Origin of the sequence: Prosthecobacter sp. (assembly GCF_020439865.1) — a bacterium.
Taxonomy (GTDB): Bacteria; Verrucomicrobiota; Verrucomicrobiia; order Verrucomicrobiales; family Verrucomicrobiaceae; genus Prosthecobacter.
The window spans coordinates 1-54,916 of sequence record NZ_JAGRPF010000132.1; the positions used below are offsets into that span (position 1 = coordinate 1).

The 54,916-nt window shown below is 58.3% G+C and carries 42 protein-coding genes; 30 read left to right on the forward strand and 12 right to left on the reverse strand.

Annotated features, from left to right (window positions below):
- The 23 genes from KDL09_RS15440 to KDL09_RS15550 all read left to right on the forward strand — a co-directional run.
- Window positions 1–598 (forward strand): UDP binding domain-containing protein (locus KDL09_RS15440; RefSeq protein ID WP_294386897.1); only part of this gene is annotated, 598 nt, incomplete at its 5' end.
- Between the two features lie 41 nt (window positions 599–639).
- Window positions 640–1,971 carry a hypothetical protein gene (locus KDL09_RS15445; RefSeq protein WP_294386900.1) on the forward strand — a complete coding sequence of 444 codons (1,332 nt, stop codon included), beginning with the start codon at window positions 640–642 and terminating at the stop codon, window positions 1,969–1,971.
- Window positions 1,972–1,992: 21 nt separating this feature from the next.
- The gene (locus KDL09_RS15450) at window positions 1,993–2,835 is read left to right on the forward strand and encodes a hypothetical protein (RefSeq protein WP_294386902.1); all 843 of its coding nucleotides are present in this window, start codon (window positions 1,993–1,995) and stop codon (window positions 2,833–2,835) included.
- 19 nt (window positions 2,836–2,854) lie between these two features.
- Complete coding sequence (locus KDL09_RS15455; RefSeq protein WP_294386905.1) at window positions 2,855–4,015, forward strand: glycosyltransferase family 4 protein; 1,161 nt, start codon at window positions 2,855–2,857, stop codon at window positions 4,013–4,015.
- 330 nt (window positions 4,016–4,345) lie between these two features.
- Window positions 4,346–5,248, forward strand: a complete 903-nt coding sequence (locus KDL09_RS15460) for a glycosyltransferase (protein ID WP_294386908.1) — start codon at window positions 4,346–4,348, stop codon at window positions 5,246–5,248.
- 12 nt (window positions 5,249–5,260) lie between these two features.
- Window positions 5,261–6,385, forward strand: coding sequence for an acyltransferase (locus KDL09_RS15465; protein WP_294386910.1), 1,125 nt, complete (start codon window positions 5,261–5,263; stop codon window positions 6,383–6,385).
- Entirely contained in the window at window positions 6,382–6,975 is a 594-nt protein-coding gene (locus tag KDL09_RS15470) for an acyltransferase (RefSeq protein WP_294386912.1), read from the forward strand. Before KDL09_RS15465 ends, KDL09_RS15470 begins: the two co-directional genes overlap by 4 nt.
- Window positions 6,965–7,885, forward strand: a complete 921-nt coding sequence (locus KDL09_RS15475; RefSeq protein ID WP_294386915.1) for a glycosyltransferase — start codon at window positions 6,965–6,967, stop codon at window positions 7,883–7,885. Before KDL09_RS15470 ends, KDL09_RS15475 begins: the two co-directional genes overlap by 11 nt.
- 156 nt (window positions 7,886–8,041) lie before the next feature.
- Window positions 8,042–8,803, forward strand: coding sequence for a hypothetical protein (locus KDL09_RS15480; protein WP_294386918.1), 762 nt, complete (start codon window positions 8,042–8,044; stop codon window positions 8,801–8,803).
- Between the two features lie 162 nt (window positions 8,804–8,965).
- The gene (locus KDL09_RS15485) at window positions 8,966–10,090 is read left to right on the forward strand and encodes an acyltransferase (protein ID WP_294386921.1); all 1,125 of its coding nucleotides are present in this window, start codon (window positions 8,966–8,968) and stop codon (window positions 10,088–10,090) included.
- A gap of 51 nt (window positions 10,091–10,141) precedes the next feature.
- Window positions 10,142–12,379, forward strand: a complete 2,238-nt coding sequence (locus tag KDL09_RS15490) for a glycosyltransferase (protein WP_294386924.1) — start codon at window positions 10,142–10,144, stop codon at window positions 12,377–12,379.
- A 40-nt stretch (window positions 12,380–12,419) separates the two neighbouring features.
- Window positions 12,420–13,094, forward strand: a complete 675-nt coding sequence (locus KDL09_RS25170; RefSeq protein ID WP_345781093.1) for an acyltransferase — start codon at window positions 12,420–12,422, stop codon at window positions 13,092–13,094.
- A gap of 1 nt (window position 13,095) precedes the next feature.
- On the forward strand, window positions 13,096–14,451 hold the full coding sequence (locus tag KDL09_RS15500) for an O-antigen ligase family protein (protein ID WP_294386925.1): 1,356 nt from the start codon (window positions 13,096–13,098) through the stop codon (window positions 14,449–14,451).
- A gap of 21 nt (window positions 14,452–14,472) precedes the next feature.
- A complete protein-coding gene (locus tag KDL09_RS15505; protein ID WP_294386927.1) occupies window positions 14,473–15,621 on the forward strand; it encodes a glycosyltransferase family 4 protein in 1,149 nt (382 codons plus the stop codon).
- Window positions 15,622–15,636: 15 nt separating this feature from the next.
- Window positions 15,637–16,839 (forward strand): glycosyltransferase family 4 protein, encoded by a 1,203-nt coding sequence (locus KDL09_RS15510; RefSeq protein WP_294386929.1) that lies wholly within the window; start codon window positions 15,637–15,639, stop codon window positions 16,837–16,839.
- Window positions 16,820–17,278 carry a DapH/DapD/GlmU-related protein gene (locus KDL09_RS15515; RefSeq protein WP_294386931.1) on the forward strand — a complete coding sequence of 153 codons (459 nt, stop codon included), beginning with the start codon at window positions 16,820–16,822 and terminating at the stop codon, window positions 17,276–17,278. Before KDL09_RS15510 ends, KDL09_RS15515 begins: the two co-directional genes overlap by 20 nt.
- Window positions 17,275–18,381: a glycosyltransferase family 4 protein gene (locus KDL09_RS15520; protein WP_294386934.1), complete on the forward strand. Its 1,107-nt coding sequence runs from the start codon at window positions 17,275–17,277 to the stop codon at window positions 18,379–18,381. The genes KDL09_RS15515 and KDL09_RS15520 overlap by 4 nt, the downstream gene beginning before the upstream one ends.
- Window positions 18,363–20,000, forward strand: coding sequence for a glycosyltransferase (locus KDL09_RS15525; RefSeq protein WP_294386936.1), 1,638 nt, complete (start codon window positions 18,363–18,365; stop codon window positions 19,998–20,000). The genes KDL09_RS15520 and KDL09_RS15525 overlap by 19 nt, the downstream gene beginning before the upstream one ends.
- A 38-nt stretch (window positions 20,001–20,038) precedes the next feature.
- Window positions 20,039–21,289 (forward strand): glycosyltransferase family 4 protein, encoded by a 1,251-nt coding sequence (locus KDL09_RS15530; protein WP_345781094.1) that lies wholly within the window; start codon window positions 20,039–20,041, stop codon window positions 21,287–21,289.
- A gap of 263 nt (window positions 21,290–21,552) precedes the next feature.
- Window positions 21,553–22,446, forward strand: a complete 894-nt coding sequence (locus KDL09_RS15535; RefSeq protein WP_294386942.1) for a hypothetical protein — start codon at window positions 21,553–21,555, stop codon at window positions 22,444–22,446.
- A gap of 13 nt (window positions 22,447–22,459) precedes the next feature.
- Window positions 22,460–23,731 carry a hypothetical protein gene (locus KDL09_RS15540; protein ID WP_294386944.1) on the forward strand — a complete coding sequence of 424 codons (1,272 nt, stop codon included), beginning with the start codon at window positions 22,460–22,462 and terminating at the stop codon, window positions 23,729–23,731.
- A 24-nt stretch (window positions 23,732–23,755) separates the two neighbouring features.
- Window positions 23,756–24,421 (forward strand): polysaccharide biosynthesis/export family protein, encoded by a 666-nt coding sequence (locus KDL09_RS15545; RefSeq protein WP_294386945.1) that lies wholly within the window; start codon window positions 23,756–23,758, stop codon window positions 24,419–24,421.
- 12 nt (window positions 24,422–24,433) lie between these two features.
- Window positions 24,434–26,665, forward strand: a complete 2,232-nt coding sequence (locus KDL09_RS15550) for a polysaccharide biosynthesis tyrosine autokinase (RefSeq protein WP_294386947.1) — start codon at window positions 24,434–24,436, stop codon at window positions 26,663–26,665.
- 157 nt (window positions 26,666–26,822) lie between these two features.
- Here KDL09_RS15550 and KDL09_RS15555 read toward each other — a convergent pair whose 3' ends face one another.
- Window positions 26,823–27,500 carry a response regulator transcription factor gene (locus KDL09_RS15555; RefSeq protein WP_294386950.1) on the reverse strand — a complete coding sequence of 226 codons (678 nt, stop codon included), beginning with the start codon at window positions 27,498–27,500 and terminating at the stop codon, window positions 26,823–26,825.
- A gap of 570 nt (window positions 27,501–28,070) precedes the next feature.
- Between KDL09_RS15555 and KDL09_RS15560 the strand changes: the two genes are divergently transcribed.
- The 4 genes from KDL09_RS15560 to KDL09_RS15575 all read left to right on the forward strand — a co-directional run bounded on the left by KDL09_RS15560 (window position 28,071) and on the right by KDL09_RS15575 (window position 32,574).
- Window positions 28,071–28,703, forward strand: coding sequence for a response regulator transcription factor (locus KDL09_RS15560; RefSeq protein WP_294386952.1), 633 nt, complete (start codon window positions 28,071–28,073; stop codon window positions 28,701–28,703).
- A gap of 81 nt (window positions 28,704–28,784) precedes the next feature.
- The gene (locus tag KDL09_RS15565) at window positions 28,785–29,507 is read left to right on the forward strand and encodes a PEP-CTERM sorting domain-containing protein (RefSeq protein WP_294386955.1); all 723 of its coding nucleotides are present in this window, start codon (window positions 28,785–28,787) and stop codon (window positions 29,505–29,507) included.
- A 74-nt stretch (window positions 29,508–29,581) separates the two neighbouring features.
- On the forward strand, window positions 29,582–31,111 hold the full coding sequence (gene xrtU, locus KDL09_RS15570; RefSeq protein ID WP_294386956.1) for an exosortase U: 1,530 nt from the start codon (window positions 29,582–29,584) through the stop codon (window positions 31,109–31,111).
- Complete coding sequence (locus tag KDL09_RS15575) at window positions 31,108–32,574, forward strand: hypothetical protein (protein WP_294386959.1); 1,467 nt, start codon at window positions 31,108–31,110, stop codon at window positions 32,572–32,574. Before xrtU ends, KDL09_RS15575 begins: the two co-directional genes overlap by 4 nt.
- A gap of 75 nt (window positions 32,575–32,649) precedes the next feature.
- Here the strand turns inward: KDL09_RS15575 and KDL09_RS15580 are convergent, their stop codons facing one another.
- The 7 genes from KDL09_RS15580 to KDL09_RS15610 form a co-directional block, all read right to left on the reverse strand.
- The gene (locus KDL09_RS15580) at window positions 32,650–33,300 is read right to left on the reverse strand and encodes a matrixin family metalloprotease (protein ID WP_294386962.1); all 651 of its coding nucleotides are present in this window, start codon (window positions 33,298–33,300) and stop codon (window positions 32,650–32,652) included.
- A 433-nt stretch (window positions 33,301–33,733) separates the two neighbouring features.
- Window positions 33,734–34,984 carry a response regulator gene (locus KDL09_RS15585; RefSeq protein ID WP_294386965.1) on the reverse strand — a complete coding sequence of 417 codons (1,251 nt, stop codon included), beginning with the start codon at window positions 34,982–34,984 and terminating at the stop codon, window positions 33,734–33,736.
- 14 nt (window positions 34,985–34,998) lie between these two features.
- On the reverse strand, window positions 34,999–37,683 hold the full coding sequence (locus KDL09_RS15590) for an ATP-binding protein (RefSeq protein ID WP_294386968.1): 2,685 nt from the start codon (window positions 37,681–37,683) through the stop codon (window positions 34,999–35,001).
- Window positions 37,680–39,131: a class I SAM-dependent methyltransferase gene (locus KDL09_RS15595; RefSeq protein ID WP_294386971.1), complete on the reverse strand. Its 1,452-nt coding sequence runs from the start codon at window positions 39,129–39,131 to the stop codon at window positions 37,680–37,682. Before KDL09_RS15595 ends, KDL09_RS15590 begins: the two co-directional genes overlap by 4 nt.
- Window positions 39,132–39,271: 140 nt before the next feature.
- Window positions 39,272–40,528 (reverse strand): outer membrane protein transport protein, encoded by a 1,257-nt coding sequence (locus tag KDL09_RS15600; RefSeq protein ID WP_294386974.1) that lies wholly within the window; start codon window positions 40,526–40,528, stop codon window positions 39,272–39,274.
- Between the two features lie 21 nt (window positions 40,529–40,549).
- Window positions 40,550–41,200 (reverse strand): response regulator transcription factor, encoded by a 651-nt coding sequence (locus tag KDL09_RS15605; protein ID WP_294386976.1) that lies wholly within the window; start codon window positions 41,198–41,200, stop codon window positions 40,550–40,552.
- A 32-nt stretch (window positions 41,201–41,232) separates the two neighbouring features.
- The gene (locus KDL09_RS15610; RefSeq protein ID WP_294386979.1) at window positions 41,233–41,937 is read right to left on the reverse strand and encodes a hypothetical protein; all 705 of its coding nucleotides are present in this window, start codon (window positions 41,935–41,937) and stop codon (window positions 41,233–41,235) included.
- 387 nt (window positions 41,938–42,324) lie between these two features.
- On the opposite strand from KDL09_RS15610, the gene KDL09_RS15615 reads away from it, so the two are divergent.
- Window positions 42,325–44,124, forward strand: coding sequence for a response regulator (locus KDL09_RS15615; RefSeq protein WP_294386981.1), 1,800 nt, complete (start codon window positions 42,325–42,327; stop codon window positions 44,122–44,124).
- A gap of 261 nt (window positions 44,125–44,385) precedes the next feature.
- Window positions 44,386–47,562: a PAS domain S-box protein gene (locus KDL09_RS15620; RefSeq protein WP_294386997.1), complete on the forward strand. Its 3,177-nt coding sequence runs from the start codon at window positions 44,386–44,388 to the stop codon at window positions 47,560–47,562.
- Here the strand turns inward: KDL09_RS15620 and KDL09_RS15625 are convergent.
- Window positions 47,518–51,690 carry a PAS domain S-box protein gene (locus KDL09_RS15625; RefSeq protein WP_294386983.1) on the reverse strand — a complete coding sequence of 1,391 codons (4,173 nt, stop codon included), beginning with the start codon at window positions 51,688–51,690 and terminating at the stop codon, window positions 47,518–47,520. The genes KDL09_RS15620 and KDL09_RS15625 overlap by 45 nt on opposite strands.
- A 50-nt stretch (window positions 51,691–51,740) precedes the next feature.
- The gene (locus KDL09_RS15630; protein WP_294386984.1) at window positions 51,741–52,184 is read right to left on the reverse strand and encodes a response regulator; all 444 of its coding nucleotides are present in this window, start codon (window positions 52,182–52,184) and stop codon (window positions 51,741–51,743) included.
- A 733-nt stretch (window positions 52,185–52,917) separates the two neighbouring features.
- On the opposite strand from KDL09_RS15630, the gene KDL09_RS15635 reads away from it, so the two are divergent.
- Complete coding sequence (locus KDL09_RS15635; protein ID WP_294386988.1) at window positions 52,918–53,553, forward strand: response regulator; 636 nt, start codon at window positions 52,918–52,920, stop codon at window positions 53,551–53,553.
- A 426-nt stretch (window positions 53,554–53,979) separates the two neighbouring features.
- Here the strand turns inward: KDL09_RS15635 and KDL09_RS15640 are convergent, their stop codons facing one another.
- Together KDL09_RS15640 and KDL09_RS15645 are read right to left on the reverse strand one after the other, a co-directional pair.
- Window positions 53,980–54,186, reverse strand: a complete 207-nt coding sequence (locus tag KDL09_RS15640; protein ID WP_294386993.1) for a hypothetical protein — start codon at window positions 54,184–54,186, stop codon at window positions 53,980–53,982.
- On the reverse strand, window positions 54,183–54,916 hold a 734-nt coding region (locus tag KDL09_RS15645; protein ID WP_294386994.1), incomplete at its 5' end, for a DUF932 domain-containing protein. The genes KDL09_RS15645 and KDL09_RS15640, both read right to left, overlap by 4 nt.

Consider the following 54,916-nt stretch of genomic DNA (forward strand, 5'->3'; position numbering starts at 1 on the left):
CAAGGCCTCGGTGGGTTTCGGCGGCTCGTGTTTCCAAAAAGACGTGCTCAACCTCGTCTATCTCTGCGGACACTTTGGCCTGCCTGAAGTCGCCGCCTACTGGGACCAGGTCATCGTCATGAATGACTGGCAGAAGCATCGCTTCGCCGAGCGCGTCCTGCGCACGCTCTTCAACACCGTCACCGGCAAACGCATCGCCGTGCTTGGCTTCGCATTCAAGAAGGACACCAACGACACCCGCGAGTCCGCCGCCATCTACGTGTGCCGCGATCTGCTCGAAGAACGCGCCTCCATCTCGATCTACGATCCCAAAGTCACCACCGCGCAGATTTGCAAGGATCTCGCCATCGAATCCAGCAATCCGAACGTGGAGTTCGCCACCAGCGCGGCACAGGCCGCCAAGGGCGCGCATGCGCTGCTCGTGCTCACCGAATGGGATGAGTTCCGCAAACTCGACTTTGAAGCCATCTACGAATCCATGGTGAAACCCGCCTGGATTTTTGATGGCCGCAGCCTGCTGGACCACGCGAAGCTCCGTCAAATCGGCTTCAAGGTGTACAGCATCGGCAAGCCCTTGCCTCAAGAGGTCAAGGCATAAGCCAGTCCCGGCCCACAAGGGGCCGGACTTAGCTTCCCAGGATGGAAGCCTCCCCCAAAACGATGAACGCGCCGAGGCAGGGCTTGCGCCTGCCTGCGCTGGAAGGCGTGTGCATGAAGCGTGTCCGCCGGGCTGCGAGCCTGGTCTTCTCGTATGCTTCGCTCAACATTCTGGGCCGTGTCGTGCAAATGATCACCGCGTTCATGGTCGTCCGCGCTCTCGGCAAAACCGACTACGCCTGGTACTCGCTGGCCAACAATCTCGTCGGAGCGCTCGGCATGTTCACCGTGACTGGCATCGGCACCGGTCTCATGCCTGTCGCGGGTGAAGTCGCGCACGATCGCCTGAAACTGGGAGCAGTGATGGCTTCGGCAGCACGCTTTCGCACATCGCTGCTGCTGGTGGGCGCGCTCACCGGCATTCCCGTGTTTGTCCATCTGCTGCTGAGCAGCGAATGCTCAGTCTTCAAGACTTCCGTGCTTGTCACGGCCGCACTTGTCTCGGTGTTGATCAACATCGCCTCGCAGATGATGACCACACCGCTGAGCCTGGTCGGCCGCTACAGCGTGCCGCAGTGGGAGAACATCATGAACTGCACGTTGCGGCTGCTGTTCATCGCCGTGCTCATCGGCGCGGGCATGGCGGATGCGCTGACAGTGATGATCATCACCGTCCTGGCGCCGCTGCCCTCCGTTTTTGCATGGATGCTTCCCAAGGCACGGCAATACGCCGCGTTCGAGCAACCCGTCGATCCGGCAGCCACCCAGCGACTGAAAAAGCATTTCGTCGTCGGCCTGCCCACCAGTCTGACCTATCTGTTCGAAGCCCAGATCGCCACCTTCATCATCGGCTTCATGGGAAACATCGACAAGGTGGCCGACCTCGGAGCTATCGGACGTGTCGCTCTGATCCTGCAGGTGCCGCTCGCCGTTGCTTCCGGCATTCTGCTGCCGCGCATGTCCGCCGAACAGAACCAGTCGCGCCTCTGGAAGCTGTGGATCGGCAGCAGTCTGCTCTCCGTTCTTTCCGGTGGAGCCGTTCTATTCGGCGGCTGGCTGATGCGCCACAAGCTTCTCATGCTGCTTGGCCCGGCGTACGCAGGCCTGGAGCATGAACTGGTTTTCTATCTCGGCTTCCAGGTCTTCTCCTTCGTCGTCACCGTCGTCAGCATGCCGGTGCAGTCGAAAGGCTGGGTCAGACATTCGTGGATCCGCCCGATTCTGGTGTTCGGCTGCCAGGCCTTGTCGGCGTGCTTCCTCGATCTCTCCACCGTCAATGGTGCCATCGGTCTCATGTGTGCCGGTTCCGTCGGCAACACGCTCCTGAATGTATTTCTGCTGTTCCACGGCTGGCGCGGACGCGCCGGACTTTGATTCCCTCCAAACATCGATCCCATGAAACAAGTGCTCGCCAAAATCGGCCAAGTGAAGGCCAACATCGACATCTCCGGCATTTCCTCCGCGCGTTCCGCCAGCCTGCTCTGCGAGCTCGTCGAACTGCAGCTCATGCAAAACGCCAAATATCATGAGCCTCGAGCGCTGATGCCTTTCCGTCAGAAAATCTTTTCCCAATACGGCCAGGACGGCATGCTGGCGGAAATCTTCCGCCGCATCGGCGAAGGCGGCAAACGCTTCGTCGAGATCGGCACCGCACCCGCGGAGAACAACACCAACCTGCTGCTGTTGAGGGGATGGAGCGGCCTCTGGGTGGACGCCGGGCTCGAAGAAGACACAGCGCTTCCGATCAGCATCCAGACCCTCATGCGTGAAGGAAAGCTGAAGATCTGCCGCAAGTTCGTGAACCGCGAAAGCTGCAGCACACTGCTCAGCAGCCGTGGGTTTGCCGAGGAACTCGACCTGCTCAGCATCGACATTGATTACAACACGCATCACGTCTTCACCGAACTCCTGCCGCTCAAGCCGCGCGTGTTCAGCGTGGAATACAATGGCATGCTGCCCGCTGACCTCGACTGGGCGGCGCCCTATGATCCAAAGGCCGTATGGGATGGCTCCACCTTGTACGGTGCCACACTTGGAACGATCAGCGCAGCCGCCGAAGCGGGTGGATATTCGCTGGTTGGTTGTGAGCTTTCCGGCACCGACGCCTTCTTCGTGCGCCACGATCTGCTGAAGGACCTCTTTTTGCGGCCCGGCGACGCGATGTTCCACTGGGAGCCTCTGCGCATGCATCTCGGCCAAATGCAGCGGCACCGCATCGCGATGCCCATGCTCGAATAACAGTCTCTTCCTCCGCGCCATGAAAGTCGCCATCGCATCCCGCATCCACCCTGCGTCCGTCGGCGGTCTCGCCGCCTATCAGCGCCAGCTTGCCTCCGGACTGCAGAGCTTTTGCCGCATCAACGGTCACTTCCTCAGCGTGCAGCACCTTCAGACCGGCGCGGATGACAAGGCTGACGCGCTGCAATGGCCATCGTCCGAACTCATGCCTCAGGACACTTGGAAGAAGCAGCATCGCTGGGTCAGCCGTCTCGCATCACGCGCACCGCTGCTGCCTTTCGCGGACACGTTGAGCCGCCTCATGAATCATCACGAGGCCTGGAAATCATCCATCGCAAATGTCGATGTGCTGCACTTCGTCGGCACCGGTTGGGACATCATCGGTTACCCTTTGTGGCGTGAAGCACGCGAGGCAGGTGTTCCTTTCACCGTCTGGCCCGCGGTGCATCCGGACAGCTGGGGCGATGACGCTTTTGACGTTCGCCTCTACCAGAAAGCCGACGCCGTGTTCTGCCAGTCTGAACACGAACGGCTGCATCTCGCCGCGCGCGGCGTGCCGTTGGACAAGCTTATCCGCTGCGGTCTTCCTCCCATGTGCCACGCAAACGGAGACGGCTGGCGTCTCCGCTCCAAACTGGAGATCGGCGCCCGCCCGGCGGTGTTGTTTCTCGGACGTCGCGATGAAGGCAAAGGTTACCCCGCATTGCTCGACGCGTGGCCGCTGGTGTTGCGCAAATGTCCCGACGCTGTGCTGCTGCTCGCGGGACCGGGTGACGTGGATGAAGCACGCCTCGCGCTCAATTCCCCCGATAGCATCCGCGACCTCGGCTGTCCGTCCGAACAGGAGAAAGCGGACGCCTATGCGGCCTGCGACATTTTTTGCCTGCCTTCAGCCCATGAATCTTTTGGGATCGTGTATGTGGAGGCCTGGTCCTACGGCAAACCAGTCATTTGTGGAACTGCTCCAGCGAGCCGGGAGCTGGTCGAAGATGGTGTCACAGGTGTGTGGGCTGATCAGCAGCCGCAGCAACTGGCCAATGGCCTGCTGCGGCTGCTGACAAACCCGGAACACCGTCACCGTGTCGGTCTCAACGGCCTGCGACATCAACTGCTTCACTACACCACCGAACGGATGGTCGGCTGCCACTTGAAGGCGTGGAAGATTGCCTCTCCAAATTGAAACCAGCGACGACCATGGCCGACACATCACCTTTGACGCACCCAATCGTGCCGGACGTCCAACCTCCGACACCGGAGGCCCCGGTCTCATGCTGGCCTTGGTGCAATGATCCCATGCCTTGGCTGTCCGCCAAGATCAGGCCCGATCCCTTCACCACCATTCCGAAGCATGCCGGAATGACAGGCGGCGTGAAGAAACCACGGGATCCGTTTACAACGTCGCCATAGGAACCGGCGCTGATATGGCCTTCTCGGAATGAACGGCCGTTCATGAGATCTCCGAAGCACACCCTCATCTGCCGACTGACATCTTCCACCTGATCGTTTAGCCATGCCGTTCGCATCCATCATCATTCCCACCTGCAACCGAACCGGTGACCTGCGGCGGTGCATTGAAAAGCTCATCCCGCAACTGCCGGAAGACGGCAGCGTCGAGCTCATCGTCACGGACGACGGTTCGTCCCATGCCACGCATGACATGATCTTTTCGTCATACCCCATGATCACGTGGATTCAGGGACCACGACTGGGGCCCGCGGCCAATCGCAATCGCGGCGCTCTGACAGCCCAGGGTGAGTGGCTCATTTTCGTGGACGACGACCTGCTGCCCGGTCCGAATTTTGTGACGGCGTATCTGTGCGCGATGCAGTCCGCTTCCAAACAGTTGTGCGTCCTTGAAGGAAGCACCACGCGTCCGACCAGTCCTCCATCACTGCTTTGGGAGGCCCCGGAAAACGTTCAGGCACACGGACATCTCGCATGTTCATGCAACTTCGCCATTCGTGCCGGCACCTACCGGATCATGGGTGGCTTCGACGAGCGCTACTCCGGCGGCGTCTATGCCGAGGACACGGATCTCAGCGCGCGACTGCTGCGGGCCGGTTATCAGGTGCAGTTTGTGGAAGACGCCGGAGCTGTGCATCCGATCCGACATGTGCCAGATGCAGCCAAGCTCGCCAAACGCTGGGAGGGAAAGGTGATCTTCGCCTTCGATCAGGGGGCTTCGGCTTTTACGGTGGGCTGGCGGCTGCCATGGCATGCGTTGCGCGTGATCCAGTCGCGTTTCCGCCACCAGCCGTGGACGCGCGAAAACATCCGCGCCGCCCTGCTCTTCTTCGGTGAGTGGTTCTTCGTCCTGATCAGCACACCTGCCTGGGTGAGCAAATGGTCCGAGGCACCACGCAGCTCGTTCTGGTCCACCAGCGCCGTCCGCGTGCCCAAGTTCGGCTTCTAACCCGAAACTTCGATGGAATCCATCATTACCACCTGCTGCCTGCCCAACAAGCCGGCGGGCCAAGCTCGGCGGTCCGCTGCCGCGAGCCCTGAGCGGTTTGAAGGACTCACCATCATCCGCATGGCGGCGGCTTTTTATGTGGTGTTCCATCACATGACTGCGGACAACTTGAAGGGAGCCCCGACGCTCGTGGCTTTTGCGTCGGATGTGGCGAACGATCTCGGCTGGAGCGTACCATTCTTCCTGCTTCTGGCCGGCTTCCTGATGGCCCGCTCCGTTCATGGTGGAGCTCCGGCACAGGTGTCTGCCAGATGCTTCCGGTCGGCAAAACGTGTCCTGTGGTTGTGGCTCGGATGGTCGCTTGTTTATCTGCTCAATCCGCCTTTGAAGCCACTGCTTCATCTCGACATCGCCGCTGTGACTCGACACTACGCTGAGGTCCTGTCTTCGAACTGGCCTCGTATGATCTGGGTGGGAACCAGCTATCACCTTTGGTTCTCAGGTTCCTTGTTGATGGCGTGGTTGTTGATGGCTTTCGCAGCCAGGATGCAGCCTCGACTGGCAACGGTCCTGGTGCAGGACTCCAGAAGAGTTCTAAAACTAGGCGTCGGAATGGCATTAATCGCTGGGGGAGCCATCTGGCTCATGCCGCGGCAACCCATGTCAGGTTGTCAAGTGGGACTGGAGGTCGTGGTGGTTCACGCTCTGCTGCCTTTCTCGTTCGTGATCATGGGGGCGTCCCTGTGGCAGTATCGTTCCGTGCTCTCCAGCCGAAAGGCCATCGCCTGCCTGATCTGTCTTGGCATCGGTCTGCGCATGATTGAAACCGAGTGGCTGTCGTTGGACCTGAACAGCCCGGGGCCACGTCGCATGTACGCCAGCAATCTCCTGTTCGGTTCCGCCGCGCTGGCCATCGGACTTCAACTGCCTTTGAAAAAATCTCTGTCCGGAGTCTGGCTGGTGACGCCCGGTATCTACTGCGTCCACATGTTGGTGATCAGCAGACTGGAAGCGCTCCACGGTCCTTTGCACAACTGGATCGAGCAGTTCGGCGTCCTCCTCGCTGTCTTCGTTGCCTCCCTGGCCATCTCCTTTGTCCTCAGCCGCTTCAAAACCACAAGCGTCCTGGCAACATGACCGCCGTGCTGTTCCAGAAACTCTGCCGCCGCATCGCACTCGTTGAGTCTCCCGTTCGCAGACTGCGCAAGCTGGCCCTGCGCCTGCGCGGAGCCCGGATCGGGCGCGGCACGCAACTTCCACGAACGCTCGTGACCTGGCCCCACCAGATTCAACTTGGCCGCGATTGCGTGCTTCAGCCGGACATCTTCTTCAATTACTCCCACTACTGGAAGCCGGGGCCGTCCATGATCTTCGGCGACCGCGTCTTCATCGGCCGCGGCTGCGAGTTCAACATCCGCGAACGTCTGGAAGTCGGCGATGACTGTCTCATCGCCTCCGGTTGCACCTTTGTGGACACCAATCACGGACGCGACCACGGCAGCAGCATGAACGCGCAGCCTCTCGAAAGTGCGGCCATCACGCTGGGACGAAACGTCTGGCTCGGAGCGCAGTGTGTCGTGCTGAAGGGAGTTCACATCGGCGACGGTGCGATCATCGGAGCCGGATCAGTGCTCACCAAATCGGTCCCGGCTGGCGAGATGTGGGCCGGAGTTCCCGCGCGCCGGATTCAAGCTTTCACCACAACCGCATCAACCCATGTCACGTGAAATCTCAGCTCTGATCATTTGCGGCGACCGCCTCGACGAGGTGACACGCTGTCTGGAAAGTCTCGGCAAGCTTGGCGATCTGCTGCACGAAGTTCTGCTGCTTAAAAACGCACCGAAACATCCGTGGCGGGACAACTGCTTTGAATCGGTTCCTTCCCGCGTAAGCAACCGGCTGCACATCATCTCATCCGAAGAGCAGGTGTTTCCCACCACCGGTCGCAACCGTCTCGCCGCTCAGGCCACTGGCTCCGTGTACCTTTTCCTCGACGACGACTCGCTGGTGCTTGAGCGCGCGGGGATCGAGAAGGGCCTGCGCATCCTGCAAGGCGATCCCAAGATCGGCTCCATCGCCTTCCCGCAGTCCACTGAGGCGGGTGAACTTGCTCCATTCGCGCAGCCGGCGCCCGTGGAACATGAATGCTTCACCTGCGGCTTCATGACCTGCGCGGCGATGACGCGGGCTGACGTGTATCACCAGATCGGCGGCTTTCAGGAACTGCTGCAGATGGCGCATGAAGAAAACGAATTCTGCAAACGGCAGTGGGACGCAGGATTCGCCGTGCTTTACCTCCCGGAGCGCAGCATCTGCCACAACCCCAGCCCCAATGCGCGCAACAGCCGCCAGCGCGCCATGTTGAACGCCCGCAACATCTGGTATCAGGCCGTGCTGCATGAGCCGCTCTGGCTGCTGACCGTCACCCTCCTGCCACGCCTGATTCAGGCAGCACGATACCTGCGCGGCTCCCGCGAATGGACGGGAGGAAACTGGGGCTCTTTATACCTTCAGGCGCTCAAAAACTTCATCGCGGATCTTCCGGCCCTCCTTCGAGAAAGGACGCCGCTGGCCGCAGCCACCATGCTGCGCTGGCAGCAGATGAAGAAAAAATATCCGCGCTACGTGGCCGCCTGAAGCCGCGCGTCTCTTTGACCAACCACATCCTCGAAACCTATGGACTATCTTATTGGAGCAATCGACCATCATGACTGGGCAGACGTTTGCTGCTGGCACAGATCCGCACTGCGGAACGGATTCACGGGAAAAATCGTCCTGATCTGTTACGAGCACATGACCGACAACGCCTTGAAGCGCATCCGCAAAGCAGGCATCGCCATCGTGTCCGCAGTCAGCAGACGCGGCGTGAATGAAGACCGGTTTCGTGACGTCGCCGCCTTCGCCGGAACCCTGGCTCCGACGGACCGGATTCTCATGACGGACGTGCGCGATGTGGTCGTGCAGCTCTCCATTCATCAAATCCTCGATTCACTGCTCGCTGAACGGCCCCTCGCCTGCGCCGGCGAAGGCGAACTCTATGGCGACTCGCCGTGGAACCTCGAAAACATCAAGGCGAACTTTCCTGACCGCGTCGATGAGATCAGCCGGATGGAAGTCTTCTGCGCCGGCGTGCTCGCAGGACAGGCGAAACCATTCGCGGCGTTCGCACAGGCGATCTGGCGCCAGTCCATCGAAGCCCTGGGCTTCAACGGTGATCAGATTGCCATGAACATGGTCGTTCGTTCGGACGCATTCCGCGATCAGACGGCGCTGTTCCCCGCAGGCAATCCCCACATCTGTCACTTCGGCAACCTCTCAGGTCCTGACAAGGTGGCACGCCGCACTCACCTCAAACTGGAAAAGGGCTCACTGTCCGACCTTCATGCCAGCCGGCCGGTGGGTGTGTTTCACCAATACACGAGGGACAAGGCCACGCGCAACGCCACCCTGATGGCCAATGGAGCGTTGAGGGACTTCTACCTCGGCAAGCTCATCACCTCATTGCAGCAGAAGGTCGGTCTGTATCCCAATTGGAAGCCCTACTGGAAATCGTAAGGCGCTTCCAACCTCCGCTGCTCGCGAACAAAACCCAGCCTCACGAGAACAAACATGAACCCGACCACTCTCTCCGAGCCTCTGGCCTTTCCGTCACCGGAGAGGGAAACAACCTCTGCACGACCATGCCTGCGTGAAATAACCGGGAGCCCTGTCTCCGGCATGTCACGACTGCCGTCTCTGGATGGATGGCGCGCCATCAGCATCCTGTTGGTTCTCGGATCTCACACCATTTTTTCGACTGGCTTCCCGCCTCATCTGGCGAAAACGTTTCACCACCTGTTTGATGGCATCATGGGGGTGCGATTCTTTTTTGTGGTCTCGGGCCTCCTGATCACCTGGCTGATGCTGGCGGAGGAACGCCGCACGCAGAAAGTTGATCTACGCCGCTTTTACATCAGGCGGACACTGCGAATCCTTCCTGTCTATGTGGCCTTCCTCGCAGTGGCCGCCATTCTGCAATGGAGCACACCGTGCGATCACACGTTGCGCGGCTGGATTGGAAATCTCACGTTCACCCGAAACTTCGTGCTGCATGACAACCACATCAGCGACCACCTTTGGTCCCTTGCGGTGGAGGAACAGTTCTATCTACTCTGGCCCTTTGCCTTCGTCTGCATGACACCGGCTCTGCGCGCCAGAGTCATGCCGTATTGGGTGGGCGTCACCGTTTTCGCCGCTTTCATCAGCCGTTTCATAGAAGCGTTCCCGCTTTCGGAGTCATCACTTTATGCGGACGTGTTTCAGGAGCGTTCGTTCTTCAACAATGCCGATGCACTCGCGATCGGCTGCCTTGCAGCGGTCTGGCTCTCGACCAACGAAGCACGACTGCGCGCGATCCTGACATCATGTCGTGTGGCCGTCTTTCTTCTCGGCATCGGCATGCTGATGGAACCGTATGCCGTCCACTGGCTCACGGAACGTGAATGGCTGCCTCCGGCTCTCAAAGGCCTCGGCTGGGTCATGTGGTCAGGCCTTGGCAGAACCATCCAGTCCGTCGGCTTCGTGATCCTCGTGCTTCAAAGCATCATGCTGCCCACGTGGGGACTCTACCGCTGCCTCAACTGGCGCGCCGTCACTTCCATCGGCGTGCTGTCCTATTCCATCTACATGTGGCAGAACATCTTCTTCACCGATCCCGCCACCTTCGGCCTGCCACCCGTCTGGTGGATGACCTGGCCGTTGTGGTTGGTGCCTGCTTTCGTGGCGGGCATTCTCTCCTATCACCTGCTGGAGAAACCTTTTCTGAAATTGCGGCACCATTTCCGCGCGCCGCTCCCGGCGTGACGTCCAGAAAGCTCACGAGGTCGCAAAGCCGGCCTCCTCCATCACAAGCACATGAAACTCGCTGTCAGCGGATACGTCTCGGCACAGGAAGGCAGTGTGGCATCTGCCAACGCGCTGCTGCTTCGTTCTCTGATCGAAGCAGGACATGAGGTGGACTTCTTCTCGAAGCCCTCGTTCGTCGATCCCCGGCCCTGCGTGGGTGAACACGAGCGCTTTCGCTTCATCCCCACGGACAATGTGGGACCGGACCGCTTCCGCGCCAAAGTGCAGCGCATTCCTGTGCTGGGATTCCTGGCCTGCCGATGGGACTGCGCCACCTACACACGGCTGCTGCTGAAACAAATCCGGCACGAGCACCAAACACGCGGCTACGACCTTGCTCTCTGGCTCGGTGACTATGCACCCGGTCGCGTGGACGGACTTCCGTCGATCAGCTTTGCACAAGGACCGCCCGGAACCGATGCGCGTTCCATCGCCTCACGCTTTGATAAGATCCGGCGCCTGGCAGGTCCGGCAAAAGCATTGAAGTGGCTCGCCTTAGCGAAACTCCGGCTTTCCTCCCTTGGGTTGCCGCCCCTGCGCCACTCAGACCACATCATCGTCGGCAGCGAGCAGTCGCGACAGACATTGCATGATCTGTATGGCGTGAAGTCTTCCCAAACTTCGGCGCTGCCTTATCCGATCGACCTGACGATGTTCCGTCCATCCGCGGAAACGACACCAGTCAGCAATGAACTTCGCGTGCTCTGGCTCGGGCGGATTATTCCCCGCAAGCGGCTCGATCTGTATCTGCTCGGCCTTGAACTCGCCATCCGCCAAGGAATCCAGATTCAAGCCACGATTGTGGGCGGAACGGGATTCGTTCCAGGCTATGAGAAGCTCATCGAATCCTTCCCCTTCCCGGATCGACTGCGCTGGATCAAACACCTGCCACGTGGGCAGGTGCCGGCACTGCTGCATCAACACGATGTCCTCGTGCAACCGAGCGATGAGGAAAACTTCGGTTCATCGGTGGCCGAAGCACAGGCCTGCGGTCTGCCAGTGATCGTCGGACGCACCAACGGCAATGCGGATTATCTTTGCCCGCGTGATGTGCATCTGGCGGACGACCGACCGGAGACGCTGGTCGCAGCGCTTCAACACATGGCACAAACGAAGGGTGAATCTTCCATCCCCTCACGAGCCGTGGCGGAGGCGCACTTTGATCTGGAGCAGGTGACCACGCGTCTCACCACCATCCTTTCCACCGTGATGGAAGCTCATTCACCGGCCAAAAACCCGCGCATGAACACGCAGCACGAAACCATCGATGTCATCATCCCCACGCTCAGACGGCCTGATCATCTGCGCCGCTGTCTGGAGGCGCTGAGCAGGCAGGACGTGGCCGCAGACCAGATCCTTGTGGGCATCCGGGCTGATGACGATCTCAGCCACGCTTTGCTGCGTGAGTTTGAAGACACTCTTCCGGTGCGCGCCGTGGAAGCGCGTGGAACGGGCGTCGTGGGTTCGATGAATTCATGCCTCGCCGAATGCCATGGCACCTGGATCACACTGCTCGACGACGACGTGGAGATCCCGCCACACTGGCTGAGCACCATGCTGGGGCATCTCCGTTCCCGGACAAACGTCGTGGCTGCTGGCGGCAGAGATCTGCTGATGGACTATCCGGAGATGCGCCGCACCGAACCGCTGGTTGAAGACGTGGGACAGATTCACTGGTATGGGCGCATCACCGGCGGTCATCATCGAGGTGGCGGTTCGACTCGGCTCGTGCAGGTGCTGCGTGGGTCCAACTGCCTGTTCAACGGTGACTTCCTCCGTCGCTGCGGCTTCGAACGCGGACTGCGCGGCAAAGGCGCCCAGGTGAACTGGGAACTGGCCCTGGGTCTGCAGGCACGTGCGGAGGGGAAGCGCATGGTCTTCGATCCTGGTGTGGGAGTGATTCACAACGTCGCTCCACGTCACGACGACGACTCGATTCATCGCGGTGTCTTTCACTTCAACGGCACCAGCGACATCGCCTACAACGAAACCTTTGTGGTTTTGAAGCACGGACGTGGTCTGCGGCGCTGGACCATGCTGCTTTGGCAGATGTATGTCGGCAGTCATGTCTGTCCGGGTTTGGTGCGAGGCGGAGATCTGCTGCGCCCAAAAACCCGTCCGCTGCAACGTTTCGCCGCCACGTTCTCCGGCCGTTTCGCCGCCATCCTCCAGTCCTTGGGCAGACATTCCGAATCAGAAGTCGCGCTCACCGACCCATCGGCACGCGTCAGCGAGCTCAAGTGCTGACAGCATTGAGGCTCGACCTCAGATCACGCTCTCAAAGCTTATGATCACCTTTCTCTATCGCCACCGGCTGAAACCCAAACTGTTCAGCCGTGAATGGCTGAAGACCTGGCTCAAACGCGTTTGGACACTGCCCGGCCTGCTCGGCTACTGCCTGCAATCGCAGCGCCTCCGACTTCGTGGAGCCCAGATCCCACCCTCCAGCGTGCTTGCCAAGCTCACGGTGCACGGCAATGCCGCCAATCTAAGCATCGGCAACTGCTGCAGCGTCGGTGTCGCCCGCATGCAGGCCCACGCACGCATCGAAATCGGTAACTATGTGGTCATCAACGACTGCGTCCGCATCATCACCGGCTCACACGACATTCATTCGCCCACCTATGATCACATCTTCAGTCCGATCGTGATCGAAGACCACGCGTGGATCGCCACCGACGCGATGATTCTGAAAGGCGTGACCATCGGACGCGGAGCCGTCGTCGCCGCAGGAGCAGTGGTGGTCAAGGACGTCCGCCCGTTTGCAGTTGTCGGTGGCAATCCCGCCAAAGAGATCGGCACACGCAACATCGAACGCTTCGACTACATCCCCTCCTCATGGTTCGCGCCGGTGATGGCATGGGTGGGACGCAATCCAGTGATCCGCGACGTTGTTCCGACAAAGGATCCCGCGGTGATCCATCCCGAATCGCTGTCGGCCACGAAACTCGCATCGCACTAGCATGGAACTCCTCATCGCCATCCTGATTGTGCTGCCCGCCGTCATTCTGGCCGCGAAGAATTCGAGTTACCTGCTCGACTACGTGTTCTTCGTCGTCGCGTTGAACCGCGGCATCCGGCGCCTGGTGGATTTCTACATCAATGGCGCCTTCAATCCCCTTTCCACGATCAGTCTGACCCCGCTGGTCGTCAGCGCACTGCTGCTCATCCCGACGATGTCGCGGTTTCACCTGCTCACCCCGCGCTGCCGCAACATCGCGTACCTCATCATGCTGGCGCTCGCTCACGGCATGGCGATTGGTTTCCTGAATGCCGGCCTCGGCGCCATCTATTCGCTCGGAGAATGGATGGCGGGCTTCGGCGCCTTCTTGTTTGCCGCCACGGCACCGGTTTCCACCGGCACCGCGGACCGCTGGATGAAGTCTTCCGGCTACGCCGCCCTGATCGTGGCGCTCTACGGTTGGTTTCAATACCTCACGATCCCTGCCTGGGATGCGTTCTGGGTCACCGAGGTGAATTTCGTCGGTTATCTCGGTCAGTTGCGCCCCACGGAGATGTCCGTGTTCTCCACCATGCACGAACGCGGCCCCTGCGCGAGCTTCCTCGCCTGGGCGGCGATTCCGATGATCCTGCACCCACGCTGGAGAATTCTGGGCGGCTGGCTCACGATCGCTCTGCTCTTCTCCGTGGTCGTGCTGACGATGAGCCGAAGCATGTTTATCATCGTCGCGCTGGTTTCAATCCTGCAGCCCGCCTTGTCGAAGGGACGCGGTCTCGGCCGGGTGCTCTGCTTCGCCGCCCTGCTCGCGATCGGCGCCAGCTACGGTCTGGAGAAAATGCCCGGTGCAGAACGCATTCAAAAACGTTTCGAGACCGTCAAAGACATGCAAAACGACGGCTCCTACCAGGGCCGCATGCAGATCCTGACCAGCGGCATTCCCTGGGTCCTGCAGCATCCGCTGGGCCTCGGCCTTGGCAGTTCCGGATTCGGCGCCGGACGCATCGGTGGCGGCGCCAAGGAAGGCTGGTGTGACAGCGGTTACATCGAGGTCTTCAGCCAGTTCGGCTGGATCGGCGGTCTCGCCTTCTTCGCGGCGATGGCACAAATCTGGAGCGAGCTGACGCGCCGCATCCGGCTCGGCGGGCGTGATCCGTTTTTGTTCACCGGACGCGCCGTGCTGCTCGGCTGCCTTGTCTTCCTTTACGTGGGCAATGTGTTCGGCGGCTTCTCGCTCTTCTGGGTCTTCCTCGGCATCTCGCTCAACCGCCTGACCACTTTCGTGCCGGCACCACGCGTCTTTTCACCACCTCAACCGGATCCCATGCCGTGGGACATGCCGCAGTCCGCTCTCATCTGATCACTCCAACATCCCAACAAAATGAAAATCGCCTACGCCATGATCAACTGTAACCGCCGCGACGGCAGCGCACGCGCGGTGAACGAAGTCGCCGAGCGGCTCGCCCAAAAACACGAGGTGCATCTCTATGCCCGCAAGGCGGAGGATCTCGATCTTTCGCGCATCGCCTGGCATCGCGTTCCCGGCGTGAACTGGGCCGAGGTGATCGACTTCGGCAGCTACTACCTCGAAGTGAACCACCTCGTGCGTCCGGGCCAGTTTGAAATCGTCCACACGATCGGCTGCAACACGCAGCGTGGGAACGTGATCACCATTCAAAACATCCAGCCGGCCAAGAAGCAGATCCTCGACCGCCTGGGAAGCACCGAAAAGGTCTCATCCGCACGACGCCTCACACGCTGGCTGTATCTGAACGCGACCTGCGCGGCGGAGAAGCGTCTGTATCAGTACAAACCCGGACGCAAGGCCCCGATGTTTCTTCCTGTGTCCCAAGGAGTCGCCAACGAGCTGACTAAACATTACAACATCGGTCCCGCGCAGGTTCGCATCATTCCCAATGCAGCAGACACCAAGCGCTTCCGACCGATGAGCCAGGGTGCCAAGAACATCTGGCGTGCTGAGAACAAGGTGCCGCAAGACTCGTTGATGGCGATCTTCGCAGGAGGCGAATGGGCGCGCAAAGGACTCGACTTCGCCATTCAAGCGATGGGTCTGCTCAAGGACGTTCCGCTGACCTTGTTTGTGGCCGGAGATGACCCGGATCGCACACGTTTCATGAACATGGCAAGGGACGCCGGTGCCTCAGACCGAGTCATCTTCGGCGGCTTCCGCAAGGACATGCCACAGGCGCTCGCTGCGGCGGATATGTTCCTCTTCCCGAGCTGGTATGAGGCCTTCAGTCTTGCGACCATCGAAGCGGCGGCCTGCGGTCTTCCGATCGTTGCCACGCGCATCAACGGAACGGAGGACTTCATCTCACCTGGAGAAAACGGCGACTTTGTCACGCATGACGCCGCCAATGTGGCTGCGGTGCTGCGCCGGCTGTGTGAGCAGCCCGAACATCTCAAGACCATGGGCGCGAACGCACGCGAGCGTGTGGAGATGAACTACACCTGGGACCGCATCGCGCAGATGACGGAAGACGCCTACCTCGCCCACCTCAGCAACTAATCGGATTTCATCGCCATGCACGTTCTCATCGTCAGCCACTCCTGCGCCACGGCGCTCAATCAGGAACTCCACGCCCGCATCCAGCGCGAGACAGGCTGGAAAATCACCCTCGTGGTGCCGGATCTCTGGCGCGACGAGTTTGGCAACGAACTGCGACAGCCGCCTTGTGAAGGATTGGAGAGCTCGGTCATCCGCTGCGCGGTCTGGAAGAACGGCAGCATCATCTTTCACGTCTATCGCATGCGCTGGCATCGCTTCCTGCGCGAACTGAAGCCGGATGTGATCTACATGAACCACGAGCCGTATGCACTGGCCACGGCGCAGGTCTGCCACGCGAACAACCGCACCATCCGCGTGCCGTTCGGCTTCTACTCCTGCCAGAACATCAACAAGAAGTATCCGCCGCCCTTCTCGTGGCTGGAGTCGATGGTGTATCGCTCATCGAACTTCGCCTTTCCAATCACCGACAGCGTGGCGAATGTGCTGAAGGCAAAGGGTTATGAAGGCCGACAGACGGTCTGCGCGCTGCCGCTCGATCCTGAGCGCTATCATCCTCGTCTGAGGCAGAACCCGCCGGAACGTTTCCCGAAGTCCGAAAGCCCGGTGATCGGCTACGTGGGTCGTTTGGTCGAGCCGAAAGGGCTGCGCACGCTTGCGACCGCACTGGGCATGATCCGAGATCTCGACTGGCGCATGGTGCTCGTCGGCACGGGCGACTTTCAGCCCGAGTTTGAGCGTCTGCTCACCGAACAAGGCGTGCGTGACCGCATCTTCTTCGCCGGTTATGTGCCGCACGATGAAACGCCGCGCTGGCTGGCCTCGATGGACATGCTCGTGCTGCCTTCTGAAACGCAGCCGAACTGGGAGGAGCAGTTTGGTCGTGTGATTCCCGAGGCGATGGCCTGCGGCACGCCGGTCATCGGTTCCGACTCGGGTGAGATCCCCCATCTCATCCGCCGCGGTGAAGGCGGGCTCGTTTTCACGCAGCGTCAGCCGGACGAATTCGCCGTGGCCCTTCGCCAGCTCATCACGGGACCCAAACTGCGCCGTCAGCTCGCTGAAAACGGCCGTCATTGGGTCGAGCACGAGATTTCACTGCCCGCAGTGGCGGGCAAAATGATCGAGGCGTTTGAAACCGCGGTCATGAAACAGGATCGCGGCCAGGTCGCGGCTCAAATGCTTCTGCCAAAACCAAGTCATGCGCTTGCACAGCCCTGAACTGCTCTGGAGGTGGAGCCGCGGGCTGCATCGCCGCGGTTGGAACCTTCCGGCGCGCATCGTGAAGACCTTGAACTTCGCGCTGCACAAATGCCTGCTGCCCGCCGAGGCGGAGGTGGGCGAAAGCGTGATTCTGGAGCACTACGCGCTCGGCATCGTGATGCATCCGCAGGTGCGCATCGGCAACCGCTGCCGTGTTTATCATCACGTGACGCTCGCTGGCGAGACCTGGATCGGATCGCCGCACTTCATCACGCTGGAAGACGATGTGACGATTGGTGCGCACAGCATCGTGGTGGCGCGTCCGAACACACCGCTGACCATCGGGCGCAAATCGGTGCTCGGCGCCGGAGCGGTGCTCACGAAGGACATTCCCCCGTTTGAAATCTGGGCCGGCAATCCGGCCCGCAAAATCGGCGACGTGCCGCAAAACTCATGATTGCTCAACTTGGCATGCACTTGAAAGCCTCCGCCGGAGGCGTGGACCGCTACTTCAATGCGCTCAACAACACGCTGGCCCGGCAGGGAGTCAGCGCGACGGCCTATGGTTTCGGCGAAGCGTGTGACGGCACCAGCCTCGGGCCGGTGAACAAGCCGCTCATGCAACGCTGGAAGGCGGTGCGGAAGCAGGTCGTGCCACAGCGTGGCAAAATGCTCGCGACGCATTTCGCGCTCTACGCACTGCCTGCGGTGCTCGGCAGACGCTGGGACGGGCATGTGGTGCACTTTCACGGCCCGTGGGCAAACGAATCCAAACGCGAAGGCGGGAAGATGCACGCGGTGTTGTGCAAGCAGATGCTCGAACGCGCGGTGTATCATCGTGCGAATCGTTTCATCGTGCTGTCGAAGGCCTTTCGTGAGCAGCTTTGCCAGGGATACGGCATTCCAGAACCGCGGGTTCATATCATTCCGGGCGGCGTGGAGACGGAGAAATTTCATCCGGTGGACATGGTGGAGGCGCGCCATCGGCTCGTGTGGCCGCAGAAGCAGAAGATCATCGTGTGCGTGCGTCGTCTGGCACGCCGCATGGGCTTGGAGACGCTGATTGAAGCGTTTGCCAAGGCCACGGTCGATCACCCTGATGTGAAGCTCATGATCGGCGGACAGGGTCCGTTGCGTGATGAACTGGAGCAGCAGGTCTTGAACGCCGGTTTGAGCAAGCAGGTGCAGTTTCTTGGCTTCATTCCCGAAAACACGCTGCCGGCCGTGTATGCGGCGGCCGATCTTTCGATTGTGCCCAGTTCTGCACTGGAAGGGTTCGGTTTGATCTCGCTCGAATCACTCGCCTGCGGCACACCGGTGCTGGTGACACCTGTCGGCGGCCTTCCGGACACGGTGAAAGGTTTGGATGGCGATCTGGTTCTGCAAGGCACCGGCACCGATCACATCGCCGCAGGATTGCGCGGCTGGCTCGAGGGCACGCTGCGCCTCCCTTCCCGCGAAGCTTGTCGCGAACATGTGATGCGCGGATTCACCTGGGACCGCATCGCCAGACAGGTGTGTGAGGTGTACCGCGAAGCTGGATGGCAGTCGAAATCGTGATGAAGAAAGGTGCCCGCATCTCTTTGCTGGTCCTGCTCGCCGCCGGACTCTGGCTCGCCTTGAAACCGACGGCGGGAAACCGCCGCCTCACCTTTCTTCCGGTGCATTGGTCGGAGTACGTCGATTTCATGGACTTCTGGTTCAACCTGGGCGCCTTCGCCCTTCTGGCAGCCACCGCCTGGCTGGCGTTTGGAACATGGAAAAAGGTGCTCGGCCGCGCATGCCTGATCACCGGCTTCATCACGCTGCTCAATGTGATGCTGGAGCTGCTGCAGTCGTCGATCCCCGGCAGGGCCATGGACTTGGCGGATGTCTGGGCGGGACTGCTTGGCTGCGTGCTGGGAATCGTGGGAAGCATGGCCGTGCAGTTGATGACTGAGGGCAGGAAATCGAGTGATGGGATTCCTCAGGTTCTGTTCCTGGATCAAACAGGGCGTCTCGGCGGTGCGGAACTGATGCTGCTCGACATTGCCAGCGCGCGAGCGGCGGACAGTGAGGTCGTTCTTTTTCAGGACGGCGAGTTTCGATCTGCTCTGGAGAACGCTGGCGTGAAGACGCGGGTGCTTCGACTCGACGATGAAGCCTCCTCAGTAAACAAGCAGGCGGGGCTCCTTCACGTGCTGCGATCGATTCCAGGAATCGTTCAGCTGATCCTGCAGACGGCCCAGGCGTCACGATCGTTTGACGTGGTGTACGCGAACACCGCCAAGGCCCTGATCATCGGTGGTCCGGCCGCTCGTCTGGCGGGGCGGCCGCTTATTTTTCATCTGCATGACATCATCGCCGACGGGCACTTCAGTCCGATCAACCAATGCGCGCTGATTTTCTGCGCGAACTGTTTTGCCGACCGAGTGATCGCGAATTCGGAGGCCACGAAAGACGCATTCGTTGCCCGCGGCGGCCGCGCCGAACTCTGCGTGGTGATCCCCAACGGTTTTCACATTCCCGAAGAGCGCACGAATAAGGACGACCTGAAAAAGCTGCGCTTCTCCTGCCTCAACATTCCGTCGGACGCGTTCATCGTCCTGATGGCTGGTCGGCTGGCTCATTGGAAAGGACAGCATGTGTTGCTGGAAGCGCTGAAACCCATGCCGTCCGCGCATGCTGTGCTGCTCGGAGATGCGCTGTTTACCGACGAGGATCGTGAATATGCACACCGTCTGCATGCGCAGGCTGATGAATCGGAGCTCACAGGCCGTGTTCATTTCGCAGGTTTTCAATCCGATACCCTAGCGTATTTCGATCTGGCCGATGTCGTGGTTCACGCCTCGGTGTTTCCCGAGCCCTTTGGCCGTGTCATCGTGGAAGGCATGCTCGCCGGCAAACCAGTGATCGCCTCACGCGCGGGCGGAGCGGCGGAAATCGTGTCGCATGAGCACACGGGGCTGCTGGTGGATCCTGGCAACGTGAACGAACTGGCGGAAGCCTTGATGCGCCTGCAGCACGATTCCGCATTTGCCGCCCGTCTGGCCCTCAACGCACAACAAACTGCGCGAGACGTTTACGCGCTGCCCGCCGTGCAGCGCCAGATCGAAAACCTCATCCGGAAGGCCGGGAAGTATAAGACCGACCCAATACCCGGAACGGACACAGCACCGTCGGCCACACAAGCCGCATGAACTCTCTCCCCACTCACTCCACCCCCACCCATACCGCCATGTGCAGCATCCATTCCAAACGTCGTATCGCCATCGTTCACGACTGGCTCCCCGTCTATGGCGGTGCCGAACGAGTGCTCGAGCAGATGCTCAAAGTATATCCCGAAGCCGATGTGTTCAGCCTCATCGACGCGCTCGATGAAAAGAACCGTGAGTTTCTGAACGGCAGGCCTGTGAAGACCTCGTTCGTGCAGAAGCTTCCAGGCGGAAAGAGATTTTACCGTCATTGCTTTCCGCTCATGCCGCTGGCGATCGAACAGTTCGACTTCAGCGGCTATGACATGGTGATCTCCAGCAGCTACGCGTTTGCGAAAGGGGTCATCACCGGCCCGCGACAGCTTCATCTTTGCTACTGCCATTCGCCAATCCGCTATGCCTGGGATTTGCAGGCGCAGTACTTGAAGGAGTCAAAGCTGGACCGCGGCGTAAAATCGTGGCTGGTGCGCTGGCTGCTGCACATGATCCGCATGTGGGACAACCGCACCGCGGCCGGCGTGGACGCATTCATGGCGAACTCACGCTTCATCGCACGCCGCATTGAAAAGGTCTACCGCCGTGAGGCGACTGTGGTCTATCCGCCGGTCAATGTGGAGCGCTTTGAAACTTGCCGCGACAAGGAGGACTTTTATGTGACGGCGTCGCGTCTGGTTCCCTACAAGCGCATCGACCTGATCATCGAAGCGTTCAACGGCATGCCGGACCGGCAGCTCGTGGTCATTGGCGACGGGCCGGAACTGCCACGCCTCAAACGCATGGCCGGTCCCAATGTGCGAGTGCTTGGCTGGCAGCCGAACGAAGTACTGAAGGACCATCTGCAACGTGCGCGCGGGTTCGTGTTTGGCGGCGAAGAAGACTTCGGCATCATCCTGCTCGAAGCTCAGGCATGCGGCACTCCGGTCATCGCGTACGGGCGCGGCGGTGCGCTGGAGACGGTCGTAGAGAATGAAACCGGACTGTTCTTTGGCGAGCAGAGACCGGAGGCGCTGCGTCATGCCGTGGCCGAGTTTGAAACACGCGAATGGGATGCGCTGAACTGCCGTCATCATGCGGAGCGATTCAGCGCCCGCACTTTCCGTGAAAGTTTTCAGAGTTTCGTCGAAGAGGAGTGGAGCCGCTTTGCTGCGGAATCTTCGGGAGTGGAAACACGCTCGACCCAAGGCTGGAAAGGGCGGGCGCAGGACGTGCCACAGGGGGAGATAATCGACGAAGTGGCCCAGGGACTGGGAATGGTGCAGATGCTGCCATCCTAAACGGATCGAGGGCACACACAGGGGCCTGAAGGCCCCCTATACGTTCGGCCGCAAACGGCCAGCAAGGGAAAGCCATGCCCACGCATCTTGCGACATGGATAAGGCTTCGCTTAACGCGATTTAAGCCTCCCAAGAGCGCCGAGGATCCATAATTAGCATTACCTTCCACGATGATTCTGAAAAACAGACCTTTCATGGTTCATCGGTGGCCGGAGAACGATTCCATCTCCTCTGGGAGGCCTGGGCATCCGATCGCCCGCTGGTTGCTTCCAGTGCTTATCGCGGGGCAGATTCAGGCGCAGGAGGTCACTCCTGTGGCAGCCCGATTCGCGTCAACCAAAGGCATCGTGTTAATCTCCACCTCGAACAGCGGTGAAAAGCAGGCGCAAAAAGGCGACACCGTGCGCGCGGGTACCGTGATTTCATGCGGCCTCGAGTCGGGGGCATTGTTGAGGCCGCTGCCGACGCTCTGTGTGGTCATTTATCCGGAATCCAAGGTGCGCTTTGACGGTGCAGGCGTTTCATCCGGCGGAGGAACGATGAACTGCAGCATCGTTTCCGGAAAAGCGTTGTTCCATATTGATCCGCTTGATTCATCCTTCGGTCGCTCCAGAGGCGGACATGAAATCAATGTGACGATCGTCACGGAAGAGGGCGTCATCACCACCAGCAGCACGAGCGAAGAACTCGCACATGGCGGAGGGAAACAGCCGGTCGAGCCAGGATCAAAACAGCCGGCCGCCACATGGACGGTGCAGCACGAGGAAGGCCGAACCGTGGTGGCTGTGGGAGAGGGAACCAGCAATGTGAGCATCGGCAAAGGCACGGTGGCGGTGAACGGAGACGTCGGCGGTCACATCGAAGTGCCGAAAGGCTCCGTCATCTGGCTGTTCAACCGTGGCGGAGGCAGGATCGATGCCGCCCTTGTGAACACCCTCACCGGCAGGGTGACCAACCTCACCGGAGGTCCGTCCAACGGAAACGACCTCGTCGAGCAGTCCAAGAAGCAACTGGTCACGCCATCCTCCGGTGGAACGACATCGACCACAGGTCCGACCATGCCTCAAACGACTTCCACGCCAACCGATCCCCCGTCGAATCCCGATTTGTCCACTCCACGCGGAGAACTGCCGGTCGTCTCCGCCGAAACCCCCTGAAGAACGCCCCGTGATGAATCCCCCCCTTCACAGATTCCGATTTTCAGCCCCCCTTCTTGCATGGTGTGCGATATCGCTGACCGCGATCACGCAGGGCCAGGACACGCTGCGCGATGCGGCGACCGGCACGAAGGCATCACTCGCCTCCCCCGCCGCCTCGACCGTGAGCAATCCGGAGGATCAGGAAGATCTCTTTCTGAACGAGTTCATGAACTATGAGATCCAGCGCCAGAAAAACTGGAAGCTGCGCCTGTTTGCCGCCGGTTCCTGGCGCTATGACTCCAATGTCTTCCTGCGGAGCTCCAACATCCAGAGCGATGTGATGTGGAGCGCGCGACCAGGGTTCCAGTATTCTTATGGCGACGAGGCGGCAAAACTGCAGTTGCTGGCGGACTACTCCGCGCAGTTCAATTTCTTTGAGAAGTTCGACTCGCAGAACTCGCTCAATCAGTTCCTCAGCCTGTCGATGAACTACCGCATGAAGAAGACCTCCATCAAGCTGGGGGGGCGCTTCAACGATGTCACCGGCGGAGATTTGGACGTCGGCGGCCAGGCGCAGCGTGTGCAGTTCTCGCCCAGCATGCAGGTGTTGCATGAACTGACCGCCAAGGTACAGATCGGCATCACCGGCCAAGTGCAGCAAAGCCACTACAACGCGCTGCTCTCGTCCACCACATGGCGGTATGGACTCTTCGCCGACTACGCCTTTTCCCCGCAGTTTAGGCTGGGTGTGCAGTTCAACGAGATGATTCAAGAAGTTCAAGGCAGCGGCAGGCAGACCGGGGAGGACTTCCTCGTCCGTGTGGAATGGGCGGCGTTCAAAAAGCTGTCTCTCACAGGCACCGCAGGCGTGCATCTGCTGCATACCGTCTCTGCCGGAGACACGACGCTGCCGGTCGGCACGCTGGGATTCAAATATGAAGTCGGCCCCAAGACATCCGTCTATGTGAATCTCTACGCCAGATCCCAAAACTCCCCTTCTTTGAGCGGACAGTATTTTCAATCAGAAGGCGTGTTGTTCGGCATCCAGCAGCAGGTGGGGAGCAAGACCAGCATCGGTGCGGACTTCGGCTACGATTTTTCCGAATACCATACCTATCTGTCGGGACTGGCGAGCACCCGCAAAGACCACGTCCGATTCATCCGGCCATGGCTGAAGTACACCCTGCACCGCCACCTTGCCCTGGAGTTGTTTTACCAGCACACCGTCAACAGCTCCATCGGCGGAGGAGCTCAGCCCTTCACACGTGATCTCATCGGTGCCGGCCTCACCAGTTCCTGGTAACCCCCTTCGGCCTCCTTTTCCCCTATGAACACACATCCATCCATCCTCACCGCTTTCAGCGGCTGCCGCACGTGCGTCCTCAGCGCCGCACTGTTCTGCCTGGGCTTGCAAGTGAATCTGCGGGCTCAACAAACCTTCAATGATCCGGCGAAGACCAGTTCGGGCATCGCTCAGAGCAACACTGTCCCGCCCGACTACGAAATGCGCGAAGGGGATACCGTGCAGGTCACGGTGTTCAACGAACCTGAACTCTCCGCCGGCGGCAGGATTCGCAAGGACGGCACCATTCAATGTCCTCTCATCGGTTCTGTACGCATCAAGGGCCTGAGCCAGGCTGCGGCAGCCAGAGCAATCGAAGACGCTTATCGCGAGGACTATCTGGTCCATCCGGAGGTCAACCTGTTCGTTTCTCAATTCACCGTGCAGCGAGTCACCATACTCGGTCAGGTCCAGCGGCCGGGCTCGCACGAACTGCCAGCGGAGAAGAACCTGACGATCCTGCAGGTGCTGGGAATGGCAGGAGGCCCGACGCGGGTCGCCAATCTGAAAAAGGTGCTTGTGAAACGCATCAAAAACGGCCGCGAAGAGGTCGTCAAAGTGGATGTGAACAAAATGGTCTCCGGCGAGCAGTCCATGATGTTCTACGTGCAGGAAGACGATGTGATCACCGTGCCCGAAAGCCTGTTCTAACTCCCCTTTCCCATGCAACAATCTGTCATTCCCCTGAATCAAACTCCGGACGCCATGCTTCTGCTTCCGGAGGCTCGTGCTGAAACGGCGGGGGCGTCGTTAAATCTCGCCCTCATTTTGGACGGAGTCAGAAGACACTTCTGGATTCCGATGACGCTGGCGATGTTTGGCATGATCATCGGTTACTCGTACTACAAGCGCCAGAAGCCCGGCTACGAAGCGACAAGCGTGGCCCAGTTTGGTGCCGAGCAAAAGACATTGCTGGGAATCGACGGAGTCGGCTCCAGTCACTTTGGAGATGAAAAATCCGTCAACACACTCATCCAGGCCGCCAAGAGCCGTGACGTGATGGGACGAGTCGTGACCGATCTCAAACTCACGCAACGAGCCACGTTTTCCGGCGGACACCCGTCTGAATCCAAGGAAGCCAAAGATCACGCGATCGCCGTAGTGGGGACAATGACGCGCGTATCCCTGCGCAAGGACACACGCCTGATCGATTTCACCGTCAGCGGTCCCGATCCCGACCTGGTGGCCTCCATCTCCAGCCAGGCAGCGTTGAGTCTCGTCACCGAGCTCGAAAACCAGAAGAACAGAACACTTCAGGAAGCGGTGCAGTCGCTCGTAGCCGAAGGCGAACGCCTGCAGGAGAAGCTCAAAAAGTCGGAGATCGCGATGCACGACTACAAGAGAAAAAACCAGGCCATCTCACTCGATGAACGAAAGGATCTGGTGCTTTCAAAGCTGAAGGAGCTTGGTGCAGGGCTGAACCGTCAGTCCACCGAGAGGCTGACTCTGGAAACCCACCTTCAGGCCTGCAAAGAAGGCAAAATGCCGCGTGATCAGCTGCTTAATCTGCCGACGATCGCGAACCACCCGAAGATTTCGGGCATTCTCAGCCAGATTGGTGCGCAGAAGGCCGCGCTGGCCGTTCTGTCTGAACGCTACAAATCCAAGCATCCGAAGTACGAAGCCGCACAGGCGCAGTATGACAATCTGGAGCAGCAGCTCGACACACTCCTCGGAGACGCCGTCGGCCTGCTGAAATCGAGCTGTGAGAACTCCCGGGAGCTGGAGAAGAAAATGCAGGAACAGCTCAAGCAGCAGGAGTCGGAAGCGCTCGACCTCGAGCAGCTCGCGGTGCAATACAATGTGCTCAAACGTGAGATGGAATCGGACCAGGCGGTGTATGAGTCTGTTCTCTCCCGCATCAAACAGGTGGACGTTTCCAAGGAGATGGAAGCGCCGCCGATCTGGGTGCACCAGCTCGCTATGGTACCCACCGAGCCAGTCTCTCCCAACGCCCAAAAGATTGTTGGAAGCTCGACCGCAGGAGGCGCCATGCTGGGCCTCGCCATCATCGGATTGATGGTGATGCAGGACCGCTCGATCCGCAGCCTGGAAGATGCTAGGGAAAAGCTCCGGATGCCCGTGCTCGGGATCGTCTCCAATGTCACTCAGGAGCCGGAGTCCTCAGGCAGAACCCAAAACGCCGCGATGAGAGCGGAGATGGTGTTGAAGACGCACAAGAACATCGCAGAAAGTTTCCGCGAGCTGAGGGCGGTGGTCACGAAGCATGCCCGGGGGCAAAAGCAGAGTTACATGGTCGTCAGCGCCGTCCCGGAAGAAGGAAAGACCTTCGTATCGACTCACCTGGCGGTCACGTTTGCCAGTCAGGGGCTCAGGACTCTGATGGTGGATCTGGATTTGCGTCGTTCGCGGCTCGCGGAAGAGTTTGGAATCTCCAAGCGCGGCTGCGGTCTGACCGAACTCGCGCTGGGCGAGGCCACGCTGGCGGATGTTTGCCATTACACGGGGATCCCCAATCTGTTTCTGCTGCCAGCAGGCCGTCATGTTTCCAGTCCTGCGGAACTTCTGGCGAACTGTGACATCAAACAGTTGCGCAAGGTTGCGCTGAAAGCCGGGTTTGACCGGATCGTCATCGATACGGCGCCATTGATTCCGGTGCATGACACGCTGGTGCTAGGTGAACTGGCCGACATCACCTTGATGGTGGTCAGGTGCAACCGCACTCCCTCGGTCATCGTGCAGGAGGCCATGCGCAAGCTTCAGCAGACGGGCATTCCGCTGTCAGGCGTGGTGCTGAACCGACTGACAAGGCGCTCCCGCAGCTACGACTATTACTATCACAACTCGTACTACCGCCCTAGGGAGATTGAGAACGGCGATGATACTCGGTTGCCCGTTCGCAATGCCCCCTTCCAGCAGGAACGGATTATCTGATCCTGAGAACACGCGAAGGCTCAAAGGGAGGAAAGGCAATCCTGATGCCAGAATCCGGCCGCAATCGTTTCATCCGACTGCTCAAGACATCAACGAAAGCGCCCGCTTCGAGAGAAGCGGGCGCTCTGTTTTAAGATTGAACTTTCCGGCCGAACAACTATGCGGCCATGAATTCCTGACGACCATTCGCCAGGAGTCCATGCTCGACGCAGTAACGTGCGATTTTGGCTCCTGAATCGATGCCCGTCTTTTTCCAGATGTTGTGCTTGTGAACCGACACGGTCTTGGCCGAGAGATTCAGATCCAGCGAGATGGCCTTCAGGCTCTTGCCTTGGGCGATCTGCAGGAAGATCTCCAGTTCGCGATTGCTCAGGACCTTGTGCATTTCCTTTTCTCCGGTCGGAAGACGAACGGCGTTTTCCGCGAAGGATTGAGCGACACTGCGCGAGAGGTACTTCTTGCCGCGCAACGCCGACTGGATGGCGTTCACGATCTCGCTGGGCGGCGAGTCTTTGGCCACATAGCCGCAGGCTCCGGCTTTCAGCGCTCGTTCGATCCACAGCGCCTCGATGTGCATGCTGACGATGATGCACGCGGGAGAAGGCATGGCTGCCGAAAAATCGGCCAGAAGCGTGAGCCCTGAGCAGTCCGACATCTCGATGTCAATGAGCACGACGTCGATGTCTTGATGGGAAGACAACTCGCGCGCCTTTTCAGCACTGGTTGCCACGATGACTTCGAAGTCTTTGAGCATCAGGCGCAGATACTGTCCCAAGGTCTCGGCAAACATGGCATGGTCGTCAACGATCAGGATTCTCTTAGGGGGATGTGTCATCGTTTCGGAGGGAGTGAGGATGAGAGTGAGTTAATTCTGTCAGCAGCAACGATTGTGACTGCTATGACGATCTAATTTGTATGGTATTACTTATATTACGCCTAAATTAAGTTTCATTTCTTTACCCCAAACATTCGCAACGTTAAGCGACCATTTACCGGCAGACGCCAGTTATCTGAGAGGGGTGGCCTTCAGTCCTCTCGCACGCTCTCGAAACATCATTCGCGACCTTGTTGACCGTGCGAAGGCGCGACTTAGAATCCGGTTCAGCCCATCACGAAATTGAACCCGGCATAAGCCCGTGCTTAGCTCATTACGAATGAAGGGTTTAATGACCTGAAGCCCATCTGGACTCAAAGTTCCCGCCAGCTTCACAACCGCCGATTCATCAACAGCAAGGCTGCGGGAAGTGTTTGATTTATGACCACCAACCATGCTCGCAACGGAGACAACAATCTGCCAATCATTGAGCCCGACGTTTCCTCTCTTCTTCACGTTTCTGAAACACGGCTTCGAACTGTCAGGAGCCAGGAGCGACCGGCTGGGGATACACGCTTAACCACCACGGACATGTGCAGATGTTTGTTGTTTCATCCGAGCGAGATCACCCGCTCAAGCTGGCGGCTGCTGTTGAAAAAGTTCCTGCCCGAGTGCCAGACGCGAGAAGCATGCGACCTCGTAGAAATCCACGACCTCGCGGAGCAGGGGCTGGTTGATGTGCTGATGATGGAGTTTCGACCTTGCGATCTTGATCACGGACTGGAAGAACTAAAATCCGTGATCTCTTTGACCGGAGGCCGGCACGTCATGCTCATGTGTGGATCGCCCGCGCACGTGACGGCTCGAACCGCGATGCAGGCTGGTGCCTCCGTGTTTCTGGGCTGCAACGAGTCCGTGGACGAATTGAAACGTGCCATGCACGCCGCGATTGAGGGCGTGCCATACATCTCGAGCGAGCTGGCATCCGTGCTGGCCTGCTCATCCGTCTCTGCCGATGACTCTTATGTTGAGGAAGACTCGCATCAGGGTGCCCTCTCGACGCGTGAAGAGGAAGTCTTGAACCTGCTTGTCTCAGGGCTGAGGCCCAGCCAGGTCGCCGGACGACTCGGCTTGAGCATGAAGACCATTTCGAGTCACAAACGCAATGCGCTGGGCAAGCTGGGAGTGACGAACATTTTAGAGGCGGTGCGGCTTTGGGTCTGAAGCCATTCACAGGGAGTCGTAAGGCTTCACTTACCATTCGGAGTTTGTGTCCTTTTTCATTTCATCGATCATGTGGTTGTTATGAAAATACTTCCCATTTTAGCATCACTCACACTCATCACTCCGCTCGCCAGTCGGGCAGAGGTCATCGTTCAAAACGTCGATTTTGGCACGATCACCGGAGACAGCCAGCTCTCCTTCTCCCAGTTCGACACTTCACTCGGCACACTGACCGACGTGACACTTTCCTGGACGGTGAACTCGAGCATCTCCACGGCTTCCATCACAAATCAAAACGCCGGAACGGTGACGGTCAGCAAGATCACCTTCACCAACACGGTGGAGGGCTATGTGCCTTCCGTCGGAAGCTCGGGCGATCTGGTTGCTGAAGTGGCCAAATCCAAATCCGTGACACCTGCCGGCGGAACCGTGACGTTGAACCCGGGCGAATCCTACGTCGTCAACAACGTGGTCTTCAGCGGCTTCACCCAGACCGACAGCTACACTTCCGCGGATTCCAATTTTAGTTCGTTCCAAGGAACCGGCAGCGTGCCCCTGTATCTGACCAACACGTTCGGCGCTACTCCGACCGCGTCGGGTTCCGGCAGCACCACCTCGTGGCTGACCAGCATCACCGGCAGCACCACCGGCAATCTCCAAGTCAGTTACACCTATACCGCTGCGGTCCCCATCGCGCCGGTCCCCGAGCCCTCCTCCATCCTGCTGGGTGGCGGCAGCATTCTGTGTCTGGCAGGTTTCGCCTTCAACCGTCGCCGGAAAGGCGCGAATGCAGTTCTGGTCTGACTCTCACTCCATCTCCCCCTGCTCTCTTGAAAAACTCAACACAGGCAGAACTCAGGTCTGGAAGGCTCATGGCCATGTCCACCTCCATCGTCTGCCTGCTGTTTTCGTTGCATGAGATCTGGGTGAGGCATCCGGCCAGTCATTTTTTTCCGCTCCCTCTGGCCGCCTGGCTCCTGCTGATCACGCGTCACCAGATGTTGCGCAGCCTGCATCAGCCAAAGAACCCCGCGATGTTCGGCTGGCTGGTGGCGATCCATCTTCTGCTGGCGCTCGCCGCCTTCGTTCTCATTTCTCCGTTCCTGGCAGGCCTCGCTTTTCTCGCGGCTTCGGTGGCATTGGCGGCCGCCAAAGGACGGGACGGCGAGGACGAGGCTCCTGCGTGGTCGCTGCCCGCTCTCGCTTTGTTTCTGATCCCTCCGCCGATGATGCTGGATCAGGACATGCATCAAATGCTCGCCGGACTCGCTGCGCGGCTCAGCCAGGGCTGGCTCGATGCCATGCAGGTGCTGCATGTGGTGCAGGGCACCATCGTGGCCACGCCTGAGAAGAGATTCTTTGTCGACGACGCCTGCAGCGGCACGAACTCCATGCTCGTCGCCATCTGCGTGGCCGTGATCATCTGCAGCTTCAATCGAAGAACTCCGGGCCACGCGGTGGCGCTGCTGGCGGCGACGGCTCTGATCTCCATCACATCCAATGTGCTGCGCATCTGCCTGATGATCGGCGGTCTACGCTTCTGGGGATTGGAGCTCGACCACGGCTGGGTTCACGATGCCGTGGGCGTGGCCTTTTTCCTGCTTGATCTCCTGTTGGTCTGGAGCGCGGATCACGGCTTGCATTTCATCATTAATGGCCGCCCGCCAGACACCGGATCATCCCGTTGGGACACTGACGTAACTTGTCGACCGGCGGCCATCTCTGCGGCCCTCGGTCGGATGAATCTCTGCGTGGCATTCATCGGCCTGGTGCTGCTCGTCGGTCCAGAAGTTCTCACGTTGACCCGCCCCGCCCCTATCGCTCAGACTCAGGACGGGCCCGACGAATTTCACATGCCGGAGCAGCTCGCCGGCTGGACTCGGAGTGGTGACCAGCCCGTGGAAAACTCCATGGTCGGCAATCTGGGCGTGCGTAACCAGGTGTGGGTTTACCGCAAAGACGGCCTCGAGGCTTTTGTCGCCATCAACTTTCCATTCCAAGGATTTCACGACACACGTCTGTGCTACGCGGGACAGGGATGGCAGTTTCAAAAGCAGAAGGACGAGGTGCTGCCGGGCGAGACCAAAAAATCTGTGCGCTACCTTGAAATGACACAGCCCACCGAAATGACGCGGGCGCACTTGTGGCTGAGCGTGGTCGACGGACTCGGAACCACGCAGGAATTCACGACCGGGAAGCTGCTGGGCGGCATGGGTGAACGTCTGCTCACGCGCTGGTCCAACCCGGGGCCGGAGCCCACCACCTATGTGGTGCAGGTCTTGACGGTCGAGCCTGAAACCGACGACTGGAAGCAAAGCGCCTTCACCGAACTGCTCGCCGAAGCACGCGGCCGCATGGCCGATGCCCTCTCAAACCACAGCCCTCAATCCGCGGAGGAAAGCGAATGATCGACCAATACATTCACGACGCACGCTACCGCCTCATCCAACTGCTCGATGAGCGCAGGCCCTTGGACGGTCTTCTCGGACTGCCGGCGTTCTTCACCCTCGTCCTGCTGGCATTCATGTGCCTGAACTCGCGCGAAGCCTCGGACCGCGAGCATCTGGACAAGCTGGAACGTCAGGCCCAGGCTCATCTCGACCGAGGACACTTTGCAGAAGCCCACATCGCCGCCATCCGGCTCACCAAGGATCAGGCTCAAAGCCAGAAGGCCCTCCTGATCGAAGCCAAAGCCCTACGTGGCATGGGCCGCGAGGCGGACGCTCTTCGTCTTCTCTCACATCTCGCCCCCTTGGAGCGTCCGGGTTACGCCCCCGCCCATGTGTTGCAGTCGGTGATTCTGCTGGGACAAACGAAACCCGATGTCCAGATGGCCTGGCGGCACCTGGACAACGCCCTCCTCAGTGATCCCTCCAATCAGGACGCACTGGAACTCGCCGCACGTTTTGCCGCCGGACGGCGGGATTGGAATACGGTGCTGCAGTATCTCCAAAAACTGGAGCTTGAAAAACGCGCCGACCTCCTGCTCATGAAAGCCACCGCCCTGCAGTTTTCCGGACAGGAAAAGGAGGCGGTCAAAATTGCCAAACAAGCCGAGGACGCCCTGCGCGAACTGCAGAAATCCGTCACCACGGGAACAGACCAGATTCGCTTCTCCATCGCCGCCAGCCTCAGTCTGCAGCGCCAGTTTGAGCAGGCCGTTCAATGGATGCTCGGAACCGCCCACACCCCACCGACCAAAGAAGAGCGCCAGGTCATCGCCGGCATCTATCTCTCTTGGAGCCGCCATCTCAAAACCCAGCCCGCCGCCGATCCGCTGAAAGTGATGAGCCTGCTCGAACAGGGCATCCAGATCAGCCCGGAGAGCCAGGACCTGATCATGGCCTTCCTCAACGACTGCGACGAACTCCCCATGAGCGGCGGCGAACGACTGCAGCAAGTCGGCAAGGTGCTGAACAAAGGAGGCATCGCCACATCCTTCATGCACTACTACCAGGGCGTGCAGGAATGGAAGCAGGGGAACAAGGACGCCGCGCGTTTTCACTTCGAACTCGCCGGCTCGCTCAATCCCGGCTTTGGCGTCATCAGCAACAACCTCGCCATGGCCATCGCCTCCGTGTCATACGACCGGTCCGACCTCGAACGAGCCCTCGCCATGATGAACGAACTGCTCCGGCAGCAGCCCAACAATCCATTCTATCTCGACACCCGCGGTCACGTTCTCATCAAGCTCAGCCGGTTCCAAGAAGCTGCACGTGACCTGGCACGAGCGCTCCCAGATGCGCAGGACAAGGCCTCTGCCAATGCCACGCTCGCGACGGTGTACAAAAAACTTGGCATGCCAGTACTGGCCGCACAGCATCTATCCATGGCGGGTCAGAATGCCGAATCCAATCCCTTCGTGAAATGAAGCGGATAGGATCGCGCGGCCAATGGTTTTGCAGAAGTGCTCTGTTCGAATCGGACCGGCGAACGTATTCATATCTCACTCCGCGTCCACGCGGGGGCCAGCAGTCTCCGTCACGCAGCTTAGCCATGTGAAGACCGGAGTTCTTGGCGAGTAAAGCCGTCGGAGCTGAGCGAAGCTGTCGTGGTCCGGCCGTTTGTAGGGGCCCATCTCGCTCATTGTGTGATCATGTTCATGGGTGTGCTGTAAGCCGAGCACGTGGCCAATCTCGTGAGGCAGCCATTCGGTGATGGCGTCGCCCACCAAGGCAAACGATTTCGTGCTCCACCACTCGGACGGATCGAGATAGATGCGTCCGGGATGGTCACTCCAAGGAAAGGATGCATGGCCCATGCTTCCAAGTTGCCCATCCCAACGGTGCCCGGGCGGCGCTTCAAAGCTGACCACGATGTCAGCATCCTCTCCCGTTGCGGCGGAGAACGTGAACACGCTGGCGGACTCCCAATATTTGAAGCTCTTGTCAATTTCCCGGCGAAGATTAGACTCTGAAAGGTGACGAGGAATAGGGCTGCTAGTATCCAGCCGCCATGTCAGGTGTCGTTTGTTCCAAAGTTGGGGCTTGTAGTAGCTGATTGGTATTTCCCGCCACTTTTCTTGGGTCAGGGAACAACTGCTGATCAACGACGCAGCGATGGCGACGAAAAAGTGGGTGGCTAGCTTGTGCTTCATAATCCTTCGCGTATCCGGCTTGAATCTCAGCCATGAGATGAAATCGCAAAGGTGATAGTTGTAAGAGCTATTTCAGGAGCTTTGGAGCCGGATTAAACCGATTCCAAAAGACGGCGCACGGTTCTGCGGCCTCCATTCACACAGGATGCCAGAAAATGCCCTCCTGAATGAGGACCATGACCCAAGAAGATCGCAATCCTCCCAGCTGCGGTGCCAGACCTGCGCATCAGCGATTTTCGCGCAGGTCTTGTCGAGATGTCGATGGAGCTGCGCACAAGGCCGCTCCTCCAAAACTCCAAGGCGATGCAACGCATCGCAATCAGGGGCGATGCCACTGAGGCATAGCGCGTCGAGCCTCGTCGCCTGTTTAAGAACAAGCGCTCCGGAACCTTGGAACCCGCAGGTCAGGCGAGGCTCGAACTCAAACCTCGAATCATCCGTTGGGTAACAGGCGTTCCCAAAGGATATCGTTCATCAAGACGTTCGTGATGAATTCGCGGCTGCTGTCCGCAGGAGGAAGCGGCTTAGGAGCGAAGGCAGGCAGGAGGACATCGAGGATGAGCCCCGTGGCTGTTCGAGGTGACGCGATCCGGCCACCTTGGTGATAAGCGAGGAGGTATGCGCCCAAGAGAGCAAGCCCCGGGGCTTCTGCACCGGCATCGACATGTGTGAAGAAAGGATCAAACACAGAGCGCAGCACTTCGGTGGAAAGTCCTGGGCCATTGTCGGTCAGAGTGAGATGCAGGGATCCTGCATCTGCTGCCTCAGCAGCAGTTTGGGCTGAGAGCTTCACCGCAGTCCCAGCGGGGAGCAACTCCAGTTCTGTTTGCAGCAACAGATCGATCATCTTCTCAAGCGAAAGTCGGCTGCCTTGCCCCCTCTGCAGTGTGCCGGAGGCTTCAAACTGAAGGTCAACGCCCTTGGCAGCGAACGCGGGGCCCTGCCGTTCGACCACTGCCCTGATGAGAGCAGCCACATCGATATCCTGCTCGACTGCGGTGGTGGATTGCAGTTCACCGAGGAGATCGGCGATGCGGGAGGATTGCCGAACCACATGGGCATGAAAATCATGCCAGAACGTAGACTGGCGCAGGCGGTCGAGATCGAAATCCTGCTGCCCAAGCCGCCCACGAGTCAATTCAAGGAAGGCATGAACAGCACGCAAAGGCTGTTGCAGATGCTGATTCAATCCAGCGGCGGCAACCCCAAGTCCCATGACGCGATCTGTGATGAGCAGGTTCTGCAATACTGAAAGTTTCTCCTGTAAAAGATCATCACGCTCGTGCTGGAGGATGTAGAACTCCATGGCGCGATGGAGCGTATTCCGAACATCGTCCATATCGATGGGCTTGGAGATGTAGCGGAAGATGTTCCCCAAATTGACCGCATCGACGGTGACATCATAATCGGCATAAGCCGTGACGATCATTCGAACCAGGCGTGGACGAAGATGGCGGGCGCGTTCGAGCAACTGCACCCCCTTCTCCCCGGGCATTCGCTGATCTGAAAGCAGAATGCCAATATCGTCTCCGTGTTGCTCGATGAGCTTGAGACCGTCGGCAGCGTTGTTGGCGGTGAGGATGCGAAATTCATCTCCGAAGGTCTTTTCGAAGTACTTCAATGCCTTCTCTTCATCATCAACGTAAAGAACGGCGTAGCGCTTGAGGTCGTATTGGTTTTGCATGTGGAGGTGTCCTTTTAGATGTCGGCTTGAGGTTTGTGGGTGCTGTCGGCTGAGGGTAATTCCAAAATGAACTCGGTGAACAGGCCGAGTTGGCTGCGCACCTCGATGCGCCCTCCATGGTCGGCGATGATGCGGTTGCAGATGGAAAGTCCGAGGCCCATACCTTGCCCCACATCCTTGGTGGTGAAGAAGGGGTCGAATATCTTGTCCCTGATCTCCTGCGGAATGCCGGGGCCGTTGTCTTTGATGGAGAAGATGATCTTGTCCGTGCCGGTGTGCGCGGAAAGAGAGATGCATGGAGATTCGCCCGCCGCGTATTCCTTCGTTGCCATGGCATCGAGGCCGTTTTGGATGAGATTGATCAACACCTGCACGAACTGGTTGCTGTCGCCCTTGACTTCGAGGCCGCTGGGAATATCCACCTCGCGCTGGGTGCCATCCTTCCAGATGTGGGAGAAAAAGCGCAGGCCGGTATCGACCATGGTCTTCAAGTCAAAGGCGTGATTGAGCTGACTGGTGTTGCGTGTGAACCCACGCAGGTCAGAGATGATCTGGATGACACGGTTCACCCCCTCCTCCACGTCTTTGAGCGTGTCGGCAAAGTTGGCGCGTTCGCTTTCAGGCAGGGATTGGGTGGAGCGACCGATGAGGTGGAGGCCCTGACGAGCATAGTTGAGCGGATTGTTGATTTCGTGGATCAATCCGGCACTGAGACGGCCCAACGAAGCGAGTTTCTCGTTTTGCACGAGCAGGGATTCGGTTTCCTTGATCTGCTCGAGGGCGTTTTCGAGGTGCTGCTTCTGCACGACGAGTTCCTTCTGATAGAGACGTGAATCGACGAGATTTTTCAAGCGCACCATGATTTCGGTCATGGAGAATGGCTTCGGCAAAAAGTCGCTGGCTCCAGAGGCGAGACATTCGAGCTTGGTTTTCTCATCGGCCCGTGCGGTGAGCAGCACGATGGGGATGGAACGTGTGGAGGTGCGGTCACGCAGCTCACGACAGACCTGCAGGCCGTCTTTTTCCGGCATCATCATGTCGGAGAGAATGATGTCTGGTAGGAACTGCGCGGCTTTGTCCACGGCTTGCTGGCCGTCCACAGCCTCCAGGATTTCAAAATTGTTGCTCAACTGGCTCTTGAGGAAGCGCAGCATGTCGGGTTCGTCGTCGGCAATGAGAAGCATGGGCTTCTTGCTGCGGCCGATGCCGGTTTCCACCGGACGAAGCGTGGCCTGGAGCGAAGTCATGGCTGGGAACATTTCGGCACGACGGTAAAGATCAGCGATCCAGTTTTTCTCCTGTTTTTGAGGCTCCGCGGATGTTTCGGCCACTTCGAGGACCTCTTCTGCGATCTCGGCGCTCTCCGTCAGATGCAGCGGCAGTTTCACCGTCATGGTGGTGCCTTTGCCGACCACGCTGGCGGCGGTGACGCTGCCGCCCTGCACTTCCGCGAGTTCCTTGACGAGCGCTAGGCCGATGCCCATGCCCTGAAACTTGCGCTGTGAGGAAGTGTCCGCCTGCCAGAAGCGGTTGAAGATGTGTGGCAATTGATCCGCAGGAATGCCCATGCCGGTATCGCGCACTTCAACCACCAGCCAGCCGTCCTCTTTCGCAGCGGTGAAATCCACCCGACCACCGGAAGCGGTGAACTTCACGGCATTGAACAGCAGGTTGAGGCAGATGCGCTCAAGTTTTTCTGGATCGGCGAGCACGGTGCCGACATCAGATTGGACTTTGGCATGCAATTGAACGCGCTTGTCCTCCGCCACGGCACCAATGGCCGTGGAGAGACCATGGATGAACTCGCTCATCTCCACCCACTGCACCCGCACCTGCGAACGTCCGGATTCCAGGCGCACGAGATCCAGCAGATCGTTGATGAGCTTGAGCAGGCGCATGCCGTTACCATGCATGGTGGTCATCAAATCACGATCTTCGGGAGTGCTGGTGGATTCCGAGCGATGAATGAGGGTTTCCAGCGGCGCGATCATCAGCGTGAGCGGCGTGCGCAGTTCGTGGCTGATGTTCGCAAAGAAGCGGCTTTTGGTTTCGTCGAGTTCGCGCAGCTTCTGGTTGGCGGATTCCAGCTCCGCACGGTTTTCCTCCAAGCGATAACGCAGCTTGAACTCCGACTGACGGATGGTGTTGTAATACCAACTGCCTGCCACGATGAAGACGCCGGTGACAAAAAGGAAATAGAGGTTGTTGAAAAACAGGCCCTGGAATGAAAACGGCCCATGCAGCACGGCCGCAATGAGGTAGGCCGCAACAGTGAGCACAAAGATCAGAACACTGTCCTCCAAAGTCCAGCGCAGCAGCAGGGCGGAACCGAGCATCACCAGATTCAAGCCGGCGTAATAGGGCGAGATGGCACCTTCCTTGGAGTAGATCATCCACGAAATGGCCAGCAACGGAATGAGCGCCACCGAAAGTCCAAGATAGCGGTAGTAGCGTGTTCCGGGCAGATAGTGCAATACCAGCCAGACCAGCGCCAGCAGCACCGCCGAGAAGACCCGGGCTGGAAAGAACTCCATAGCCTGCTTCCAATCATACATGAAGTAATCCAACGAGGCCCCTGCAGGCATGAAGATGCCCGCCAGGAGGGCTCCCAGCTTGTAGTTGCGGATGCGGATGGGGCGTTCGTAGGTGTCAAACGAACTCTCCAGGCTGTCCATCAGAACTGGCGGCTCTGCAGTCATTGGGCGGGTTTCCGGACTTCAAGGAAAATGTTCACCCCCGTTGCGTCGGCTTTGACTTCAACCGAGCCCGGCGGGGCCTTGTCCGGAGCGATCTTGGTGAACTGCTCTTTGTTGCGATAAACGAGATGCCATTCAAGCACATACTCCATCCAGTTGCGGGAGGGATTGGAGAGATCGACGTTCGTGGCGATCAGCAGGCCGCCCGGGGCCACCAAATCGTAGAACACCTCCAGAAGGCGCCGGCAGATGCGGTCAGAAAGGTAATCGAACAAACCCGCGCAATACACGATGTCGTAGCTGGCTGGCTCGAAACCCGCACCGGTGCGAGAGGATTCCTTGAGGATCTGATGCACGGAGCGTTTTTCCAGTTTGATGCCTGTGCGGCGGCGGTGCCGGGCACGCAGCCCTTCGAGATCGCGCGTGGTGTTGGTGATGGTCTCGTCATTGAAGTCGAGCAGCAAAAAGTCGGCGCTGTCGCACAAAGGGTCATCGATGATGAAGTTCTGAATCTCCTGCGCAGGACCACAGCCCAAATTGAAAATACGGGCAATCTTGCCCTGCTTGGCCATGCGCTCCGTCTCATCATGCAGGCGCTGCTTGAGATAAACGATGCGATTGCGATGAGCCACCACGGGTGCAGTTTCGAGGAAGAGCCTGTTGAGAATCTTGGCAAACATCGAGCTGCCTTCATAAGGATCGCGCAGCATCATGCTCACCATTTCATAGTCACCGGCGTAGCCAAGCGGCTTCTGGAAGGTGCGGTAAATGAAGGGGGAACAAAGAACCAACGGATGAAGCTGGCGTTTGATATAACTGCGATGCACCGGTTGCTGATCCTGCACAATGGTGGATGCGGTGCTTTCGAAGCGCTCCAACAGTGGCACCATCGCAGGAAGGATCGGATCCTCAAGCTGCTTGATGGTTTCACGTTCCGCCTGAATGCGGTCTCCTGAAGGCAGCGAACGCACGCCCAGTTCCACCTGCTCCATCCAGCGGCGGAGATCCGAGAGCAGCGTATGCATGTCCGCCACCACCAGTTTGAATTCTGGCAGCACCCGGTAATTCCTTTCCGTCTCCTTGAGAAACTCGGCAAAATCGGCCAGCAGGCGGCTCTTGTTCTGCGCGGGTGAGAGGATGTCGATGTCGATCCAGCCCTCATCCGACAGCGAGGCCTCGCATATGAGCATGATGCCGGTGTTGACCAGGTTGGCGATGACGGCACGCCCGGAGTAAACCACACGATCATTCATCATGATCCTGAAGTCATTGAGCACTTCGGAGAGCTGAACGATGCTATAGGGATTGTAAACCTCGAACACACCGAGATAACGTGTGAGGCGGTGCAGCGTGCCGCGCACTTCCGCCCCCTGGCTGTTGCGGCAGATAATGAAGCTGAGCCGCTCCCCTGTGGAAGCGATGTTTGGAAGTGGGTTGTCGTTGTTCTCCATGTTAATCTCCCGTTGCGGCAGTTTCAGTCTCGGCGAAAGGCACAGCAGTTTCCTGGAGGGAATGTCGGGCGTTTTGGACGGACACCCAAAGGTGCAGGAGACGTACGGAGAGACTGCTCATATCATCATGGGTTTTTGAATTAAAACCGTTGCGTGACACTCAGGGCGAGAACCTGCCATTGGTGCTTGTAGTTGCCGTTGAACAAGGGCTGGGCCGCTCCACTGATCACGCGGGTGGGGTTGTAAACATAGGCGTAGGTGACGTCAACCGACCTTGTCTTGCCACGCCATCCTACACCAAGACTGAAGATGTGGCGGTCGTTGGTGCAAACCAACGGGCTGTAGGTGCTGGCGGGTTGTGAGTTTTCGGAGAACAGGTAGCCGCTACGCAGGCTCCAGCGTTCGTTCAGCGCGTAGGTCATCCCAGTCCCGAGCTCAATCGAGTCCTGCCAGTTGAAGACCGCGCTGTTCTGACCACCGAGCATGGCCTGATTGCTGCCGATGTTGAGAGGAAGATCATTGGTGGCGTTGTTGTTGGTCCATTTGAAATCAAAACCTAGGGTCCAGCGGTCGGTGAGGTCAACGCCATATCCCAAAGCCACGGAACCGGGAAAGTTGAGGTCAGAATTGAAATTGCTGGTTGGACTGAAAACCCCCGCTAGAGCGGGAGGAATGTTCGTGGCTTTGAAGTCGCCACGATACTGGATCCGCACAGGGAGCCTGCCCACCAACGAGAGACGATGTCCCTTCGCGAATTCCCAGTTGACGCCCATGTATGCCCCAAGCCCCCAGCCCTGACCATGGGCTTGAATATTGCCTTCCGGTGATCCGGGGATGATGCCGCTCCAATTGTAGAACTGCTTGATCATAAGATCCGAGTACATGATCTCCATTCCGACGGCCACGCTCAAACTGTCGGTGATCTTGAAGGCAACCGCAGGGGTGATGTCCGCCACCAGCAGATTCGACTCGTAAGGCAGAGCGTATCGCATGCCTGACGTGGCGCTCATGTTCTTCGGATAGATGGACGCCATGCCATATGGAGTGCTGAGCCCAATGCCGAAGGCGACCTTTCCAGGCACGATGGGCTGCACGAAATACATGCTGGCGGGATAGATCCAGCGGCGGCTCATGCCCACCTTGTCGCCGCTGGTGGAATCGAGACGGATGTCTCCGCGCCACATGGCGGCGTCAATCAGCAGTTCGCTTTTCTCGATGGTGAGGATGTTGGCAGGAGAGACGCGCACGGCGGATGCGTCCCGCAAGTTGGCATATCTTCCACCTGCGATACCAAGAGCCTGGGCGGAGTCTGGCACCACAGAGAGGGTTTCGGCCGAGTAAGCCGATGAGAGCAACGCGGTAAGGGTGAGCAGGATTTGGCAGGCGTGTGTTTTCATGAGTCTGGAGTCTTTTTGGGATCAAGCCAGCCCGTTGGACTGGCAATATCGGAGGATTTCGACCGTTCCCTTGAGACCGGTTTTTCGACAGAGGTTGTGCTTGTGCACCGCCACCGTTCTGGGGCTGAGGGAGAGATCTAGCGCCACCTGCTTGAGGCTTTTGCCACGGGCGAGTTGAATGAGAACTTCCAACTCGCGATTTGAGAGCCTTTCATGCACCGGGCCGGGGAAAGAAGACTTGTGAATGGAGTGGTTGAAAAGCTTTTGCGCCAGAGCGTGGGAGATGTAGCTCCTCCCCGCCATGGTGGCGCGAATCGCCTCAAACAACTCGATGGGGGGCGCGTCTTTGGCCACGTAGGAGCGGGCACCAAGCTGCAAGGTGCGTTTTACAAAAGTCTCCTCTTCATGCATTGACACCGCAATAATCAGCGGCGGCTCCGGCAGGGTGCGCAGTTCCGTTGTGAGTTCCATCCCCGAACGGTCGCCCAATTCGATGTCCAGAAGAGCGATGTGAAACCGGCGGTTCCGAGCCTCCGCCATCGCGTCGGCGCAGCTGCCGGCGGAAGCCACTGTTGCCTGCAAGAAATGGGTCCGAAGCAGAGATGTAAAAGCTTCCCGGACGAGCGCATGATCATCGACAACGAGAATGTTGAACGGGGAGTCGGGATTCATGAGAGGCTCGCTCGCAGTTCGGTTGCGCGTTATCATTGAGGTGCCACCGCAGGTTGGACATGTGCCGTCAGCGAGACTCGGAAGTTGCCCCCTGCTCCATTTCGGGTGACTTGAATCCGCGCGCCGAGAAGCAGGCATCTCGCCTCGATCCGCGCGACTTCGGATCCCGCCCCGGCGAGGCTCCACATTCCATCATCGCCGTCATGGTCGATCGTGACCTCCACATGGTCAGGAGATGTCAAACAGACCACTTCAACCCATGAAGTGCCCGAGTGGTGCACAAAGTGTCGCAGTAGCGACTCCATAAGGCGGAAGAGATTGAGCCTCGAGATGATATCAAATTTCGGCTCCTCCCCATTGATTTGCAGAACTATGGAACCTGCGAAGTTCGCTCCCTGGGTTCTGACGAGCTGTTGGAGAGCGGCGGCCAGTCCAAACACTTTCAGAACTGGCGGATACTGCTTCTCCTGTAGATCCCGAACATGCTGGAGAGCCTCCCGCAGCGCTGCGTCGAGGCTTCCCAAGAGTTTGCAGGCGCTCTCCAAGTCACCTCCGTTCGCGATCTCATGACGGATCATTTCTCCCAGCGAAGTGCATGCCACCATGCTTCCCGAGACGTCTCGGTGAAGATTTTGGGCTAGCTCAACCCGACTCTGGTCCTCCTCCCGCAGAGCAATGCTTAACACCTGCAGCAAAGATCCAGCCATCTTGTTATCCAAGTTGAGGGCGGGGGGCATGGGCGAGTGATGGCCTGAATTAAGGGCGGGTGGCATGGGCGAGTGATGGCCTGAATTCGAGTCCCAACTCGTTCGGAAGTAGCCGAGAATTTAGTAAATCTAGGACTCGAGCCGTTCGCCGAAAACTCATCGCCCGAATGGTGTCAGATATCGCTAAGTGCCTAAATGTGAATGACAAAGCCATGAGAATGGAAGCCGAATCGGTGTGGAAGCTTTGTTTAGAAGCACAGGGAAGTCGCGATCACATCTAAATATTAATTTAATATTTAGGAAATTGTCTTGAAACCACGGGTGAGCCGATTGGCAAAGATGTCTAAACAAATGACATGAACATAAATAAACCTAGTTTTAATAAATAATGGGCAGTTGAAAGCTATAGTCTGCCGCATGTATCTCAACACAGCCCAACCGATCGCCGCCATTCATGATCGGATCTTAATCGTATCTCCTGATCCGCCCGCCAAGGAGGATCTGTTGATTGCATACGCCCTCCAGAACTCTGAGCCGGACACCGGCACCTCTGCCCTTAACGTCGCGAAACAGCACGGTGACCGAAATAGAACCGGTGCCACGCAACTCGAGGTGGTGTGTTCCGCTCATGAGAGCGAGGCTCTGGTTTTGATCGAAAACGGACTTCGGCAGCAGGCGCCATTCTTCGTTGTGTTCATCGATGGCCGGCTGTTTCACGGCAAGGAGTATCGCTCCATCGTTCAGCGCTTTTGGAAGGTGCAAAGAAACCTTCATATCGTGATTCATTCGGTATCTCAGATGAGTGGCTTTGAACAGATTCCGGTTGAACTTGGTCCGCAGCATCGGCTGCTGGTGCTCAAATACCGTCTTGTGCCTTTTGAGATTACTCAGATCGCCCGGACGCTCGCGGACAAGCAGTCTTCTGAAGACAAGACGGTCTACCGGGAAATCGATCTCAAAGCGCAACTGCTTGCGGCTACCACTCAGTTTGAAGACGCAAGCAACCGGTTGCGTGTCGAGCGGGACCGCTGCCGACAGTTGGAGGAACAATTGTGTCGCAGCCAGCGATATGAAACGGTGGGCCGGTTCGCTGATTCCATGGCACATTTCTTCAATAACTACCTCACGGTGATTCAGGGGTATCTGGACATGGCGAGAGCGGTGCAGGCGGGTGATCCCGATCAGGAGGCGCGCTTAGAGAAGCTCTATGTGGCCACAAAACACACAGCCGATGTGACGAGTCAGTTTGTGTCATTCAACAGACGCGATTATCTCCAGCCGAAGCCTTCGGATCTCGCCCGAATTATTGACTCGCAAGCAGCCTTGCTGCAGAAGGCGCTGGGAGAAAGCATCGTCATCCAGATCAAACACAAACCTGACATTCCGGCAGTTCTGGCTGATCCAGCATGCCTCGAGCAAACGCTCTTCTCGGTTCTCATTCATGCCCGTGACGCGATGCCCAACGGTGGACGCTTGATGATTCAAACACATGAAATGAATCTTGCTGATGAAGCATCCGCACGCCGCGTAAATCCGAAAGCGATGCCAGGTCACTATGTGGTAATCGTCATCTCCGACAATGGAAAAGGCATGGCTCCTGCTGAAGTCGCAGGGATGTTTGACTCATCGAGGCTGCTGCAGGACTCCGAGTCACGTGCCGACCTCGCTATGATTCTGGCCCAAGGCAGGATGCACTTGCAGCGGGGATGGATCGGCATCAGCAGCGTTCAGGACGTCGGAACTGAGTATCGTATATATCTTCCGGCAGTTCGGGATGCGGCCTGCCTAGCGGGCGAGGCTGGCCCAGAATCGAATCACACTGGCGCGCAAGGCGATGGCACTACGATCTTGATCGCCGATGATGAGGAGTCTGTGAGGCTGGTGATGGAGTACGTGCTTACCAGCCAGGGACATCAGGTTTTGGTCGCAAAAGATGCCACCCAAGCCTGGGATCTCTGGCGGAAACATTCATCGCTCATTCAGCTTGTGATCACGGACATCCAAATGCCCGGCGGCAGCAGCGGCTTCGATTTGGAGAAAGCCATCACGGACATGGATCCCACCGTCCCGGTTATCCTCACCTGTGGATACTGCTCTACCAAGTTCCCCAACGCGATCGAACTTCGCGAAGGGGAGAATTTCCTCTCCAAACCCTTCGGCATGGTGGAACTGCTCAACATCGTGGGGCGGGCGCTTCAGAGTTGCTCACGGCTGTAAGATGATTGGAGCAGGCCCAGTCACCTCAATTCGCCAATTGCCATGATCGCGCAAGTAGCTCCCGATCGTGGCGTTTCTTGGAGTGCTCCTGTGTCACACGGTTTCCATCGCTAGACGCAGGGGTTCTGGAGTAAACTGCGGCAAGTTCCGGATCCAGCCAGCGAGCAACGCTGCGGGAAAGCTACAGCCATGAACCTCGACGCGCCACCCCAACCTCCCGCCTCGACGGGCGAGGATGTCTCGCGCCATCTGTTGATTCAGGTGGATGATCGCGGGACCGTCGTTGCTGTCCATGGCACATGGAATCCGTTTCACCTCCCATCGGGTGAAAAAGTGCCGCTGCCGCAGTGCGGCGAGGACTGCTTCGAGATTCTTGGGATGGCGGCCATGACGGGATGTGAGTGGGCCCGCTGTGCCACGGAGGGACTTCGTCAAGTATTGAGGCACAAGAAACCTCTGTCTCGCTTTGAGTTCCGCTTGCCCGTAGGGCAGGGAGCTTCGCTTCGGATCCAAAACATCACGCAATCCTTCTCCACCCCAGACGAGCGAGGTGCGCTCATCAATTGGCTGGACATCACTCAAAATGCAGAGGGGGATCCTGGCGGGTACTCGCTTTCGACGGTGGCCACCTCGAGAATCTGCATGGACTTTCCTGCCGTCATTCTCACCGACATGGATGGACATGTGTGCCAGATCAGCGAGCATTTCGCGGATGTCGCCGGAGCACTGGCACACGTCTCGGACGGTATCGGAGTCGAGAGTCTTGTTCATCCGGACGATACTGCGCAGATGCTGCAGGCAGTGGCGTCCATTCGTTCCGGTGAATCAGAGCATGCCGTGATCGAGGTCCGACTCCCCGGAAGGATGGGTGAAGCCCCATGGTTCGAATGCAAGCTTTCCGTCATCAAGGAACCCTCCGGCAAACCCAAGCGCATGGTGTTTCTGTGGTCGGACCTCGCATCCATTCATCAAGGCCGCACCGAACTCCGCTTGCTGCAAACTTCGGTGGCAATGGTGAACGACATCGTGCTGATCACCGAAGCGGAACCTATCGACGAACCAGGACCCCGCATCGTATTCGTGAACGAAGCATTCACACGGCTTACCGGTTACAGCCCTGGCGAGGTCATCGGCCGCAGCCCTCGGTTCCTCCAGGGGCCGGAGACTGATCGCGGTGCGCTGGGCCGCATTCGAGCGGCCCTCGCTGGCCATAAGCCCGTCAAGGAGGAACTGATCAACTATACCAAGAGCGGAGAGGCGTTTTGCCTTGAGATCGATATTGTGCCGATCTCCGATGCGGGCGGACGCACAACTCACTTCGCCGCCATTCAACGCGACATCTCGGCCCGCAAAGAAGCGGAGCAAAAGCTCTTGCGAGCAAACCGCCGCTACAGCGAGCAGCGCAGGACCCTCGCAAGGCTGATGAAAGGTGGCTTGATGCAGGCCCCGCGGCCAGACGAGGCTTTTCGAGAAATCACCGAACTCATCGCGGACGTCATGAAAGTGGAGCGGGTCAGCATTTGGAGATTTTCGTCAGACCGAAGTTCCATCTTCTGCCATGCGCTATTTGAGGCCTCCTCTCGGTATCACTCAGCAGGTCTGGAACTCCTTGAGAGAGACTTCCCCTCGTACTTCGCTGCGCTGGCCCACAATGAACTCATTTCAGCGGACGATGCCGTTCATGACGCACGCACATGCGAATTTGCCAACAGCTACCTTCGACCGCTGGGAATCACCTCCATGCTGGACGCTCCACTGCACGTGGGCGGCCAGTTGGCAGGAGTGCTCTGCCATGAACACATAGGCCCGCCGCGGACGTGGGGGGAGGAAGAACAGAGCTTTGCCGTGTCGCTGGCCAATTTCATCTCACTGTTGCTGGCTCAATGGGAGCACCGGCAGTCTGAGGAAAAATTGCGCCAGCAGGCATCCCTCCTCGACAAGGCCAACGACGCCATTCTTGTCCGTGAACTGGACCACACTGTCACATACTGGAACAAAAGTGCCGAAAAGCTCTACGGCTGGACGTCTGAAGAAGCCCTCGGTCGCAAGGTTTCCGAACTGATCTATAAGGACACTTCGCAATTCGACGAACAGACCGCCAAAGTGCTTACAGACGGTGAATGGAAAGGTGAGATCCGGCAGTCAGGCAAGCACGGGGAGGATCTCATGATCGAAGCCCACTGGACACTCGTCCGCGATCCGGAAGGTCGTCCCAAGAGCATTCTTTCAATCAACACAGACATCACTAGGAAAAAACTTCTCGAAGACCAGATCTACCGCTCGCAGCGCATGGAGAGCATTGGAACGCTGGCCGGCGGTGTGGCTCATGATCTGAACAATATACTGACACCGATCATGATGGCGGTGGATCTGCTCAAGAAAAAGGAAGCGAGCGATACAGACCATGAGAGTCTTGATTCCATTGCGGCCAATGCCAGGCGAGGTGCGGAGATGATCCGGCAGTTGTTGTCCTTCGCCAAGGGGGTCGAAGGAAGACGTCTCCCGGTCTCAGTTTCTGAAGCGCTGCAAGAGGTCCGTCGCTTCGTCCGCGACTCTTTCCCGAAGAACATCACTCTGAAGGTTCACAGTGATGAAGATCTGGAACCCATTGCCGGGGACCCCACCCAACTCCATCAAGTGCTCCTCAATCTGTGCGTGAACGCACGGGATGCGATGCCAACGGGAGGCGAACTCAAAATCACAGCGCAGAACATCGAGGTGGACGCTCAATATGCTGCCGCATATCTGGATGCGACTCCGGGGCAACACATCATGATCACCGTGGAGGACAATGGCGCAGGCATGACTTCCGATGTGATGGACAAAATGTTTGAACCCTTCTTCACCACCAAGGAAATCGGCAAAGGCACCGGCCTCGGCCTATCTACCTCACTGGCCATCATCAAAAGCCACGGTGGATTTGTTGCGGCGAGCAGCCAACCCGGCAAGGGCAGCAGGCTTGCGGTGTACCTTCCAACCGGGCAGTTTGGGACGCTTGTCCCACCTGCCACTGAGCACGAACCCACGCCCGAAGGAGCAGGCGAAGTCGTCCTGGTTGTGGATGATGAAGCCTCTGTGCGAGACATCACACGGCGCACCTTGGAGTCGCACGGCTACCGGGTCCTTCTGGCCTCGGACGGCGCGGAGGCTGTCTCTGTCTATTCCAATCACCAAAACGAGATCGCATTGGTGCTGACAGACATGATGATGCCGGTGATGGACGGTTTGCAGACGATTCAAGTGCTGACAAAAATTGATCCTGCCGTTCGCATCATCGCTGCCAGCGGGGTGCTCTCGCCTGAAGGTCAGGTCCAGGCCGCCAAGGCGGGAATCGTGCACTTCCTCGCCAAACCCTATGATGCCCGGACCATGCTGCGAGCGTTGCATGATGTCCTACATGCCGCCAAGATTCCCTCTACCTCCAGAGAGGGCGCTTGAATCGGGGGAAGCTCCCAAGAGCGCCGCCAGAGCCTCCAGCAGAGCACCAGCCGTGTAGGGCTTGCTCAAAAAATGAGTCACACCCAAACTGCTTACTTGCGCCTGCATTTGCTGGTTGAGACCACTGGCACCGATGATGGGAAGTCCGGGGTGAATGCGAAGCAGCGCCTGGATGAGCGAAGGTCCATCCATGTTTGGCATCATCATATCAGTGATGACGGCAGCCGGCTGCTCATCGTTTTTCAGGAAGGTGGCAAGGGCATCCGTTCCATCCGCCGCCGTCACGACCCGGTAGCCAAATGCCTCCAGCGTATGTGTTGTAGCGGTGAGAATGGGAAATTCGTCATCGACCACAAGGATGAGTTCTCCCCGGCCCATCCGTCCCGAGGAGGGAGCCAACCTGGCCTCAATCTTCGTTCGAGAGGGCTTTGCGGGCAGAAACACCCGAAAGGTCGTTCCTTTGCCGGTCTGACTGCTCAGATCGATGAAACCGTGATGCGATTTGACGATGCCTGTGGTCGTGGCCAATCCGAGTCCTGTGCCCTTTCCAACCTCTTTCGTTGTAAAGAAGGGATCAAAAATCCGGTCTCGCACCTCAGCCGGGATCCCGGTGCCAGAGTCGCTGACCTCGAGCACGACATACGGCCCCGGCGTGGCATCCGGATGCATGCTGGCAAACTGCGCATCCACGTCGAGATTGACGGCGGAAATTGCCAGGCGGCCGCCATCCGGCATCGCGTCCCGCGCATTGACGCTAAGATTGAGCAAAACCTGGTGAAGCTGGGTGGGATCCGCCTCCAGATTCCAGATGTCGTCGTCGCATGTCACGATCAATTGTATTTCCTTCGGGAAGGTCTCAAGAATCAGGTGTTCGATGTCGCGAATGATTTCACGCGGGCTCAGGAGCATGCTCCGATTTTCGACGCCTCGGGCAAAACTCAAAATTTGCCGCACCATGTCTGCTCCCCGGTTGGCGCTGCTTTCAAGAGTATTGAGCAGCTCAATGTCGCGAGGATGCGAGAGCTTCATCCTCAGGATCGTAAGTGACATCAGGATTGGGGTGAGAATGTTGTTAAGATCGTGGGCAATGCCGCCCGCCAGTGTGCCGATGCTCTCCATGCGCTGTGCCCGCAAGAATTGGGATTCCATGCGGCGTTTCTCAGTCACATCGGTCATGAACCCCTCGATGTATTGCAGATCACCTTGTTCGGAGGGAATTCCCTGGCCGCGTTCCCAGATCCATCGTTCTTCGCCATCCGCACGGCGGATCCGGTAGGTCATCTCAAAACGCCGACCAGCGGCGACCGCTTCGTCCACGCTTCGCCGGTAATGCTCCTGGTCGTCGGGGTGAATCAATTCGCCAAAAGATGCCCGGCGATTGCTCACCAGTTCATCCGCTTCATAGCCTGTGATCTCCCTGCAGCCTTCACTGACGAATTCAAGCGTCCACTGCTCGTCGATTCGCGATCGATAGGCTGCGCCGGGCAAGTTTCCCATGAGGGTGGAAATCATGCGCTCGTTTTCACGCAGGGCTTCGATCGCCCCCTGCCGCTCCTTCTCCTTGGCAGCCGTTTCCAAAGCGAATGAAAGGTTGTCCGCGAGGGCGCTGAGAACTCGAATTTCCTCATCCTGAAAGCAGTTGCAAGTATCAGCGTAGATCAGCAGCACGCCGACCTTCCTGCCACCGGGCATCAATGGGAAGGCCGCGCTGGCGCGGTATCCGCGCTCCAGCGCTCTTTCTCGATAGAAAAATGACTCGTCGTTGCCGATGTCATTCGAGATCGCATGCCTGCCGCTCCGGAATGCCCGTCCACCTGGCCCACGGCCCATCGGCTCGTCTTTCACCGTCAGGTTGAGGTTTTGCAGGTAGCCGTTTTCGTGCCCGGCGCAGGCGGCTGGAATCAACGTCTCACTCTTCTCATCATGGAGGCCAATCCATGCCATTCGCATGCTGCCCTTATCCACGGCGATTTGTGCCGCAGCCTCATACAGTTGCTGAGGATCGCGGATACGGACGATGGCTTCATTGATGCTGCTGGACATCGCGTGCAGGCGGTTCAGACGGAGCAGCCGCTGCTCATCCAGTTTGCGCTCGTGAATGTCGAGCGCGGATCCTGCCATGCGATAGGGTTCCTGGTGCTCGTTCCATAGAGCCTGCCCGCGGGCCTCGAACCATCGATATTCTCCCGACTTCACAAGGATGCGATACTCGATGCAGAATAGCTCGTGCCGCTCAAGATGGGCTTCGAGCGCCAATTTCACCAGCGGGAGATCCTCAGGATGCATTTTCTGCTCCCACGCATAGAAGAGGCTCGGAAACTCCGATTGAGTGTACCCGAGAAGTTCCCGAAACCTAGGGGAATAGTACACACCACCAGTGCGAATGTCCCAGTCCCAGACCCCGCCGGTTGAGCCACTGGCAGCAAGCGCATAGCGTTCCTCGCTTTTTCGTAGCGCCAGCTCCGCCTGATGCCTCTCCAACTCCGCCGCCGCACGAACGGCAAATAGCTGAAAAATCGCTTGTAGTCGCACTCTGTGATCAAGGGCCGTGTCACTAAATGCGGCAATCATGCCGATGACCCGTCCATCGACCGCGTGGAGCGGGATTCCCATGTAGGAGCTCACGCCCAATTGCTGCAGCATTGCATCGTCAGGGAAATGCAGCTGCACATCCTTGTCGTAATAGCAGACTCCGCCGCTGGCGACGTTATAACATGGGGTGCCAACCAGGGAGCGTATTTGGTTGGGCTGCACTTTGCCGTCCGCACAAAAGCCCAGCGTCTGGATCATGCGGTCCCGCTCCGGGATGAGCATGGCCACGATGGCATACTTGGCTTCCAGCGTTCTTGCCAGGTGGAGACACATTGACTGGAAGAAAGTTTCGCCCGTGCGGGAGTTTACACCATCCGCCATGGCCCTCAGGGCCTCTTCAACCTTTTTCTCGACAGTGATGTCCGAAGCGAGGCTTAAAATTGACTGGATCTCGCCTTGTTCGTTCAGCAACGCAGAATTGTGCCACTCGCACACAAGGACACGGCCGTCCTTGCTCAAGTTGCGGTTGACGCAGGTGGTGCGCGACTCAGACCTGTCGAGGAGGCAATTTAAGGCAGCCTCGACCCGCGGGAGGTCATCTGGGTGAATGAACCCCCAATCAGTATGATGACGGCCCACAACATCGGCGGCATTCCATCCGAATATTTTCTCTGCCTGTGGAGACCATCTCCATATGCGCCCACTTACATCACGTTCAACGAACGCCAAGGTGGTTCCCTCCAGCTGTGAAAGCAGAGTCGCGTGCGCCTGCTGCTGCAGCGCTTCCTCCTGCTCGATGCGCGCGGTGATATCTCGCAGATTGCCAATGATCGCAATCGCCTTGCCCTCGGTATCTCTTACAATCGAACGGCTTTCGTTGATCCACCTGTAGTGATCATCTTTGCGGCGGAAACGATACTCAAGCACCGGGTGAAAGTCATCATGCGATTGAATGTCTCCAAGGCGCGGCAGCCGGTCTTGAGCCAAGGGGTGATCTTCTGGATGCATCCGTGAGAGCATGAGTTTAATCCCGCCTGCGATGCACTCATCCACACTAAACCCAAGCACTTGTTCCACCGCAGGACTGATGTAGTCGTACGTCAGTGTCGGGAGGTTGAGACAATAAACAGGGTCTTTGGAATTCCCGAGCACCGAACGGAATCTCTCCTCGCTTCGGCGAAGCTCGTTTTCCGCCTGTTTTCTCCTGGAAATATCGCGCACCGTGACGATCAAGCGGACATCCCCGGCGACTGTGGCCATGCGTATATTCACCTCCACCCAAAACACCCTTCCGGAACGGGTGCGTGCCTGCCAATCGAACAGTTGCGGCCCCTCCTGCGTGGCCTTTTGCATCCACTTTCTCGCCTCTTCCTGAGTGTAGGGCGGCACGTTGGCGCTGAGTTCGGACACGGACAGAGTTCTCATCACGTCGGGCGGCCAACCGTAGAGTTCGCACGCACGATGATTGACCTGCAAAATCGCCCCAGACTCTGCGTCATGCACGAAAACAGCATCATTGAGGCAGTCAAAAACGTTGCGATACCATTCTAATTCACTGCTTTTGTCCTCGTCACATTCGGCGGTTTTCGCGGGCATGAACAAATCAAAGTGGTTAAGGGTTGAAGAACTCCTCTGAGAAAGTGAATTTATGGATTGCGTTCACTTCGAGTCATTTCTTTAGGTTCCTCAATGACTCCGTCGAGATTTGCACATATCGCCGCGGCCAGTGCTTTCACCCCTTGCTCCTTGGAAACATAACCATGGACATCCGGGCGGGTGAGCACGGGCAACATGTCCACGCTGGAGTGATTGCTGAGGAGAATCGCCTTGCAATTGCCCCGATCTAAAGCCGCGGCCCCATCTAGTAGATCGATGGCGGTACCGTCCGGCAGCGTCATGTCCGCGACCAAAACATTCACATCGTGCGATCTCAAGGCATCAAGCGCCTCTGCTACGCTGCCAGCAGTCAGGACCTCAACATTGGCCAGATAGCGCGTCAGTGCGTCGTGGACCACGGAGCGGTAGCTGGCGTGGTCTTCCACCAGCAGAACAGTTCGTAAACGTGTGAATTGCGTATCTCGCGAGCTCATGAAGGATCATTATCTTTCCAAGGTTGCTTGTAATTGCGATAACATACAGCAAAACAAACACGTGTAGTCTGGAACAACGAGAATGAATAATGATTTAGACCCATGCATCCCAAGGCTTGCTGGTGCATCCACGCAAGCAGTCGAGGAATCCCTCGCGAAGCGAAGCGACTTTCTCGCCGCCGCAGGGCATGAGATACGTGGTCCCCTGTCCAGCATCCTTGCACAAGTCGAGACGCTTCGGGACGAGCTCTATGGCACTGTGAATGAAGGTCAGAAAAAGGTGCTGGATTCCATGCGGGCAAACACTGCTGAAGCGATTCATCTCGTGACAGACTGGGTCGGGCTTCAATCTCTCGAGTTCGGCGAGGTCGCGCTGACTCCGTCTGACTGCCTCGTTCGTGACATCTGTGAAGAAAGCATCCGCCATTTGCCGAAAAGTCTATGCTCCAGAGAAGCTCAAATCGTCGTGGATGTCGATCCTGTCGTCCTTCGTGTTACCGCCGATGCGCGCCGCTTGATGCATGTGATCATTGAATTTGTGTGCGCCTCCGTTTTGTCGTTTCCCACCCGGAGCCGCATTCATCTTCATGTTTCGCATTTCGAAGGAAGCCTCCGGCTGAAGGCATCTACCAGCCAGGAGGCGTCTCCGAATGTTGCCGCATTGGACGCGCCAGCTCCGTTTAGTTTCGACTCCGCTCAGCTGGAGCGCTTGCGAAAACTGAAGCCCATTGGCATGGCCGTGCTGGAGAAACTCGTCGCCATCTCCGGTGGAACTCTCGCCTGCACCCAGCGCGCAGCGCCGGACTTCAACCTTTGCCTCAGCCTTCCTCTCCCCCTGGCACACGACGATGGAGTGCTGCCGGCCGTGGTCGCATCGTCACCTGTTACCGGCGACTCACTAGCCCCCGCCTCGAATGGCCCCGTGACGATCCTGATCGCCGACGATCAACCCGCTCTGGTCAGTGTTGTCCGCAACTACCTTGAATCCCTGGGTTTTGGTGTGATCACCGCCCGTGATGGACAAGAAGCCGTGCAGCAGGTTTTTGCTCATCACCCGCAGCTTGTTTTAATAGATGTCCGCATGCCGGTCTTGGGCGGTCTGGAGGCGATCAGGAAGATCCGGGAATCATCGAATCCCTCGATTCGCGCCACGGCGATCATCAGTCTCTCTGGACTTGCCGGTGCCGGAGACAAGGAAAAGTGCCTGGCCGCAGGAGCGTCGGACTACATAAACAAACCCTTTGGCATCAAGGAACTCGATGATGTCATCGCCAAGTTCGTGAACTCCCCTGACGAGCACGGGTTGTCCCAGGCTTCGTTCAGGGGCACAGTCGCAAAAAGCTCGTTCTCACGCGAAAACCAACGATAGCTAAAAAAAACGCTCGGCCCAATTATTCCTTTAACTTCCTCGTTCTCCGCTTCGTCATTGGCTTCAATGCCGATGCGAGCAGGCTGTGTGGTTCAAACTCATTAAAGCATTAGGCCAGGCATCCCAATGCTTCAAATTCACCCTCGAGCATGTGCTAGCGCGGATCGGGTCGTGCTGGGATCCGGGAGCAACCACCCATCGATAAAAGGACAATGGTCGTCGACACGTTTGTAAATACTCGCATCGACCTACTGTGCGCAGGCGGAAGTCTAGCAGTCAGGTGGTGCGAAGCCAATCTCGTTACTTAGGTCTCCGAGCGGCCAGATTTGATTTGGCAGCGCAGTGGCAAGTCAGGTCTATGAAGTGGATTGTTATCGATGTGAGCGGTCCCGCCTGCACGCACAGGCGGGATCGCGTGGTTACAGATCACAAGCGGTGATCCAAGTGGCCGGGGGCGTTGCCTTCGGGGTCGGCGAGCACAGTTGCCTTGGCGGCATGGCCGTCGCGATCACGACCGGTGAGAACGAGAACGGGCAGAGCCTGCCCATCCAGTTCGTCCCAGTAAATCGCAAGGATCTGGCGGCCGACGAGCTTCTGGTAGTGCTCGCGCTCGATGCATGAAGGCTGGCTCACGACAGGAGGCCCACGTGGGTGTCGAGCAGACCATGCAACGCCTCGGTGCGCTTGGGGAGTTCGGCAAGGTTGCCGTCCTTCAACGATTCGGTGAACGCGTTGAACAGCGACCAAACGTTACGTGGCTCAAAGGCGTCATGGCGTGGTTCGCGCCATTCGTGCAGCACGGGTGGAATGAGCCGGTTGGAACACACGCCGACATCGGTGGCGCGAATGACAAGGTCATGGGCTTCGATGTCGGTGATCTCGGCTTCCTTGTAAGCGGCGATGCGTTTGTCTTGATCGTGCCATTTGGCGAGCAGGAGTCCGACGGAGCGGCTGACCAACTGAGGCAGGTCGCGCACGATGAACCGCGTGTGTTTGCGCGCGAACTTGATCTCACCTGAGAACGAGAGGTTGTCGCACACGAAGACACTGGCCCCGGCGACGATGCCGGCGGGGAACGTCTTGTCGTGGCTGTTGCGCAGGCCAAGCACCCAGCAGTAGTCGTCGCTGGATTTCTGAGCGTGGACTTCCATGAGGCCAAAGTAGCGCTGACCTTCGTGGGACAACGAATGGGCCTGCGTGCCGATGCGCAGGTTGGTGGTGGCCAGGGTGCGCTGAACGGTGCTGATGAGTTCCGCATGCGGGATGGGACACCAGCTCTGCGTGTGGCGCGGCGTGGCCACCGCACGGACTTCGTCGAGCTCGACGTGCGATGCTCCGCAGTGGAGGGTGAGGTTCGGGCTGC

What these genes read in the sequence shown, in the direction of transcription:
- KDL09_RS15445 (WP_294386900.1), top strand. Translation starts at nt 640, where the DNA reads ATGGAAGCCTCCCCCAAAACGATGAACGCGCCGAGGCAGGGCTTGCGC.
- KDL09_RS15450 (WP_294386902.1), top strand. Translation starts at nt 1,993, where the DNA reads ATGAAACAAGTGCTCGCCAAAATCGGCCAAGTGAAGGCCAACATCGAC.
- KDL09_RS15455 (WP_294386905.1), top strand. Translation starts at nt 2,855, where the DNA reads ATGAAAGTCGCCATCGCATCCCGCATCCACCCTGCGTCCGTCGGCGGT.
- KDL09_RS15460 (WP_294386908.1), top strand. Translation starts at nt 4,346, where the DNA reads ATGCCGTTCGCATCCATCATCATTCCCACCTGCAACCGAACCGGTGAC.
- KDL09_RS15465 (WP_294386910.1), top strand. Translation starts at nt 5,261, where the DNA reads ATGGAATCCATCATTACCACCTGCTGCCTGCCCAACAAGCCGGCGGGC.
- KDL09_RS15470 (WP_294386912.1), top strand. Translation starts at nt 6,382, where the DNA reads ATGACCGCCGTGCTGTTCCAGAAACTCTGCCGCCGCATCGCACTCGTT.
- KDL09_RS15475 (WP_294386915.1), top strand. Translation starts at nt 6,965, where the DNA reads ATGTCACGTGAAATCTCAGCTCTGATCATTTGCGGCGACCGCCTCGAC.
- KDL09_RS15480 (WP_294386918.1), top strand. Translation starts at nt 8,042, where the DNA reads ATGACCGACAACGCCTTGAAGCGCATCCGCAAAGCAGGCATCGCCATC.
- KDL09_RS15485 (WP_294386921.1), top strand. Translation starts at nt 8,966, where the DNA reads ATGTCACGACTGCCGTCTCTGGATGGATGGCGCGCCATCAGCATCCTG.
- KDL09_RS15490 (WP_294386924.1), top strand. Translation starts at nt 10,142, where the DNA reads ATGAAACTCGCTGTCAGCGGATACGTCTCGGCACAGGAAGGCAGTGTG.
- KDL09_RS25170 (WP_345781093.1), top strand. Translation starts at nt 12,420, where the DNA reads ATGATCACCTTTCTCTATCGCCACCGGCTGAAACCCAAACTGTTCAGC.
- KDL09_RS15500 (WP_294386925.1), top strand. Translation starts at nt 13,096, where the DNA reads ATGGAACTCCTCATCGCCATCCTGATTGTGCTGCCCGCCGTCATTCTG.
- KDL09_RS15505 (WP_294386927.1), top strand. Translation starts at nt 14,473, where the DNA reads ATGAAAATCGCCTACGCCATGATCAACTGTAACCGCCGCGACGGCAGC.
- KDL09_RS15510 (WP_294386929.1), top strand. Translation starts at nt 15,637, where the DNA reads ATGCACGTTCTCATCGTCAGCCACTCCTGCGCCACGGCGCTCAATCAG.
- KDL09_RS15515 (WP_294386931.1), top strand. Translation starts at nt 16,820, where the DNA reads ATGCGCTTGCACAGCCCTGAACTGCTCTGGAGGTGGAGCCGCGGGCTG.
- KDL09_RS15520 (WP_294386934.1), top strand. Translation starts at nt 17,275, where the DNA reads ATGATTGCTCAACTTGGCATGCACTTGAAAGCCTCCGCCGGAGGCGTG.
- KDL09_RS15525 (WP_294386936.1), top strand. Translation starts at nt 18,363, where the DNA reads ATGGCAGTCGAAATCGTGATGAAGAAAGGTGCCCGCATCTCTTTGCTG.
- KDL09_RS15530 (WP_345781094.1), top strand. Translation starts at nt 20,039, where the DNA reads ATGTGCAGCATCCATTCCAAACGTCGTATCGCCATCGTTCACGACTGG.
- KDL09_RS15540 (WP_294386944.1), top strand. Translation starts at nt 22,460, where the DNA reads ATGAATCCCCCCCTTCACAGATTCCGATTTTCAGCCCCCCTTCTTGCA.
- KDL09_RS15545 (WP_294386945.1), top strand. Translation starts at nt 23,756, where the DNA reads ATGAACACACATCCATCCATCCTCACCGCTTTCAGCGGCTGCCGCACG.
- KDL09_RS15550 (WP_294386947.1), top strand. Translation starts at nt 24,434, where the DNA reads ATGCAACAATCTGTCATTCCCCTGAATCAAACTCCGGACGCCATGCTT.
- KDL09_RS15555 (WP_294386950.1), bottom strand. Translation starts at nt 27,500, where the DNA reads ATGACACATCCCCCTAAGAGAATCCTGATCGTTGACGACCATGCCATG.
- KDL09_RS15560 (WP_294386952.1), top strand. Translation starts at nt 28,071, where the DNA reads ATGTGCAGATGTTTGTTGTTTCATCCGAGCGAGATCACCCGCTCAAGC.
- KDL09_RS15565 (WP_294386955.1), top strand. Translation starts at nt 28,785, where the DNA reads ATGAAAATACTTCCCATTTTAGCATCACTCACACTCATCACTCCGCTC.
- xrtU (WP_294386956.1), top strand. Translation starts at nt 29,582, where the DNA reads ATGTCCACCTCCATCGTCTGCCTGCTGTTTTCGTTGCATGAGATCTGG.
- KDL09_RS15575 (WP_294386959.1), top strand. Translation starts at nt 31,108, where the DNA reads ATGATCGACCAATACATTCACGACGCACGCTACCGCCTCATCCAACTG.
- KDL09_RS15580 (WP_294386962.1), bottom strand. Translation starts at nt 33,300, where the DNA reads ATGAAGCACAAGCTAGCCACCCACTTTTTCGTCGCCATCGCTGCGTCG.
- KDL09_RS15585 (WP_294386965.1), bottom strand. Translation starts at nt 34,984, where the DNA reads ATGCAAAACCAATACGACCTCAAGCGCTACGCCGTTCTTTACGTTGAT.
- KDL09_RS15590 (WP_294386968.1), bottom strand. Translation starts at nt 37,683, where the DNA reads ATGACTGCAGAGCCGCCAGTTCTGATGGACAGCCTGGAGAGTTCGTTT.
- KDL09_RS15595 (WP_294386971.1), bottom strand. Translation starts at nt 39,131, where the DNA reads ATGGAGAACAACGACAACCCACTTCCAAACATCGCTTCCACAGGGGAG.
- KDL09_RS15600 (WP_294386974.1), bottom strand. Translation starts at nt 40,528, where the DNA reads ATGAAAACACACGCCTGCCAAATCCTGCTCACCCTTACCGCGTTGCTC.
- KDL09_RS15605 (WP_294386976.1), bottom strand. Translation starts at nt 41,200, where the DNA reads ATGAATCCCGACTCCCCGTTCAACATTCTCGTTGTCGATGATCATGCG.
- KDL09_RS15610 (WP_294386979.1), bottom strand. Translation starts at nt 41,937, where the DNA reads ATGCCCCCCGCCCTCAACTTGGATAACAAGATGGCTGGATCTTTGCTG.
- KDL09_RS15615 (WP_294386981.1), top strand. Translation starts at nt 42,325, where the DNA reads ATGTATCTCAACACAGCCCAACCGATCGCCGCCATTCATGATCGGATC.
- KDL09_RS15625 (WP_294386983.1), bottom strand. Translation starts at nt 51,690, where the DNA reads ATGCCCGCGAAAACCGCCGAATGTGACGAGGACAAAAGCAGTGAATTA.
- KDL09_RS15630 (WP_294386984.1), bottom strand. Translation starts at nt 52,184, where the DNA reads ATGAGCTCGCGAGATACGCAATTCACACGTTTACGAACTGTTCTGCTG.
- KDL09_RS15635 (WP_294386988.1), top strand. Translation starts at nt 52,918, where the DNA reads ATGGCCGTGCTGGAGAAACTCGTCGCCATCTCCGGTGGAACTCTCGCC.